This is a genomic window from Enterovibrio norvegicus (assembly GCF_002876705.1).
In the GTDB taxonomy this organism is placed as follows: Bacteria; Pseudomonadota; Gammaproteobacteria; order Enterobacterales; family Vibrionaceae; genus Enterovibrio; species Enterovibrio norvegicus_B.
In genome coordinates this window covers 1-57,671 of sequence record NZ_MDAG01000068.1, presented here as the reverse complement: position 1 = coordinate 57,671, position 57,671 = coordinate 1, and the positions used below count along the sequence as shown (strand labels likewise).

Here is a 57,671-nt window from a genome sequence, read left to right as displayed (position 1 = left end):
CCTGCTGTCACGGCTACAAAAATGCAGAGACGATCCGCACAGCAGGAAAACACAACATGGTTTAGCAACAGACACGCACGATTACTGCGCGCGCCCATCGCTATACGTTGGAATGAAAAATTATTCGCTCACGCCAGAACATTGGCCGGTTGTTACATTGAAGCTGCCGCAAGACATGGGCTTCAACCAGCTTGCAAAAAGATCTTTCGAACCTGATAGGAAATCAGACCAAGCATCTCCCGCAACCACATCCGGTGTTTCAAATACCGTGACGAATTGACCATCATCTTGGATCTCGCCAATCAATACAGGCTTCGTAATGTGGTGGTTAGGCATCATGGTCGCATAGCCGCCAGTAAGATTTGGCACGGTGACGCCAATGATGGCATCTTGAACAACGTCAGAATCTGTCGTTCCCGCTTTCTCGACTGCTTTCGCCCACATGTTAAAGCCTAAATACGTGGCTTCCATTGGGTCATTGGTGACGCGCTCATCATCTTTAATGTACGCATGCCATTTCTCCACAAATGCATCGTTCTCGTCGGTTTCCACGCTCATGAAGTAGTTCCATGCCGCCAAATGGCCCACAAGGGATGACGTATCCATACCCGAAAGTTCTTCTTCACCCACGGAGAAGGCAACAACCGGAATGTCTTCCGCTTCCATGCCTTGCGCGGCAAGCTCTTTGTAGAACGGCACATTGGCATCGCCATTAATGGTGGAAACAACCGCAGTTTTCTTGCCTTGCGCACCAAACTGCTTGATGTCAGCCACGATGGACTGCCAGTCAGAATGTCCGAATGGGGTGTAATTGATCATGATGTCTTCTTTCGCGACACCTTGATCGATCAAATACGCTTCGAGAATTTTGTTGGTGGTACGTGGGTAGACGTAATCTGTCCCTGCCAACACCCAGCGTTGAATGCCCAATTCATCTTTTAAGTAATCGACGGCAGGAATTGCTTGTTGGTTTGGTGCAGCGCCAGTGTAGAAGACGTTTTTCGAGGATTCTTCGCCTTCATACTGAACAGGGTAAAACAGCAGACTATTTAGCTCTTCAAACACAGGGAGAACGGATTTTCGGGACACTGAAGTCCAGCACCCAAACACCACATCGACTTTCTCTTTTTCGACCAACTCGCGGGCTTTTTCTGCAAACAACGGCCAGTTCGATGCAGGATCAACAACCACAGCTTCGAGCTTTTTGCCCAAGAGACCGCCCTGTTTGTTTTGCTCTTCCACCATCATGAGCACGGTGTCTTTCAACGTGGTTTCGCTTATCGCCATGGTGCCAGACAGAGAATGCAGTACACCGACTTTGATGGTGTCTTCCTCTGCGACCGCGTTGAAAGCCAGCCCCATCATTGCCGCGGTGCCTAACCATTTTCGTGCAAGTGATTTTCCTTTCATTGCTAACGCTCCGTTTTATTTAACTGACAACCATGTCAGCAAAACACTTGCCAAAAGCGCGACACACATCAAAATTTATTTCTATCCAAATGAATTAATTACATTAATTAAACGGCACGACGTGTCTTTTCATGTGGAAGCAAGATCGCTTGATGCATTTCCTTGGTGCAATGCACAGACAGTTCGCACCAATTTAGCGTTACCAAAAGTACATCCTAGAAACACAGCAAGCCGTAGGGCATTTCGCAAAGCAGAGCGTGCGGAATGAATCCACTCAGGCTAGGCTTTCGTAATGGTGAGTGTTACAGGAGGCAATGCTATGCGCTTACTACTCACGATATGTCTTGTGCTGTTTGCAGGGTTTGGAGCCGTTCCAAACGCATCAGCGTATCCCGAATATGGGTTCATCAAATCACACCGCACCTTGTTGTTTTTCGCGCCGAGTAAAGACGAGAAGGTGGAAGCTTTTGAACGCCAAATGTTGATTCACGGCTGCCAAATGGATGACCGTGATCTGCATCCGTTAATTCTGAACATTCAAGATCTCGCTGATTCGCGAGGTATTTTTACGCCCGAAGAAATTCTAGAAATGTACGACAAATACCGCGTCGCTAACGAAGAACATATCGTCGTATTGATAGGAAAAGATGGCACTGAGAAATTCCGCTGGCAGCAGAATGTGAACATAGAAGAGTTGGTGAAGGTGATAGATGAGATGCCAATGCGACGCAGAGAAATGACCCGTCAGATAAGCCGTTGTAGCGCATAGCTAACCATTACACTCGAGTTTGCGACCTTCGCTAACAAACTATCTCTACCCTTTGAAATGTGGCCGTAAAGCCATTACCGTCGAGAATATCCCCAAACAACTATCTACAAACAACGACGGTAGCACATGGAATTGCAATCAAACTTCAGGATGATGGCACGGTACAATCAGCGCATTAACCAACAACTGCTAGCAGTGTGTGGCACGTTGACGTGCGAGCAACTCACTGAAGATACTCACTCTTTTTTTCCGAGCATTCTCGATTACTGGAACCACATTTTGTTCGGCGATTTGATCATGCTGCAGCGACTCGCCGCTTGTCATGTTGCTGGGCTGAGTGCATCAACACTCGAAGGCTTACCCGTTTCCAAAGGCATTCACGATACCTTCGCTACCCACCTCGACACACTCATTCCTCTGCGGCAACGCGTTGATCGCATTATTCTGGAGATGGCAGAAAACCTGACTGATGACGTCACTTCCCAGCCATTTCATTACACCAATACCGAAGGCGTGAAGTTAACCAAATTGGTCGGAGAATACTGCCAACATTTATTTAACCATCAAACGCACCATCGTGGACAATTAACCTGCTTACTCAGCCAGCGAGGGCTGGATTATGGTTGTATGGATTTGCCTATGGTCGTCCCAGACGGCGGTGCCGTCTAACACCCTTCGAGAGAACATCATCACATCGAAACCATACTGGTGAAAACGAAAAAACCGCTGAACGAATCAGCGGTTTTTGTTTTGTCTCTCCTCTGAATGAGAGCAGGAAGCTGCTCTCAATAAAGGATTTATTTTTTAAGATCGAAGCGATCCAGCTCCATCACTTTCACCCATGCTGCAACAAAGTCGCTCAGGAATTTGCCCTTGGCATCTTCTGTCGCGTATACCTCTGCAAGCGCACGAAGTTGCGAGTTAGAACCAAACACGAGATCAGCGCGTGTGCCTGTCCAACGCAGTGCACCGGTTGCACGGTCACGCCCTTCAAACACATCATCACCATCAACAGGCTTCCATTCCACGCCCATGTCCAACAAGTTAACGAAGAAATCGTTGGTCAGTGCTTCAGGGGTTTCGGTGAACACACCATGACAATGGCCGCCCGCATTGGTGTTAAGCACACGCAGACCACCCACTAACACGGTCAATTCTGGTGCAGTTAGCGTCAGCAACTGCGCACGGTCGATAAGCAGTGCTTCAGCAGACACCGTGTATTTTGCTTTCTGATAGTTACGGAAACCGTCCGCTTCTGGCTCCAACACAGAGAATGAATTCACATCCGTCTGATCTTGGCTCGCATCAGTACGACCTGGCGTAAATGGCACAGAGATATTTTGACCGGCTTGTTTTGCTGCTTTTTCAACACCCACACCACCCGCAAGAACAATCACATCAGCCAGCGATACGCCTTTGTTGCCAAATTGCGCGTTATTGAAATCACGTTGAACGCCTTCAAGCTTGTTCAATACATTGGCAAGTTGCGCAGGTTGGTTCACATCCCAATCTTTCTGAGGAGCCAGTGCGATACGTGCGCCATTTGCACCACCACGTTTATCTGAGCCACGGAACGTTGAGGCAGATGCCCAAGCGGTAGACACCAATTCAGACACGGTAAGTCCTGTCGCATCGATGCTCGCTTTCAGCGTGCCAATGTCTGCATCATCAAGTGCGGCGGAGTTGTTTGCAGGGACAGGATCTTGCCAAATCAATACTTCACTTGGGATATCAGACCCTAGGTAGCGTGAATGCGGCCCTAAATCACGGTGCGTCAGTTTGAACCAAGCACGAGCAAAGGCATCCGCAAACGCTTCTGGGTTTTGGTGGAAGTGGCGAGAAATCTTCTCATACGCTGGATCGAAGCGAAGTGAAAGGTCCGTCGTCAGCATGGTTGGAAGCTGGTACTTGCCCGCTTCAAATGCATCTGGAATGTCAGCTTTTGCATCTTTCGCTACCCATTGATGTGCACCTGCCGGGCTCTTCGTCAGTTCCCATTCATAACCGAACAGGTTGTCGAAGAAGTAGTTAGTCCACTGTGTAGGCGCTTGTGTCCATGTCACTTCAAGGCCACTGGTAATGGCATCACCCGCTTTGCCTGAACCATGCGTGCTCGCCCAACCCAAACCTTGAAGTTCAATTGACGCTTCTTCTGGTGCCGCACCAACATGTGCCGCATCACCCGCTCCGTGGGTTTTACCGAAAGTGTGCCCACCCGCAATCAGGGCGACAGTTTCTTCATCATCCATTGCCATACGCGCAAAGGTTTCACGAATATCAATGGCTGCCGCAACCGGGTCAGGGTTGCCGTTTGGCCCCTCAGGGTTAACGTAAATCAAGCCCATTTGCACCGCGGCTAGTGGATCTTCAAGCTCGCGATCGCCTTTATAGCGCTCGTCGTCTAGCCAGGTTTTTTCAGTACCCCAGTAAACGTCTTCTTCTGGTGCCCAGATGTCTTCACGACCACCTGCAAAACCAAAGGTTTTGAATCCCATCGATTCAAGTGCGACATTCCCCGTAAGGATCAACAAGTCTGCCCACGAGATTTTCTGACCGTACTTTTGCTTGATCGGCCAAAGCAAACGACGTGCTTTGTCTAAGTTACCATTGTCTGGCCAGCTGTTTACAGGCGCGAAGCGTTGGTTACCTGTGCCCGCACCACCACGACCATCAGAGGTACGATACGTACCCGCACTGTGCCACGACATACGAACAAATAGCGGGCCGTAATGACCAAAATCTGCAGGCCACCACTCTTGAGAATCTGTCATGAGATCGTGAAGATCTTTCTTCACGGCATCTAAATCTAAGCTTGCAAATGCTTCACGATAATTAAAATTCGCTCCCAGTGGATTCGACTCGGGAGTGTGTTGATGCAAAATATCGATACGAAGCTGATTTGGCCACCAATCGCGGTTTGTTGTACCGCCACCCGCTACGGGGTGAAAAGGACATTTGCTCACATCAGACATGGTTTACCTCCAAGGTTTTTATTATGTCGCATCTTGTCGACTGCTTTAGGTATAGTCCTTTGAAGAGAAGCAAGCCAATAGGTAATTCCTACATCTCTAATAGGTAATACCGATGCATGACCAACCAAACATTTACTCGTTAATTATTAGACACTTAATCACCATCAAGATGTCTCATCTCAGTGACACTTATGTCATCAATTTGTAAGTAATTTGGCATTCACGCCCGCCTTATCAAACAAGGTTCGGTAAGCAAGTTGCATGAAAAAAGCCCTGCAATGCAGGGCTTCGTTTTAAGGTATTTTTTTAGCGATGGTTATTGATGCTAACCAACAGGTTTACATTAACTGCCAAGGGCCATTTGCGGTTCCTGGCGTGTCCCCGTTTGTCCACCATTTGGCTTTGTAGGTTTCACCTTGGAAGGTTACCTGATCGCCACCGTTGTAGACTTTGTCAGAGCGCCAATCTTTCAGTGAACCATCGTCAAACTCTGCCCACACTGACGCTTTGCCCGGCTCTTCACCTTTGGTCCACCATTTCGCAGTGAACTCAACGCCGTTATGAATGACTTTGTCACCGGTGTTGTAGACCTTGTTAGCATCCCAAGTGCTGTCTGTTGGGCCAGTGTCACCTTTCACGTTAACAATCACTGTCGCAGAGTCTGCGTCTGATCCATCAGTCACCGTCACGACAACCGAAATCACACTGTCCTTATCAGACGCTGGCGCTGTTACGGTCACAACCGCAGAGTTACCGTTTTGAGTAACCGCACCTTCACTTGCAGTAAAGGTCAATGCATCGCCTTCCGCGTCAGACGCTGAAAACGAAATATCGACAGACTCGCCCGCGTTAACAGAAACAGAGGCAGGAACAGTCAGTACTGGTGGTGTGTTTTCCACAACGCCCGAGCCTTTCACATTCACGGTCACGCTTGCAACGTCAGATTTTTTACCATCAGTGACTGTCACAGTGATGGTATCAGTAAGGTCTGTAGCGGTGTTCGGTGCTTTGTATGTGACGGTCGCAGTGCCATCACCATTATCGAGCACATCCGCGCCTGTTGCTGAGAACGACAACGCATCGCCGTCTGCATCTTTCGCTGATACTGCAAAGCTAATCACTTGACCTGAATCTGCCGCCTGCGCACCCGGAACTGAGATAACCGGTGCTTCATTTGGCAGCACGTTTGCACTGAACACATCATCAATTTGTTGTGCTAATGGTGACTTCAGGTTGGTACATTCTTTCAGTTTAGAACCGTGATTGATAAAGGTGCCTTCACACTGAATATCACCATGCACCTGCCAAACGATAATGCCGCCAAGGTCGTTATTCACGACGTATTCCGCTTTCTTACGAATGGCCTCTTCATCGTCATAGCTCAAGAAGTACTTTCCTTTCACCGCATAAGGCACTTCTGCATTGGCATCCCAGAAATGTTCCCAGCCGTTTTGCTTGATGATGTAGTTGTAGTTTGGTTGGCCTTCGAACGCTTTCCAGTTATCTAAATCCACAGAAGATTCAGTTGGGCCATCGACAGAGAAGTTCACTGTGCGCTTGTCAGTTGGCGCGCCCAAGTAAGCCGTTGTTTCTTTCGTTTGAACACCACGGCCGTAGAAAGCAGCGCCGAAGTTAATCTTGTTCGATGGAATACCACGTGCTTGCATCCACACGCGCAAGTCATCCAGGGTTAATCCGTCAAACTCTTCTTCTGGGTATGGGTAAAGTGGCGAGTTATGACCCGTGACATTCGACCAACCACCGTTAAGGTCGTAGGTCATCATGTTGAAGTAATCCATCGAGTTCGACAGACGGTTCCAATCGTAGCCTTCAAGCGCCGCTGGCACAGCTTTAAACGCTGCCGTAAGCAGTTTGTCATCCCCAATACGTGCACGAATATCGTCCATCAACTGTTCAAAGTTAACGTAGTCAACGTCCGTACCCGTGAAGTTCATGCCGCCAGAACCTGGGAATTCCCAGTCAATATCGATGCCGTGGAAACCCAATGCCATCAAACGATCAACGTCTTTCAGAAAGCGTTCTTTCATCGCAGGGTTTGACGCCATTTCTGGGAAGTGCTTAGACATACTCCAGCCACCAATAGACGCCATCACTTTCACGCCTTTTTGGTTCGCTAAATCGATCAAGCCCGGTGCGCCACCTTCTTTTTTCAAAGGAATAGGCATTTGGCCAGTCACACCTGACGGCGCGTGCTTCCAACCACGTCCGTCTTTCACAAAACCTTGCGCCTGAACTTTCGCTAACTGCTCAGCCTGCCAAGGTTCGTTTCCTGGGTACTCGTGAACATATTCCAGCTCACCCCACAAAATGTGGAAATCCCAGCTTGAGTAAACATCGGGATGCAAAAGTGGGCCGGGTTCTTGAACGGATCCATCTTGGTAGATGTTTTTGTTACGAAGGTCGCCACTGTGCAGAGAGCCATCTTTCGCAACACCGAAAACCCGCTTACAAAGTTACACCTTGAAAGGGCTATCACTCACCCAATGAAATCCACCAGCAAGTAAGAGGTTTGTTGTTTGATTCGATTGTAAGACAGCAGGAAAACCAACCTAGAATGCTAGTGTGTCAGTGGATTGCATCAGTTGAGCGATTACATGAAAAGAAAATCATCCCTGAGAGACGATCTGAGACGATTTAGGGATTAAGTAAGGTGATTTATCGTCGTTAGGTGCTAAAACGTCACTGTGAGCTAACGAAACCGTTTGCTGATAGCCTTCTGACCCTTATTTTTACTGAGTTTCACTGACCCAATTAAAAAGACTGCTTTTGCTTTAAGTTGTGGCACTGAATGAAAATGAATTCTCACACTGGATAGCAAGAAACATGCACTAGGGTTTACGTGAGGTCATTTGAGTGAAGTGTCTAAACTGCGATGCTGAACCAATCCTAAAAAGTTGATGGTTGTTGGTGTTGTTTGTTGTTGTCAGGGGAAAGTATACGTAACTCATGACCTCCAACCCTCAAGGGTAAACATGTGCTGATTCATCACGGCACTAAAGTGCCTATTCATCTAGCACCCTTGACCGTTGAACGTCATCGAGTTTTAAAATCATACCCCTGACAAGCAACTAAACTTTCAAAAGTTAACATTGAATAGGTATTGCTGTTTTCTATGTCGCTATCTGAAAGGTAACCCCTCAACAATCCAACCACTCAAACCACCAGCACAATGATGACCTCACCCCTTTAGAAAATACCAATACGTAAGCCTGTAAACTTTGGCCGATTTACGTGCTGGAAGCACGTCCTACAAACATCATCACTAACAAAAGTTATAGTGCTTTAAGTTTTAAGTGCTGGTGGTTGTTCATTGCTATGACTCAAACCCCTTTGTTTAGGCTGTCATGTCCTTTTTTTATCACCCTCAAAACATGCAGAATTTCTATTGTTTTTCATGCACTTAAAATTTTGGACATATAGGCTAATAAGAATGGATACATGTACTTTTTTCTATGCCCCTTAAAAACGACCTTCACTAATCGCTATAAGAATTCTCTTAGCAAATGGTGAGGGTGATCTTTACCTCTTAAAAACGACCCTCACAAATAGCTATATAGATATCTCTTAGCAAACACTGAGGGTGATTTAAAAACAACCAACTATGACGGATCGTCATAAACTCACAATCGGTACATTAGTTGTAAAGTGAGGGCTTTATTGCTTAAAAACCCTCATGTAAGATCACAGCCCTTAATCCCTACATTTTTAAAGGTTAATTTTAACCGTGCAGAAAAAACCAATAGTCACAGCAATTACAGCAGCACTAGGGACGGGTAAAACCTTTGAAACGTTAAAGCTGATCGGGAAAATTCATAAGCACCCCGATTGCAAAGGTGTTACCTATTGGGCATCACTTACAAACGAGTTGAGTGCTAAAAGCCTAGAAAGGTTTAATCATATGCACCCAACCGTTAAAGCTGTTCGTATTGATGGTGAGACGATTAAGGGTGATGATTTTGAAAGTGACCGTATACAAGACGAGTTAACCCGAGTTCACAAGCAAACTGTTTTAGGTGAGTTTAACGGTGTGGTTTTCCTTTCACATGCATCACTGTTACAGACTAACAAACATATACTGAATTTTGGTCGTGTGGTGGTCGATGAAATTCCATCTAGTGCCGTCCAACTTCTGACCCTGACCCAAACCGAACAAACCTACAAACACCTATTTCAATATGTCCAGTTTGAACCATGTCCAAAGAATCCCAAGTTTCAAAAGGTACGACTGAAAGACGATGAAGAAACCCAAGCCGATGCGATCAAACTTGTTGAGAATTCTGTAACTGGGATTAAAGCAAAGGGGAAACGTAGACGTGACAACACCTTTTCAAAGGAGTTCATTCAGCTACTTAAGTACATGTTAGACGGCTTTGAAATCATCTATTACACAACCGTAGCCGATCCAGATAGTGAATCAGCAGGGCAAATTCTGCACGTGTTTCAGGCCATTGTTTACCACCCAGCAAAGCACCTAATCGAAAGCACCAAAGATCTGATTATTCTTGGCTCAAACATTAAAGATTCGATGTTTGGGCTAGTTGCTGAAACGGTCATTGGTGCTGAAATATTCGAAACTAACGTGATATACGGTAAAGAGTTAACTCGTCACCACATGCACACAAACGTTAGAATTGTGCCGTACCTTACTAAACGTAACTTTTCCAAAACCCTCAAAAACAGCATGGTAAATACCTCACTCGTTGACCGTGAGACGGAATACAAAACCGTTGTTGAGGATATACAGGATTTTGCACATCAGGTACTAGGCCGTGACTACCTGCTGTTTAAAAACGAGGATGATAAAGAGTATTACAACTACGAAAGCCTTAACGTTGTGGTTCGTGGTTTGCACTCACATGGGATTAATGGCTATGAGCACATCACTAAAGCTGCCTTTGTTGGATCTGCTAATCCTGCACCTGACGAGTTAAAACTATTGGGTGTTGCTTCTCATGAGTTGGGTATAGGCTCAAAAACCATGAGTAAAGCCGTGTTAACTGAACGCTATCTAGATCCATGCTTTCAAGACATTGGACGTACAGCAATCAGAAACCATGATGAACTAGAAACACCATGCACTTTTGTAGTGCCTGACATGAGAGCGGCACTTTACCTAAAAGAAAGAATTCCGAACGCTGTAATCGACACCTCACTAGGCTATGAACGGATCAAGCAAACCTCACCCGAGGTACAAGCAAAACGCGACCTAGCAGCAGAAGCTAAAAAGCAGGTGTTGATCTCTTTCCTTTTGGACAAACGAGCAAAGGTCGGAAACCTTAAACAGCTATGTGAAAAACATGGGATTTCAAAATCCAGTTACGAGCGTTACAGAAAGGATTTTAAACATGATCCAGTGGTTAAACCGCTTCTGTAATCCACCAGCAAATGACGAGAATTGAACCAATGAAAACCCGTAAAACCCTAACACTAGTTACAGCCTTGCTTGTTGGTTCGTCGCTGCAAGCACATGCTTTTGAATGGGGTGATCGTTCAAGTGTTCACGGTGACATTGCAAAGGTGTTTGAGGGTAAAACTACAACCGTCATCTATGACAACATGAAAAAGGAATACGGTAAAAACTCGGGTATTTCCTTAACCGTGTTCATGAACAAAGACGAGTGTGTTTCCACCGTGAACCAACTTGAACAACTGGCATATTCAAAGGCTAGTGACGTTTCAACAAGAAAGGATTATGAGCACGGTGAAACCAGCTACATGATGTATATCAATTACGGTGAATTCAGCACAGAGAAACACCGTGTTAGCTTTAACTGTAAATACCAATACAACACATCCAACGGTGAATACCTTGGAAACCGATCCTACATGACAATTTCAGAAGGTTAACCAATGAAAAAACAAACAATCATCACCAACCAACACGGTGAAACGGTATTAAAACGTCACTATGATGCAGCAAAGGCAGAAATTGAAACTTTAAGACAACATCACCGCTATGCATCAGCCGTTGCTTTAGCTTTCGGATTGCCTGTGATCCCTCTAATCCAACATCGAACACCAGCTAACATGCTGCCATTTACCTTTGACGGCTATGTATTGCCATTACTAGAAACTGGTTTGCTTTCCTTTGGGAATATTGCCTCTGAAATGGGTTTAACCATAGATGCAGTTAATGAAAACACTTTAGCATGGGATATTGAGCCTGAAAATTTTGGTGGTTTGTGTGTCATCAGTGCAGCCCTAGCCCTACAAGGTAAAGCTGACGGTGATTGTGATGGTTCGTCTGTACGGTATATCCTAGATCGTGAAAGTGGTTCGGGTTTGCGCTATGAATGGGATTCAGTACTAGGTGAGCAAATAGCGTCATTGGTTCGTGGTGATCTAATTGTGTATTCGAAATCATGAAACAACAAACAATCATCGACTACACAAACCAACTGGTTACAGCCATCACTAACGACAACTTAAATGAAGCTGTAAGCCTGCTGTGTGACGTTGAAAGATATCCTGAGTGCAAACGTATTAGGGACGGTTTAAAGCTGCTTAACGGGGCTTGTGAGTTGCTGGATTCACAACGTTTAGAAGCACTAGAAAATGATGAACCAGAAAAGGCTAATTTGATCGGTATTCTGTTAGATATGGCACAACAAAACATAGCCATTCTTAAACAACCTCTGACCCATCAATTCAAAGCATGACCCAGTCATAAAACGCATTGATGCGCTTTCTGGCTGGTGTTTAGGTGAGCGCAGAAATACCCCAACCTCATAAGGGATTGATTAGCGTCATTCCCTTTTTTGTAGCTGGTGGAGTGCAATTTAATTAGCAGTCATAGAGGAGTCGTCGAAATTGTCGTGTCCTACAAAGCCCACCTATTGTGTATTAGCAAACCCTAATTAAAGGTGTATTCTGAATACATGTTTAACAACGAGTAACCATCATGCAAAAGAAACACTTTGAACACTTTAAAATGTCATATCAGGAAAGGGAAAACCTGAGATCTATTGTTACCGTCATGCTTTCTAATCTGCGAAATAGGTTTAAACGACGAGGTTTAACGATTAGTGCAGATGATGAATTAACACTACGCCTCATTGCTGCTAAAACGCTATGCAGAAAGCCTTATAAATTGAATGAGTCGGATGTGTGGATCATGTTGGAAATCAGCACAGAAGCCCATGACGAGCTTTGCAAATTGAACCCTGACGGTTACGAGGAATACTTTAAAACATTGATGACATTACCTGCTGTCGTTGCAGTGTGACCCAATAGAAAAAGCCCACCTTTTACAGTGGGCTAATTTGTTTCTAGTTACTGCCTTTCATCAACATAGCAATCACCTCTGAGTTTGTCATTCCACTAGCAGGTGTATAGTTAAGCTGTGATTCTGACTCAATCCGTCTTGCTTCTGCCTGAATTGGATCATCAGGTTGAACCATCGATTTAATGACTCTAGAAAACACGTCTGCTTCATCAATAGCACTTTGAACCATGCTAGTTGCATCATCCACCAGCTTATTTTTACGTGCTGTGTTTTCCTCATCCTTTAAACGCTTAAGACGATTAGCAATTAACACACGTTGTTCAGGTTCAGGCTGATTAGGTGTGCTGGTGTATTGGTTCGTTGCTGCCTCATCAACTTTCCACCCTTGAGGGATAGCCGATTGATTAGCTGATTCAGGTTGTGGTGCAACTTGGTTCGAACCTTCGGTGTTAGGTGTAGCGTTATAAGTTTCAGTGGTTGTAGTGTCCACTTTCCACCCTTTAGGAATACCGTCCATCACTCACCCTCAATTAGAATTTTACCGTCTTTGAACATTCTCAGTTTACCGTCCTCACCCATTGAAACATCACCATCAACGTATTTTCTAGTTAAGCTGAACGGTTGATATAGTGTGCCGTCTGCTGAACGTCTGTTAGCTACATTAATAGCGTCTCTTGTTTCTTGTGTTTGAAAGTGAACGTTTCCATCATCATCAAAGGTAATCCCGTTGTCACTCTCAATACGTCTTAATAGTGTTGTTCTTTCTGCTGGTGTTGGTGGTTTACCGTTACGTTTTGCTTTCAGTGCTTCAAAGGCTTTGCCATATTCAAGCTGTACCTTTGTTTTTAGCAATACACCCCTCATCGCTTCGGGATCTGCTAGTGCTTCCTCATATGGGATCACTGCTGAAATGTAACGTTTAGCATCAGCATCAGTCATGTTTGCTGAACCGTTTTTGTTTGTGGCATTGGTAAATTCTTTAGACGTAACCTGCAAACCACCAGCACGGAAATTAGTCCTATCACCTGCTAGATCTTCATCAATTTGACCAGTTGCCTCTGCAAACCCTGTTGCCGCTGATTCTGCAAGCCTTGCACCTGCACGGGTAGCTAATGTGAACCAATCCTCTCCTGTTTGTGAGGCATATTGAGCTAATCCACCAGTTGAAGCTTCTAAACCTCTGTCATTTGAAATCATGCTATCAACTAGCTGCAACTGACTATTAATGCCGTCAACGGTTTCTAGGGATTTGTTTTGTGCGTCCCTATATTCCTTTGCTGCTTCTGCTGTCTTGAATTGTGTAGGTTGTTGGAAACCCTCATCAGTCAAAACCTGATCTGCATATTTGTTACCAGTGCTTTCGAAATTAGCTTGTTGTGCTGGTGCGTTCGGGTTTGGCACTGGTTGACGTGGTGCAGTTGGTGCAGCTTGTGTAACTGGCTGCTGTGATTGAATTGATGCAGTATTTAACAGCACTTGCTCAAGATCATCTGTTGTTGGTTCACCTTGCTCAACTTCTGCAATAGCCTTGGATAGTGGATCAGTTGCTGGTGGCTTTTTACTAGAATTAGCCAGTGCAATATCTACAGGGTGATGACCTCCTAAGCCTCTATCTGCTTCTATTTTAGCTTCTATAGTTTCCAATTCTCGCATTAATGCATCTTTAGGTGCTGTTGAACCATCAGTAGCCTGTGTTTGTGCTGGGCTTACCTTATATGGGTGACCTGCTGACTCAACTTGCTCATGATTAGGTACAGCAATCGGTGCTGGTTGTGGTGCAATACCTGACGGTGACCCAACTCGATTAGGTTGATTGCCGTAAATTGAACTCAAGCCTTGTGCATATTCCCTTACTTGCTCGTTAGTCGGTTTAATAGGTGTACCGTCTGGTGCATAGCTCAAAGGTGTATTTGCGTATGTGATTGTTTGGTCATTAATAGATTGCTGAGTGTTTCTATTAAATGTATTTACGTTGCTCTGTTCACCTCTATTCCATGTATTAACTGCACTCTGTTCACCTCTAGTGTGTGCAAGTGTTGCAGCATCAGCACTCACCTCTGCTAGGGTTTTAGCAGCATCCACAGCTTGTTGATTTGTTACTTGGTTTTGCTGACCCCAATAATCATTAGCACGTGCATCACTGGCAATTGCATATTCTTCCTCAAGTGCCATTTTGTTTAGGTCATGTTCACGTTGAAGCAATTCCCTTTCTGCTAATTTAATATCGTCTGACATTCCAGTTAAACCAGCTAAAGCATTACTGAAACTATCCGTAGCCTGACCCATAGCAGCCGTTGATGCTGAGAAATTAGGTGATGACATTTGATTCCAAAGAAAGTCACGACTAGCCATTATTTCGAACCTCCCTGTAGACGGTTTTCAGCCATATATTCGTCAGGACGCTGGTAAGCGTTAGGATTGGCACTGTAGCGGGCTGCTTGTCTATCTGACATCATTGTGTTCATGCTATCCACTTGGTTCGTGAAGTTTTTGTTCCATGCATCACGCTCATGGGCAAATACATCTTTAGCATGGTTCAAGCCTTGGAAACCTAGGATAGCCCCACCAAGTGTATTAGCTAAATCCAGTCCCTGATCCCATCCAAAACCATCAAAGAAACCACCACCAGCACCACCATTCAAAGCATTAGTGCTGTACGTGTTTCCGATATTGTTACCACGTGTGAGCGTCTCTGACCCATCAATATTACTTGTACCAGTAAGGTGATCAGATAGGTTATTGCTCAACTGATTCGAACCAACGTTTAAATACTGCTGAGGCTGTGCTGTTCCTCTGCCTTGCTGTGGGTAATTAGGTAATTGTTTGGATTTGTCTAATTGTTGGAAGCCTAGCCAACCCTGCAAAGCTGGTGATCCATTAACTACATTAGGTTGTGCCTGACGTTGAGCCAAGTTCCAATTAAAGAAAGGTTGCTGACCTTGACCATTAGCGTTATTTTGTTGCTGTACCGTTTGGTTGTTTCTACTGAACGGTAAATTCCAATTTGAAAACATTTAATTTCTCCGCAGTGATTAAATGATTTGTTGTTTTAGAGAGGGTGATTGTATTTAGCAGTCGCCCTTTTCTTTTGTCTGAACCAACAAAGCAAATCCCCACTATTGATTTAATATGCTTCTCACCATGAGAAGGTTAAGCACACTTTACTTTGACTCACTACATTAGGAAACACTTGATTAGCTACATCTAATTTAAAAAATCTATAGGGATTTACTCACGCATATTTTTACGAGTTAAACGTATAGAATTCGTTTGCTGTGTGGCTTTGTGTTGGCTTGAATTGGATCGGCTAATACAATGAGTACCCCCACCTTTAAACCTGCTCATATTGGATCACACGTAGCATATGGTTAAATTAAAACCATATGGAAACCATCATAATTAAGTGTGAGTTTACAAGTGCCTAAAAAAACATCAAAAGTCCTAAATATTCCCCCCCATATGCAAGTTTTTTCCTAAAACATCATCAATACCCCATGAAACATAGGCTAACTCATTGATTCACATCTATTTAGTTGTGTTAGCTGGTGGTTGTAGCTGTGCAGAAAGGAAAGGATGTGTGTTAGTTAAGTCATTGAGCAATCAATAGAAACATAGTGCTGTGTGTAGCTGTGTAAGGCTGTGTGCTGTGCTGTGTACATAGTGAGGTGAATGGATAGATGTAGATATGGCAAGGGATATGCAGCGATTGAGCGACGATGACAGCTAGAAAGTGTAAGGAATACTGACAACATTAATCATGATTGAGAATGTTAGATGTGTTTAACTTGGTTCAATGATGAATCGTAACCATTGCAACACTGAGTTAACCGATTGAGTGCGATTTAAGCAGTCATGATTATAGTGTTCACTTTCGCTATACGACCGTTTGCTATAAGTGTACATATTCGATAGAATACACTCACACCAACAAACTAGCTTATAAAGTGAACAACTATGAAATTCGTCATCTATTACCGTGTGTCTACAGTTAAACAAGGCAAATCAGGTTTAGGCTTGGAAGCACAGAAGCGTGACATTGACCTTTACCTTAAAAGCTATGTAGCTGACGAGGATAAGCCAGTTGAGATCCTTGGTGAGTTCACCGACATTGCATCAGGCTCGAAATCAAACCGTGATGGTTACCAGAAAGCGATCCAACTAACTAAACGTGCAAAGGCTACATTGCTAGTTGCTAAACTAGATCGTCTATCTCGCTCGGTTGCTGACATTGCAAACCTGATTGAAGTTGTAGACGTTAAGGTTGCTTGCTTGCCAAATGCCACCAGCTTTGAACTACACATCTATGCTTCACTAGCTGAACAAGAAAGAAAATTCATTTCACTGCGAACCAAACAAGCACTAGAAGCAAAGAAAGCGCAAGGTGCTCAACTTGGTAACCCTAATTGGATTGGTAACAACGGTGATGAAAAGAAACTAGAAGGCCGTAACACCAACACCAAAGCAGCGACAGAAACACGACAAGCAACAACCAGCCTAAAAGATGTTGAGGTATATGAAGCAATCCAAGAAGCAAGAAACGCTGGTATTACGTCACTACGTGCAATTGCTCAATATCTTACTGACACTCACCACGTAACACCTAGAGGTGGTAAATACGGTGCAACCTCTGTTCGTCTAGTGATTCAACGTATGGAAGCGAACCAATGATTAAACGTATTGGTAAAGGTTTAATGCACATTGTCTACGCTTTCTCTGTGATGTTTTGTCTTTATCTCGTTTGGGTTATGGGATATTCGATTGTATTGGGTATTACTGATTCAAAAGGTTTTGCAGTGTGTGTAAGCCTCTATGCCTCATATCGTCTAATCAAATACGCATATTGATCAACACTACATAGCACACACTGGTGATGCTTCAATGGTAACTGGTGAGTGTTAGTGAGCATATATGAGAAAGCCCTAGCAACCTCATGACAAAGGAAACTAGGGCTAATCAGTGTTAACAACGCACAACCAACTCTACAAGGTTGAGCCGTCAATGTATTTTAGAATTCACTAATATTCAAGCAAACAAATCTAAATCAGGCACACAACGTAAATCATTTTTAACTGCTGTCATTTGTGCTGACTTTGGTAAAAGCTGTGTGTTGTACGGTGAGTGCAACTCATGACCTCTAAATGATCCGAGTGTGCAATTCAACACATAGCAAGTATTCTTAGTGTTTGGGTTAATACCTAGCTTTCTACACTGCTCAACGTACCAAACAGCAAACGTATTGAAACAGTGCCAATCTGGTGTGACTAGGTGACCATTATAGTTTTGATATGTCTTATCATGTCCACAATGCAGCATTGCAGCCCATCGATGATAGATGTAGTGGTGATCTTTCTTTGAGTATTCACCCTCACCAATGTAGCCAACACCTGCAACTGACTTTTTAAACAACCTTTCTCTTTTCTTTTCTTCTGTACTTAAATCATTCATAGCTAATCATCCTTAGCCAACTCATCAAAAAGGAAAGTTGGCAATGTAGTGATGATTTCTACACTTTCAATTTGATTAATTAGGTCAAATTTAGCCAACTCCTACATGAGAGTAACCTATTAATTTCAAATGATTTAACATCAATTTATGATAGTTAAGCTGTATATTCATCCAGTATATAAGCTAACTCAATTCAGCCATTTACTAGATCAACCCTATAACCTAAAACATGACAAACCTATACCAGCACTGATCCCACAAAACGCTAATCTATATCCTAACTATTCGATTTTTGACCAAAATATCTATACCAAACCTATACACTAACAGCCTTATTTTAATTGGTTCTAAAGCCTAACTTTCTTATTCCATTTTGATATTAAAATTAACCCACCTGTAAGCCTCACCACAGCCATGAAACCTACAATTTAAACCTATGTACCACCAGCACTAGAAAGCCTCTCACAGCTTGGTACACGTGGATTCACTACACTTAAAAAAGCATATGCTTAACCCTTGGATCTGACCCAATAGATTTACGGTGAATTAGGCTAGAATGACATATGTAGTGGGATAGGTATTATGATGATCGGTTACGACAAAACCGTAACCGTTAAAGGTGATGTTAGTGGATTTGACGGTTGCAGAAAATCTGCAACCCTAAATGAACCATATTGCTAACGTCTTACATCGATGTGGGATCAATGTGTGAGGTCATCCTCACTCATTAAATGGTATCCAACACTGGTTACCAAAAGACGCATCAAGGTGTTTTCTAATGTGACAGTTCATCCTGACACTTAAAAGGCATCAGTGCCTTTTCGGGTTTGTTAGATTTACGGTTAACTATGGGCAACCATGCCCAAAGCATGAACCATGAAACATAGGTGAGGAATGCCGTAGTGAGAGTGTAAGGTTACCCAATCATTAACCTTTACCCTGTACGGCTTGCAGTGGATTTAAGAAATGGATTTCAGTATACGATTAAGCAGTGGTGCTTTCTTTGTCCTGAACCAATAGAAAAAGGATAGCTTTCACTATCCCTTTTAAAATTAACTATGCCGTTAAAAGCAGTTGTTCGAGTGTCGCTAGTGTTGGAGGTTGTTTGATTGGTTCATCATCTAGCCATGCTTGCAAATGCCCGCCAGCTACAAACCGTTTAAAGTTGTCGTCATCCTCTAACAGCTTGTCGTCATGGTTCGATCCAGTAAGCAAACCAACCTTTAAAAGTTTCCCTTTCATCAGGTAAAGGTTAAGCACAAACCCATTCTTAAAATACATTGAGGTGATCGTGTGACCTCGTTTAATACGGTAAAACTTAAGTGATGTTGTCAGTTGTGAAAGGTGGTTTCGTAACTGCTCGGGATCTGTAGGCATGACACTAAACAAACCAGTAACGGGTGCATTGTTTAGCTTCTCATCCTCAATTGCTGTTTCTAGCTCTGTCACCTCAACACACTTTGCATCGTAAAGATTAGCCATTGCATTGGTGAAATTAGTTAACAGCCTTTCCTCAAACATAGCTTTCTGTTTCTGTGCTTCTGCTAGTTTGTCCTGTAACTCAATCAACTTTGAATCGTCGTAATCAGGCACTAGGTTTGTAAAGTTGAGGTTTACCGATTTAACAGCATTCAACAAGTAAACCGACAACAAGCAAACCACATTCTTACATGGATTTTTACGGTCACTTGAACCACGACACTTTAAGATTTCTTTGCCATTGCTCACCGTTGTAACCATAGGTGATCCACAGCTACGGCAATATGATTTTTTAAAACCAGTGAATACAGAAATCAAACCCTCTGTTCGAGTACGCGCTTTAAAATTCTCAGTGCGTAGCTGAACCAATTGGTAAAACGTAACCTCATCAATCAACGGTGGTACATGGTTAACTAGTGTGTGTTTCTTTCCACGAACCATGATATTAAATTCACCGTGCAAAGCCTTTCGTGTGTGAATCCTACGTAACATCATTTCACCCCAATCCAAGTCAGGGTGATGAACTACAAGCCAATCCTGTACACCACGAACCGACAAACCAGAAAGCAGCATAGTGATGACGGTTTTCATCACCTCGGATTTGTACGGATTAAGGGAGATCTCACCCGTTTCTGTGTTGGTGTCGATGTAACTAGGGTAACGGCCTGACGGAATTGCTAAAGGTAAACCGTTCACACCCTTAACACCGTCATGGTGATTTTGAATCCTGATTAGGTTTGCTTTCGTTACTCGCTCGCTTTTAGCTTGTGACTCATCGTTAGCACGTGAAAGGCAAATTAGTGCCATCATCAAATTAGGCATGAGGTTTGAATCATGCTTATCAAAAATCCGTCTTTCCTGAGTGATGTAAATTCTGCACTTGTCGATGATGCCCGTTAACGTGTTAATTGCTGTGTTGATGTCCTCACGTGACAAGCGATCCAAGTTACTCAACACAAGCACAGAATCACTAGAAACCTCACCACTATCTAACAGTTCGATGATTCGAGAAAAGCTAGGACGTTCACTAGCATTGATTTTGAAGGCACTGACAGCAAGATCTGAAAAGGTTTCATGGTACGGTGTTAAATCGTATTCATTGCAAAGGAAATCCCTTTCATCCTCTGTAAGTCGCTGACCTTTTAAACCCATCTTGTCGATCTGCTTTGACGTAGAAACACGAGAGTATTCGAGTAAGTAAGCTGTCATGATGGTTAACGTCCGACGTGTGTCGGGATTTCCTCAAAGGTGTCCATTGCTTTCATGTGTTGCTTAACTGCATCCAACTTTCCAGCAATCAAACCACCCATTTCTTTGTATTGCTCACACATGAGAGCGTAATTAGCACCGTTACACTCACTTTCTGAAATCTCACCAGTAACAACATAGCCCCTTGCACCGTTGTGACGTGGGATTACTGACCACTCGTAAGGGTTAACCATGAAATACGAACCATGACCACCACGGACAGCATGGTAAGCAACTAACCCATTCTTGGTGAGTGCCTTCACTGCTTTGTTCACCACTCCCTTACTCACTTTGAGTTTATCAGCCAACATTTGCTGACTGGCTGCAATGACGTTCTTTTCGTTACTGCACAACATCATGACCGAAAACACACGGTAACTTGTTGGACACTCGGTACATGCTAAATCTAGCGCGGCAATACCTGTAAAATTCATAAGCCCGAAATTCCTACGTTTAGATTGAATGTTAATCATGGAAACAATCCCTATCTGAGAGGATGAGGAATTTATGCAAAGTCATCAATGTGAACAAATCGAATTGCTTATGGTGACAATGAGAGGATTTGATTTAGGAGGGTTTGAGCGGTGAAGTTGGTCATTTTGGTGACCGTTCAAAGTTCACTGAAATGAACTACTTTTCTTGTAAGCCCTTGGATTTAAACAAGTTATCAAAAGCTTCTCTATATGATTCTATTAGGCTTCATTTCGGTGCTAGTTTAAGCCTGTGTAACCCCTAGCTTTTAAAATGGTTTTAGGCACACCAAAGAAGCTGAAGTTCAAAATAGAGTAGATATCCATATCTACGTTAAGGTGTGTGGCCTCGCCTTTCACGCTAAAGCCAGCATCCGTGCCTTTCCACGCTTCCCACTGCGTCAAATAACCGATAACGGCTTTGTCGTGAGTAGGCGCAGCATGTAAGGAGGCGCTCATCGCTAGCGCACTCGCAACACATGATGCTACAGCGCAGACCTTAAGTTTCTTATTCATATTATTTTTTTCTCCACGTCATGGATTTATGTTTGTCTTACTTTTAATAATCTTTCATTACTTAATTTTTTACGCGAATGAAAAATGCAAACTTTGGTATCAATGTTCGAAATGAAATCAGTCAGTTACATTTGTTTCCTAAAAACTTTGCATGAGTTCGATATCAAACAGATGAGATTCGCCAAAGGAATACCCGGTGAACGGTGAGATTAATTGCTATATATATCAGTAGGTTTGACTAGAAATCACAGTAATGAGGAATCAGAAAACACACGTAAACAGCTTGTTAATGGCACTCAAAGCATGACCACACAAAATGGTTCACACTTTTGAAGTAATGTGTTGAATGCTGCTAGAAATGCTGTGAGACAGACAAGAATTGACATGACGCAGGTAAAAAAAATCTCCGCCAGTGCGCTAACAAGACGGAGATAAGTCACAACGTAATCGCGTTAACTAAATAGTGAGTGTAAGTCGTGCTGATTCAGCACAATGTAGACAGAGCAAACGGTGTACCAACTTAACAAAATTACATTTACTACCTGTATTTCAATTACTTGAAGATATTCAGGCTAATATTTACCGCTTTACTGAAAATAGTTTGCTAACTACTGGCGCGCATAATGCGCCAAGTTGGGGCACTCAATATTACGAGAGAGTATTGATTGTGTTGAGATGGTCCTTCCCCACTCTATTGCGCCAATACCAGAGAAGGTTAACCAACCTCTCATTGATCACATCTTGTTGCTGATTATCATTTCCATTCTTTCTCTCGCTTCTGGATAATGATGCTTTCCTGCCATGTAGGCACTTTTTAAGGACAACAACAGGTTTGAAAATGTCTAATTACATTCTCGCTTTGGTCATTATTTTTATTCTCGGCTTCATCTATTTCAATAAACAAAAAGCCGCTAAATTGGCAGAAGAGAACATTGCTGCAGGCACCTTGTTCATGCAAGAAAACGCAAAATTGGATGGCGTAAAAACCACGGCATCTGGCATTCAGTACCTTGTATTGAAGGTAGGTTCTGGTGAAGAGCACCCTACCGCAACCACTCGCGTTAAAGTGCATTACCACGGCACATTGATCGACGGTACTGTTTTTGATAGCTCCGTTGAGCGTGGAGAGCCGATAGAGTTTGGTTTGAACCAAGTCATTAAAGGTTGGACTGAAGGCGTTCAATTGATGGTGAAAGGTGAGAAGACCCGCTTTTTCATCCCTGCAGAGTTGGCGTATGGCAATTCTTCGGCTGGCATCATTAAGCCAGGTTCAACCCTGATTTTTGAGGTTGAGCTGTTAGACTTCTAATGCGCCTCGCCATACAGTGACAAAAACAAAAAGGCCGCATTTCTGCGGCCTTTTTTAGTTTTGAATACAACGGTGAGTGTTAAAAAAAGGGTTTTGGTGCGGAACTCGGTTCTTCTTAGCAACCAAAAAGTACGAAGCTCACTAAGCTGCAGTCGTTATGCTTTCTATACGCTCGGTTCTTTCCTGCGCCCAGTCTATCGCTTCATTCAAAGGAAGCGGCTTCGCGAAAAAATACCCTTGGCAAATATCAATGCCACAGCTTTTTACAAAGGCCGTTTCTTGTTCAGTTTCGACGCCTTCCGCCACCAGCGCACAACCTGTTACGTCGCTGATTTTTGCTAACAGTTGATACAGATTCTGGCCGCGCTCTTCTTTTGCATCTATTAACAACGAGCGATCAAGTTTCACTTTATCAAAATTGAATTTCAGTAAGTGCGCGAACGACGCGTAGCCCGAACCAAAATCATCGATCGCCACTTTCACACCCAATGCTTGAAGCGCGTCAATGTTACGTTTCACTTGATTATGGTCTTTAAGAATCGCTTCTTCCGTGACCTCAATTTCAAGTGCACTGGCGGGCAATACGTAGTGATCCAGACGTTCTGCAACATATTCAACAAACCCCTGACGTGAAATCGTTTCTACACAGACGTTAATACCAATCTTGCACCCTGAGGTAAGAGGCATTTTGTTCATGTCAGCCATCACGAGGTCAATAACCATATGATCAAGCTGATTCATTGCGCCTAATTCAGTAAAGTCTTTAATGAAAATAGGGGGAAGCATGTTTCCCTTTTCGTCTTTGTAACGAACCAAAGATTCAAAGGCCAAGTGATTTTCATTGCTCAAATGCACTTGCGGTTGGTAGAACATTACAAACTCACCTTTGCTGAGCATTTGGCTCACACGACGGCTCACTTCATGCTTGCTGATGTAACTTCCCATCGAACGATGCACATCCCCTAAAAAGCTCTTCAGGGTTGTTTTTTCAAGTTCTTGCTGGTGCAGCATGGCCTTACTATCAATGACGCTTCGACCCGCATAGTGCAGGTAAAATGGTCGATATACTAAGATGCCTACAGCAACAACAACGATTTGTAAAAACACACCACTCATGCTGTTTTGCGTCGCCACATAGCCACTGAAAAACGGCGGTGTCATCCAATGCACAATGGCTTCAACCGGATTAACAAGCCCTGACCACATAGCACCATACACAATGACAAAGCTAACCAATGGCGCCAGAACAAACGGTACAATCAATGTTGGGTTGAAGATAACAGGCAAACCAAACAGCAAGAGTTCATTGATGTTAAACATCACCAAAGGCAATGCCGACAGCGCCAACGTAATATGGCGACGCTCTTTAGAGAACAATAAGATGCATAGCAACAAGCTCAGAGAGTTACCTGACCCCCCAATTTGCATAAACGCATCGTAAAACCCCTGACCAAGAATATTTAGCGGCGCTTCACCCGCATGGAAAGCGGCGATGTTCGCCTGCGTGCTTTCATACAAACTTTGCTTGACGCCAAACAAGAAGTTATGGCCGTTGATGCCAATTGCACCGAGCAGTCCCAGAATGAACTGGTATGCCAGACCACCACCAACGGTGAGAGGGTTAAAATCGATATCTGCGCGAACAATGTCCATCACTTCAAGAAATGAGGTTGTTAACCCTGACAGGGCCACCGTTAACAGCAAGAAGCCAAAGAAGTGCGCAACCTGTTTGTATAGATCTTTCACAAAATCGATGCGTGACGGATCCAAAGGATACAATCTGAACGACACACAGCAAGACGCAGAAATAATGGCCGTCACTAACGCGACTAAGGGGTTATTCGGCAACCCAGTACTGTCAGCGACAAGCCCATTGGTGAGCGACACTGATAAGTACATCAGAAACGCATACGGCACGACCACCATAGGGTTGATACTGTGTTTGCTCGACAGGTAATACGTCGTAACAATACAAAGCACGCTTGGGTAGATACCAATCAGCAAATCTGAGAAATAGAAAAACTTCTTCGCCAGCTCAGGGAAATGAGAAATATTTAAAGCGTGACCAACAAATATCGAAATCGCATTACAAATGGTGAGAGGCAAAAGTAGGAGAAAGACGATCGATATGTCACGGATATAGGTGTCGTAGCAATAACGCAACGAAGGCGGTTTCCACATAGACTGAGAATGTTCACACGAAAGGTCAAAAAAGTTGGCGGATTATATATGCGACCTATATCACTAGCAACGAAAATAGACAGTAAAAAGAGATTACTTTCACGACAACCCTTCGAGGGGTAACTCTCTCATTTTACTGGCAAGAATTCGTGTTTAAACGAGGAGCTTGTGCATCACAAAACAATCTACATAGCCGAGAGTAGGATGGCGATATGCTTTAGGGATAGTACCGATGATCGTAAAGCCCAATTTTTCCCACAGTAAAACAGCGATGGCATTCGTAGAGACAACAGAGTTAAATTGCATGGCTTCAAAACCCAGAGCCACTGCCACCCTTAACGAGTGCTCGCACAGTTCACGAGCCACGCCTCGCCCTCTCGCATTTTCGCTGACCATGTAACCACAATTACAAATATGATCACTCGGCCCCATGGCATTGGGTTTGATGTAATACGTCCCTAATATTTCCCCCTCATTTTCATAAACAAACGATTTCGACGTCGAAGTCACCCACAGTGCATGGGCCTCTTCTTTCGTCATCTCAGGGGAAAACGCATAGGTTTCTTGGGATTGAATGACGCTTTCAAAAGTTGGCCAAAATGCGTCAAAGTCATCTTTGCTCATTTCTCTGATCATTTTAGTCTCCTAGCATTTGTCATTAATACAGCGTTACTGTTACTCATGGTTCGCTTGGCAAGACACACAACATCGCACTTCTGGCTTTACCGCCAGTCGCGCTGCCGCAATATCTTCACCACATTCCTCGCAGTAGCCATATTCGTCTTCATCAATACGACTTAGGGCTGCAATCACTTCCTTGAGTTGCAGTGCTGCGGCTCGGTAGTTCGATTTTGCGAGCTCTTGCTGTTGAATCGCATCGATGCGAGATACTCGTCCGATTGACTGCTGATCAAGTTCCACTGGGTCAGTTTGTGACTGAAGCAATACCAACTCATCCATCAAGGTTTGTTTTAGTATCGAAAGCGCTTCTTTGTGATTTGGCATTGTCATTCCTTTGCAATAGGCCATCTATCCAAACTAAGCCAAACAGTGGCACATGCAAATCGCCAACACAAAAGCGTGATCAACTTTCGCTTTGGCATCATTAATCGAGATGTTTGCTGGCGCAGCCGTTATAACCCAAAGGTGAGAAGCGAATTCAGTGAATGAGCCATTTGATGACATTTGGCAAAAAAAAGGCAATAAGAATGGATAACAACGCAGAGCATTTATTGCGTTTAATAAAAACGTACCTCTCCCATTTCGATGATGAGCACATCGTTCGTTTTCGCGCGGCATTACCAGACGAAAACCACATTAAAAGCCTGCCGCTCGAATCTCATTGGTTACCGGTTTCAGAACAGATTCAACATGTCGGCGCTACTGCCCCACAGACCAGTGCAATCGTTTCTTTTATCCAGATGCATGCAAACACATTCGCATGGCGTCAGCCATACAAAACGGGGCAATTACCCGACGAATTTTTAGAAGGCTCAGCATGGTTTCCCATTGCTGACCGCCAAGGACCTTTCGTGTTCGAGCAGGGTTTGGTAGAAATCATGCTGCTTGATCGAGGTGTCACATACCCGCGTCATCATCATGAACCCGAAGAAATGTACCTTGTACTTGGCGGTGACGTGTATTGGGAAGCGAATGGCATGGAAGGTTCACCTGCTTGGAAACGTGCAGGAGATTGCATTTATCACCCCTCGCATCAACCGCATCAATTGCAAGCAGGCGCAGACCCCGTTTTGATACTGAGCCTTTGGCGAGGTGGCGGATTTGAAATGCCAAACATTCATTAACCACTCAACGATCAGTTCGGCTACTGAGCATTGATTGTTTTACTCATTATCGCGCTGCCCAGACGAACAGACGCTGCTCTGATACTCAGCATCTCCTATGAGCACATCACTCCCCTAGCCTGATGCAGAGCTGTTGAGTGTTTGCACATAACTTGTCAGGTCTGAGCTTGCTTGCTGAGGCTCCATATGAACCCGATAGTGATGGGTTTTAATCCCAGCAGCCTGAAAACGAATGGCAATTTCAGTTCGGATATCACTGGCAAGATTCCAAGCTCTAGACGGTGAATTCGTCCAACCCGCTACCCAACATTGGTAAGCATCTTTTTCAAGATCCATGACCCAAAAACCCGGGGGCTCTTGCGAGATAAAGTGCTTGCTACTCTGCACAGATTCAATCGCCAATTGCCGAACACGCTCTAAATCGTTGTCATAAGAGGTATAGAACTCAACATGCACCCAAATGTAGGGGTCGTTGTAGGTAAAGCTTTCTAGCTCTAGAGACAGCATTTTGCTACTCGGAATGATCAAACGCTTCCAATTCCAGAGCTTGATAATCGTATGGTTCAGGCTAATGTCTTCCACCGTCCCATATTGGTTTTCAACCACAACGGTATCGCCAACTCTAATAGCCTTAGAAAGCGAAAGCACCACGCCCGCAATGATATTTTCGATCACAGGTTTTGCCGCAAAGCCAAGCACAGTGGTGGACACTGCCACCACAAGTGACACCATCGCAGCTGGCATCGAGTTGAGAAATGGAAGTGACAGTGCCAAACCAAGCACGACAAAAATGAAAAAAAACGTGATCTTTCGGATAATAGAAAAGCGGTCTTCAATTTTCTCTACCGCTGCATCGATCTCGCCAACCTGATTTTCTGATTTAGGGGCGGACGTCTGAACACTGTTGAAGTTCTTTAGACGTCTCAGCCGTTTTTCCCTGTTCGATTTTGACTTCAATAGCGATGATGCCGCCCACCAGATCACAGCAATGCCAAGCACACTGACCGTTCCGAGGTAGATAGTTAAGTTATCTATCGCCATATCATTTCAATCCCTAAACATTGTTCACTTTGAATGACTAAATCCTTACCGGATTCTCATAGAGCCACTTTTAGTGGCTTGAATCGACGCCTTTAATTGCATTTGAGGGTGCGATCTCAACTACCGAAAATCCTATTTTTAAAACCTCACATTCCATTTGCCATTGCTTTCGTTTTTACAGCTATCTTCCGAGTTAAAAGTTACGTGTTTAGACTCGTCATTCAACCTGACATCAGCACACGCCAGCGCTTCTTTGATGAGGCAGATATCCCATCCTGATTCTATCTAGAGTGATTGAACTGCATACCAAAAACACAAAAAACTGAGCGTAAATTTGGGGAATTAACCCTGGTTAACAAAATGAGTGAGCCACACATTTCGAGCTATGCGCCGCGCTTATTGATTCATTGCATGGTATGCGCGACCAAAGACAAAAACCAGCACAGTGTCGGACAACGATCACTTGATATCGAGATCACGACATTGACACCGCTCTTTCGGCCTACTTCTCTGATTGCACGATTAACTTTCTATCATTTTTAGCTGCTCAAGACGGAATGCCAACCCCACGAATCGTGCGTATTTTTTAGGTTTCCCTCCATGCCGCAGACAGCTCATGTAAACACACTCCCGATAACATTTATCGATTCCTTTTTACCTAGGCACATGAAGAGGAAAAACAGAATAAAACCCTATACCACACGTCATTCTCAAACTCGGGGACGGACACAAAGAAGGTGACGTCATTGATGTGACTAACAATACTCTCGGAGTGGCGGATTTGAGATTCCGACAATGAGTTAGCATCTTGAATGTCTCACAATAGAAACTTTGCATGTAAATAACCCGACTGATATTTTCGGGCGAATTGACCATCTTCGCGCCTATCTTCGGCGTTCTTACCCAAGACTCCCCCTCATAATGCCCACATCGTGCTTAATTATTTATTGTACAAATATCAACCACTGGTGTAAGTCTAAAACAAGCACGTAAAAAACGTTCTTATCAGTAGCGAGCTCAATTCAGCATCGCATTGATTCAAAAAGATGAAAATTAGGAGATTTTCTTACAACAAAAATTCGCTTCCTTTTTCCCCTAAATTGGCGTTGAAGTGAAGCAAAGCTGAGAGGCAAAACAGCCATCTTGCTCATTTGGGTGAAATATCGACCCCGAATTTCACCACAAGCTGATGACTGGCGATGACTCTGTACACGTCAACGTTCGTCCGACAGGGCGGTATTTTGAGGAGAAAGGGGCATGAGTGACGTTGTGCTTAATTTTACGCTTGAAGAGTTCGGCGTCCGGTTGGCGAAAGTTCGTGCGGCCATGGAAACTCACGAAATCGATACCCTTATCGTCCACGACCCTTCCAATATGGCGTGGTTGACCGGTTACGACGGCTGGTCTTTTTACGTTCCACAATGCGTGATTGTTGGCTCACAAGGCGAACCGATTTGGTTTGGTCGCGCCATGGATGCCCGCGGTGCGCAGCGTACGGTCTACATGCATCGTGACAATGTCACGTTTTACCCTGACGTATATGTCATGAATCCCCATTGCCATCCCATGGAATACCTATCCAACCATATTCTGAATGAACACCTTTGGGATCGCGGCAAAATCGGCATTGAGAAAGACAACTACTACTTCAGTGCAACCGCATTCGAATCACTAAAAGACAACCTTCCCTATGCGTCGTTTGTCGATGCGACATCGTTGGTTAATTGGTGTCGTGCAGAGAAGTCAGACCAAGAACTCACCTACATGCGGATCGCCGCACGCATTGTCGAAAACATGCACCGTGTGGCCTACGAACTCATCGAGCCTGGCTTGCCGAAACACATCTTAGTGGCAGAAATAAACAAGCAAGCGGTGCTTGGCCACGAACACCACTTTGGCGATTATGCTGCCATCGTGCCACTCCTGCCATCCGGCATTGACGCTGCAGCGCCTCATCTGACATGGGACGATAAACCGTTCGTCAAAGGAGAAGGCACGTTCATCGAAATTGCGGGCGCACATCGGCGTTATCATTGCCCCCTTTCTCGCACCATTTACTTGGGCGAGCCCGGTGATGTTTTCAAGCGCGCAAATGAAGCACTGAACGAAGGCTTAGAAGCCGGGCTGGCAGTTGCCCGCCCCGGGAATACTTGTGGCGATATCGCTGCAGCACTCAATGCCACCATGCAAAAATACGGTTTTGACCGAGAAGGTACCCGCTGCGGATACCCTATTGGTTTGAGTTACCCACCGGATTGGGGCGAGCGCACAATGAGCCTTCGCGATTCTGATCAAACCGTCTTGAGAGAGGGCATGACGTTCCATTTCATGCCAGGACTTTGGATGGATGATTGGGGCATGGAAACCACAGAAAGTATTGTCATTACCAAATATGGCGCTGAAACCTTGTGTAATTTCCCACGCCAACTATTCGTTAAGCATTGAAGCGCGTAAAAATCGTTGTACGAGATGCGAGAGTAGAAACTAGAAACTAGAAACTAGAAACTCAGCATCTGGTGGGGACCACTCTCAATCGAAAACCCATTTGTGAGGAAATAACGTCACCATGAACCCAGTTCTTCCTGCTAATTCTGTCAGCGCGACCGTCGATTTTAATCAAGATGGCATTCAGCACGGATTCCTGAAGCTGCCCTACTCTCACGACGGATCTGCTTGGGGTGCGATAATGACGCCCATTTGCGTGATAAAAAATGGGGACGGACCAACAGCACTTCTCACTGGCGGAAACCACGGCGATGAATACGAAGGCATTACGGGGCTACTAAAACTTAGCCACCAGCTCGACAACAAAGACATTCAAGGCCGCGTTATCATCATCCCGATGATGAATCAGCCCGCAGTTGAAGGCGCGAGCCGTGTTTCTCCTATCGACGATGGCAACATGAACCGCGCTTTTCCCGGCCACCCCTACGGCACGATGACTGAACGTATGGCCGACTATTTCACTCGATATTTGATTCCACTGTGTGACACCGCGTTGGACATTCATTCTGGTGGCAAAACCCTCGATATTCTTCCTTTTGCTGCCGCACACCGATTGCCAGACAAAGCGCTTGAATCTCGCTGTTCAGAAGGTGCTCGATTGTTTGGTGCGCCTTATATGTTTTTTATGGAAGAAATTGACGCCACACAACTTTACGACACCGCAGTGGAAGACCAAGGGAAAGTGTTTGTCACAACGGAACTCAGAGGCGGCGGCACAACCACGCCAGACACTATCGCCATGGTAGACCGTGGCATTCACAATTTTCTCGTGTTCAGTGGTGTACTCAATAAAACCTACCTCACTCCACCATCAGAACCTATTTCCCTCGAAATCCCCGATGCCAATTGCTACCTCCACGCTGAACATCGTGGCATTTTAGAACTGTGTGTCTCCCTCGGCGACGACGTGCAAAATGGCGACCTCATCGCCCGCATCTATTCAATGGAACGCACTGGCGAAGCCCCTGTTGAATACTACGCCAAACGCAGCGGTATTCTCGCCGCAAGACGCCACCTCGCGAACGTAAACATTGGTGATACGTTCGCAGTGCTTGCGGTGAGGATTTAGTCGTGAGATGCGAAATTTGAGTGGCGAGATTTGAGTAGCGAGATGCAAGAAAGAGCAGATGGAAGAAAAGACCAGATAGCGCCTTATGCAATCAATCAAACAAACTTGCTTCCCTACGGCAATTCCAAAAAACCTTTATTAAATAATTATTAAAATTAGTACGTTACTGCACAGGCTTTTGGCGTACCGTCAATTTTGTCAGCAGCACTGTAGTTTCAAGGAACTGAACACATGTCAAACGTCGATAACGAATTTTACGATAGAGCGGATGCCCATATTCGCTTGTCTAATGAACAAATTTCAGTAGACATCAGTAAAGGCAAAGCAAGCGCATCAATGATGTACGCAACGTCTAGGTTTAACGCTTGGGTAAGTGCAACTGGTTGGGAAAACGGTGAAGAAATGCACGCGGCAAAAGAAGAAACCATCGCGTATTTTGTCGAACAATATAAAGCGATGCTTGAAGAAAACCTGAATGACTATATCGATAACTTTAATAGCTATATGACGAGAAAAGAATAAGCAACCTGAGTTCAGAAGGTTTCCGTTCAATCACGTAGTACAAAGAGAAAATATAGTGGCTAGTGAGTCAAACGAAAAAAATCCATTGAGAGCGCGCGCTAACGAAATCAAAAATGCGCAATGTAAGAATCTCATTGTGGTTCTGGAAAACCCTAAGACACTCAAAAACATTGGATCAGTGGTCAGAAACGTTAATGCCTTGGGTGCTGAAAAAGTTTATATCGTCGATGAAACAAACGTGTTGCCTCATGATTGGCAAGATATGCGGCATTGGAATCCATTGTCAAAGCCATCAGCGTCCGCCATTAAGTGGAGCTTCGTAAAGCGTTTTGACTCCACACTCGCTTGCATTGAGCACTTAGAACATAATAAGTTTGTCTCTATAGCCACATCTCCTCACGTGAAAGGAAAGGTCAACATCGACCTGAGCGAAGGAGACTTCACACAGAAACGACTCGCGGTCTGGTTCGGCAATGAGTCTAGAGGACTCAGTGAAAAGGCTATCGAGTCGAGCGATTTATGTGTAAGCATTCCCATGTTTGGCTTAATCGAGAGCCTAAACCTAGGCACTTCTAGCGGGATTGTGCTTTATGAAATCACGAAGCAACGCAGAGCGTTTCAAGACCGTAAATTTGGTCGTAAATAGATAGTTTTTCTGAGAAATAACTAAGCATCTTATGCTTTTATTGAATTGGATATATAGATGGATCTTGTTGCAGAAATTAACGCAAGTTGGGGCTGGATTGGCATTAATGCGACTGACGTCGTGGGAGAAAATGATTTTGGAAACCTCATTGTAAAGGATGATGAAAGTCGCTATTGGCGTATATTTCCTGAAGAACTCGCATGTGAATTAATCGCGGAAAATCGACAGGAACTCGATCTTCTCTCGAACGATCAAGAGTTTCTCCAAGATTGGTACATGCGTGTTTTGGTCAGCGTGGCTAAAGAAGCACTCGGTGAATTAACGGACAACAAAAAGTACTGCTTTGTCATTCCGGCTTCATTAGGTGGTGAATACAATGCATCGAATTTTAAAACGATCTCGCTCGTTGAGCTCATACGCTTCTCAGGCGATCTTGCACATCAAATCAAAGACCTGCCCCCAGGATCAAAGATAAAGTTGAATGTAGTCTAACCCTCATTCGCACCTGAATGAACATCGCGTTGATTTCAAGCAATACGCAACGCGATGATATTCACAACATCCCACCTAACTCCCACTTACGTCGGCGCTTCGTTCGAAATCGCTTTGGCGGTGTTTAACAGACTCGTTTTGGCAGCCTCGAATTGATGCTGCTTGTCCATGATTTGTTCTGCGCCCGATATGTTAATGGCGGCGATGATCTTACCAAGATAATCCCTGATCGGAACGGCGATGGCCGTTGCATTGTCAGAGCGTGAGAATGCGAAACCCTGTTTCTTCTCTGTTCCGATGAGGTGTTTGAGTTCCGGAAGCGTTTGGGGGTTAGGTTTTGCGTATACGTCCAATTGAATGTTTTGATAAACCGCGCTCAATTCAATGTCGCTGAGCTGTTGGAGCAAGATGCGTCCCATTGCATTGGTATGACAAGGAAGTCTTGTTCCCAGCGGAATGTTCACAGACAACCTTTGCGACGCTTGAGCGCGATAGATGTACAGGGTCTCTAACCCATCTCTTACCGACAAATGACAAGAAATGCTGGTTTCATCCCTAAGCCGCTGTAAGTGAGGCGCAGCAACATCCACTAAATTCTGCCCCGCGAGATAAGAGAAGCCACGGGAAACCACTTGAGGGCCGATGGTATAGGCGTTCCTTGCCACCTTTCGTAGATAGTTTTTATCAAGCAGGGTTTGAACAATGCGGTATATCGATGACTGGCTGACGCCGAGTCTCTCAGCAAAGTCGTGAGTGCTGAGGATCCGGTGTTCCGCATCATACATTTCGATGATTTCTAGCCCTCTCGCGAGCGATTGAACTTGGTAGTCTGCCTTGCTCATGTTTTCCCACCTGTAAATCCAATATTCATATTTGAATAAAATATGTGGTTATTTCGCGTTCATGTCCATCTTGATTGTTAATTTTATGTAATTTCACATATTAAGGTGAACATATCGACAGCAATCAAACAGGACGAAACATGCCAGATTCAAAGGAATTCATTCTCAAAGCAACGTGTGATGCATCAAGCGGCATTCTCGCCGCCGTCACTTCCTACCTGGCGGGTTTGAGTTGCTACATCTCTGAACTGCATCAATTCGATGATGAAGAGAACCACAACTTTTTTATGCGCGCGGTCTGCCGCATTGAATCTCCAGATGTGGATTTGGAGACCATCAAGGAAGGCTTTGAAGCACAAGTCAGCCGATTCAACATGGATTGGCAATTCTTTGATGCCGACGCCCCTACGCGTGTGTTGATCATGGTGAGTAAGTTCGACCATTGCCTAAAAGATCTGTTGTACCGCCACGAGAATGGCGAACTGCCGATGGAAATCACCGCCGTGGTCTCTAACCACAAAGATCTCAGACCCATGGTTGAACGTGCAGGCATTCGTTTCATCTGGCTGCCGATGAATGCGCAAAACAAGCCACGTCAAGAAGCTGCCCTTTTAGACGTCATTGCAGAGACACAAACCGAGTTGGTCGTTCTCGCCCGCTACATGCAGATCCTGTCTGATGACCTGTGTAAGAAGCTTCATGGCAAAGCCATCAACATTCACCATTCTTTTCTGCCAAGCTTTAAGGGTGCGAAGCCTTATCACCAAGCGCATGCTCGCGGTGTGAAATTGATTGGCGCGACAGCGCACTATGTCACGTCTGATCTCGATGAAGGGCCTATTATTCAACAGAGCGTTCAGCCTGTTGGTCACACCTATTCATCTGACCGATTGGTTGCCGTTGGGCGCGACACTGAAACCATCGCCTTGGCCCAAGCGGTTCGACTTCATTTAGAGCACCGCGTCTTTATGTACGGTAACAAAACCGTTGTATTCCAATAATCAACAGAGGTAACCATGCAAACAAAGACGCCGACAGAGACGCCAGTAAAGGTTATTGATGGTCGCCAACTGTCTGATTTATTGCTCGAAGAAATGACGCAGGAAGTGAAAGAACGAACGCAGAAAGGGTATCCCCAACCAGGGCTAGCCGTTGTCTTGGTGGGCGAAGACCCAGCAAGCACCATTTATGTTCGTAATAAAATTCGAAGCGCAGAAAAAGCGGGGCTGTTTTCACTGGTCATACGCCTCGATGCATCGTGTTCACAACAAGCGCTTGATGATGTGGTCGTGGAGCTTAACGAACGTGAAGACATTCACGGCATTCTGGTACAGCTCCCTTTACCCAAACATCTTTCTGAAGCGCGCATCATTAATCTCATCGACCCAACCAAAGACGTTGATGGGTTTCATCCTGTCAATGTGGGCCTTCTCTCGTCCGGACAAGCCAAGCTCGTTCCCTGCACACCCCTAGGCTGTATGGAGATCCTTGAACGAGAAATGGGCGACGTGTCAGGAAAGCATGCCGTTGTGATTGGGCGTTCGAACATCGTTGGAAAGCCAATGGCAAACCTATTACTTCAAGCCAACTGTACCGTCAGCATTGTTCACTCTAAAACGATTGATGCTGCTGCGCTTTGCCGACAAGCCGATATTTTGGTGGCTGCGGTTGGCGTGGCAGAACTCGTCGATCAGAACTGGGTGAAACCAGGCGCAGTGGTGATTGATGTTGGCATAAATGCCACTGAAATTGATGGCAAACGAAAGCTGGTCGGTGATGTCAATTTTGCGGACGTCGCAGATAAATGTCGCGCAATCACCCCAGTACCGGGCGGGGTTGGCCCGATGACGATTGCCTGCTTGATCAAAAACACGCTAACGGCAGCAAAGCAGCACGACATGTAAACCTGAAGTCGAACCGCCGAACAGTCTACATCAAGCAATCGGCGTGCTGAGCGGTCTACGTGTAAAGCGGTCAACATACGAAACAATCAAAGAACCAAACAAGTTTTGTCCAAATAGCCATTAAACGGATTGTAACGAGGGAACGTACAGTGCCTTTTTCATTATTAAAATATGGTCTTACCAATGACTATCCCTTTGAGAACGACATGGACTTGCCCGTCCCTACCGATCTCAAACGCCACTATGATGTTGTCATCATTGGCGGTGGCGGACACGGCGTCGCAACAGCGTATTACCTCGCGAAGTATCACGGCATTACCAACGTGGCTATTTTGGAGAAGGGATACCTCGGCGGCGGCAATACCGCGAGAAACACAGCCGTTATTCGCTCAAACTACCTGACATCAGAAGGTGTGAAGTTTTACAGCGAGTCCGTGAAGCTATTTCAAAACCTCTCGAACGAATTTGATTTCAACATCATGTATTCCTCTCGTGGGCAGCTAACACTGGCGCATACCGATGCCACGGTGCGATCTTTTCGACAGCGTACCGAAGTAAACAAGCATTTTGGTGGACGCACGGAACTCATCGATCCCCAACAAATTCGAGAGCTTGTCCCTACCCTCAATATGAACCCGGCGGATCTTCCGATTCTGGCCGGTCTTTGGCACATGGATGGCGCGACCGCCAGGCATGATGCTGTGGCGTGGGGTTATGCAAAAGGCGCGACACAGCGTGGTGTTGAACTGCACCAGCTTACCGAAGTAACCAACATCAACACCGAAAACGGAAAAGTGGTCTCGGTGGAGACCAACCGCGGAACGGTCGGTTGTGGCGCGGTGGTTCAGGCCGTCGCAGGACACAGCTCAATTGTTGCTGCCATGGCAGGCTTTAGAATGCCGCTCACCAGTTACCCACTGCAAGCCATGGTGACGACCCCCGTCAAACCTTTCCTTGATCCTCTTGTCAGTTCTTCTGCCCTTCATTGCTATGTGCAGCAAACGGGCCGAGGTGAAATTGTGTTCGGCGGCGGTTCAGATCCTTACCCGCTTTACAACACGCGCTCGACACTCGATTTGAAGGAAAGCCTGATCGCCAGCGCGATAGAAATGTTCCCCTTCATGGCCAATTTCAAATTGCTACGCCAATGGGCAGGCACCACGGACATGACCAGTGATTACAGCCCTATTATGGGGTTGAGTCCCGTCGAGAATTACTACTTGGATGCTGGCTGGGGAACATGGGGCTTTAAAGCCACGCCAATCTGCGGGAAATCCATGGCAGAACTTGTCGCGTCTGGCGGGAAGGTGCCTGATCTGATCGCTCCGTTTTCCATGGACAGGTTTGATGCATTCCGACAAGTCAATGAAATGGGGGCCACGGCCGCGAGCCATTAGGAGTAGTGATATGAAGATAATGCCTTGTCCTTTAAACGGCCCAAGAAACATCAGTGAATTTGTCTACGGCGGCGAAGTGAAAGCCATGCCAGACCATAAAAACTGCTCTGACAAAGCGTGGGCGGAATATGTTTTCTATTCAGACAACACCATCAAAATCGTCAAAGAGTGGTGGTTTCATAGCGCCTCTGGCTATTGGTTTATTGCAGAAAGACACACCGCCTCAGATGAGATTATTCGAACCTATGATCCCAGTGAAATATACAAGCAAAGAGTCAACTTCCATGCTGATGCGCTCGAAGTTAATGCTGTCGAAACTAAAAGCGGCGAAGGGAAAGGAGCACAATCATGATTGATGATAATCGATTGTCTCCGCCGATGGGCTCTTTGATTTCTCGCGACAATACCGTCAGCTTTGAGTTTGAAGGCAAGCACTACCTTGGATATGAAGGCGACACCGTTGCCAGTGCCTTGATTGCAAACGACCAATGGCTGATGTCACGATCGTTCAAATATCACCGTCCTCGCGGGCCATTAACCATGGCGGGTCAAGATGCCAATACACTGGTTCAGCTTCCCGATGAAGCCAATGTCCTAGCGGATCGCGTTGATATTTCAAAAGCACCCATGGTCATGGGCCAAAATTATAATGGCTCGTTAGAAAACGATAAGGATGCCTTGCTCGAAAAAGTCGGACGGTTTATGCCGGTTGGCTTTTACTACCGTGCTTTTTATAAGCCGAAAGGTATTTGGGACAAATGGGAACCACTGATTCGCAAAAAGGCGGGATTGGGGAAAGCTAACCTCGACGTCGAACCCACCTACCATGACAAAGCGTATCTGTTCTGCGACGTAATGATTGTCGGCGCAGGGCCTGCTGGTTTGAACGCTGCCATTACTGCTGCACAAGGCGGTGCAGATGTGCTCCTCATCGATGAGAACAAACAGTTAGGTGGCGCGCTCACCTATCACCGCTTCGATATCGACGGTGAAATAGCCGATGAAAAGCTTAACGCCCTTCGTTCAGCTGTCATTGACCATCCTAAGATCCGCGTATTGACGGACGCCGTTTGTAACGCATGGTTCACCGACAACTACCTACCCGTTCTCACGGGCAATCGCATGTACAAAGTCCGCGCAAAACAGTGCATCGTGGCATCAGGCGAATTCGAACAACACGTCGTTTTCCGAAACAACGACATCCCCGGCATTGTGCTCTGTAGTGCCGCCATGCGCCTCATGAAGCATTATGCGATCAAGCCGGGCAACAAATCCGTGGTATTAACGGGCAATGATGACGGTTACCTAGCCGCCCTCGAAATGGCACAACAAGGCGTGGATGTTGTCTCCATCATCGATATGCGTAAAACCCAGCGATGTCCTGATCTGGTCAATGCAGCGCAAGCACTCGGGATCCCCGTTGTGTTGGGCGCAACCGTGTATGAAGCGCAAGCGCGCAACAACCATCTTTCTGCTGTCGAGGTTTTTTCTCTCGATGAACATGGCGCTGCTCATCAACGTATTTCGACCATCCCGTGCGATCTTCTCTGTGTGTCTTCAGGCTACATGCCGACGTACCAGTTGCTTTGTCAGGCAGGCGCGCAATTAACTTACAACGACGCCTCTGCACGCTTTACGCTGAAGAACCTGCCGAGCAACCTCCACATTGCCGGCTCAGTAAATGGCATTCATGCGCTCGGCAAAGTGTTGGCTGATGGCGAAAGCGCTGCGCAAACCTGTTTAGTCAATCTTGGGCTGTCTGATGTTCTTGGTGGCGTGATCACCTGTGACCAAAACACGAATTTTCCTTGGCCTATCTTCCCTCATCCTAAAGGGAAAGATTTTGTTGATTTCGATGAAGACCTTCAATCCAAAGACATCATCAATGCGACGCGTTTGGGCTATCGTGACATTCAACTCGTTAAACGTTTTTCTACCGTGGGCATGGGGCCTTCTCAAGGCCGCCATTCCGCACTCGCCACTGCACGTTTGGTGGCAGAGTCCACAGAGAGAACCGTCAGTGAAACAGGCGTAACCACGGCTCGTCCGCCTTTCATTCCTGAAAAGCTCGCTTATCTAGCTGGAAGAATTTTCAATCCTGTACGTCTCACACCGATGCATGCAAGGCATGAAGAACTCGGCGCACAATTCATGCCCGCAGGCGCATGGCGTCGACCAGCTTATTATGGTGAGCCCAGTCATCGTCATGCGCTGATTCAAGATGAGGCGTTAGCGGTTCGACAAAATGTCGGCATCATTGATGTCAGCACGCTTGGTGGCATTGAAGTGTATGGCCCTGATGCACCTGAATTTCTCAATCGTATGTACACCTTTGCCTTCGTTAAGCAGCCCGTTGGAAAAACACGTTACGCGGTGCTGACCAATGAACAAGGCGTGGTCGTTGATGATGGCGTTGCGTGCCGTATTGCAGAAGATCATTACTACGTCACAGCGACCACCAGCGGTGTTGATGCGGTTTACCGTGAAATGAAAAAGTGGAACGCACAATGGCGATTAGACGTTGATATTGCCAACGTGACCTCTGCATTTTCTGCGGTCAATGTTGCTGGCCCTCTTGCACGAAAAGTACTTGAAAAAGTCTGTTCAGATGTGGATTTCGCACCCGATGCATTCCCGTATCTCTTCTATCGAGAAGGACACATTGATGGCATGCCCGTTCGCCTAGCGCGCGTGGGGTTTGTTGGCGAACTTGGCTACGAGATCCACATGCCAACCCTGTTCGCACTGAAAATTTGGGACTTACTGATGTCTGCAGGTGAAGAATTTGACATGCGCCCGTTCGGTGTCGAAGCACAGCGTCTGCTTCGATTAGAAAAAGGCCATATCATTGTCGGACAAGATACCGACGGCATGTCGCACCCCGGTGAATTGTCATTGGGATGGGCGATAGCAAAAGCCAAACCTTTTTATGTGGGTTCGCGTTCTGTAGATATTGTCATGCGTCGAGAACAAACGCGGAAACTGGTGGGGTTTAAGCTGGATAAATCATCGGCAAAACCCGAAGAAGGCCATTTGGTGTTAGACAAAGCCGGTCACGATTCAAACATAACAGGCAATGTCACCTCCTGTGATTTTTCCTCGACGCTGGATGCTTACATTGGTCTCGCTTTTGTCGGCATCAATCAACAAGAACCCGGCACACTGTTCCCAATACGTATCGATGGTAAGGAAGTGTGGCCAGAAGTTGTGCCTCTGCCCTTCTATGATCCAGATGGCGCACGCCAGGAGGTCATTTAGTATGTTTTCTTTTTTAATCAGCTCTCAACCAGAGCAAAGAGACAGCTGCATTGATCAAAATCAGCCGTTGTCTTCCCTCTCCTTCTACGATGCGACCACAACAAACCGCATTGGATTCAGAGGAGAGCATACTGCGTCATTTTTGACCGACCACCACATTGCGCTACCCTCTAAACCAAACCAAGCAACGGAAATGGACAACGGCTTGTGGGTGTTAAGGCTTGGCTTCACCGAGTATTGGATCATTGATGTTAAGAACCAACATACCGATCTCATGCTCAGCATGGAAAAGTCAGCAACGAGCCATCAACAAGTGACGCGTTTATATTGCCAACACAGTTCAGCGATGTTTGTTCTGACTGGCGATAAATGCCCACAGCTGTTTGCCAAAGTCTGTGCCGTGGACCTCCAACCAGACGCATTTTCATCAGGGCATATCGCACAAACATCGGTCGCGCGTGTCTCATCTGTCGTGGTCAACGCATCTAATACCGATCTCAAGCAAACTCGCTTTCTGATCCTGAGTGATATTTCTAGTGCTGCGTATTTATGGGACGCGTTGGATGATGCAGCTCACGAGTTTCAATAGAGCATAAAAAAGCGCTCTCCCGCAGTCGTTTTACCTGCAATCGCTTTACCTGCAAGACTAAAACACATTGAAAGCCCATTTAGGGATTGAATGGGCTAACCAATGGACACAAGATCGGGATTTTTGCTCTCAATGCAAACCACTGAGTGCAAAGCTCCTGATTTGAGTGACAAATTCTAAAGGAGTATGTATGCCAACCATCACCATTTCGGAGATCCAAGAGGTTTGTAAAACCGCATTGGAAAAGCACGGTGCTTTACCTTGGATAGCAGAATCTGTCGCACTTGCCGTCGCAAAAAACGAATCCCGACAGAATCGAATTTGTGGACTTTATTATCTGCAAAGTTATTGCGAACAACTGGTATCAGGCCGTGTTTCTAAAGACGCGGAACCTGTAATTTCAACGCCAAAACCTGGCGTGGTTCAAGTCGATGCGAAATTTGGTTTTGCGCAATCAGCGTTTGTTCGTGCATTTCCGACTGTCATGGACGCAGCTAAAGATAACGGTATTGCCGCGCTCGCCATTGGTCACAGCCACACGTGCACATCATTAGGCTACTTCACCGAGCAAATTGCTCGCCGGGGTTTTATCGCCATAGGGTTTACCAATTCCTCCCCCATCGTTGCCCCTCCCGGAGGGAAAATTCGCACCATCGGCACCAACCCAGTCGCTTTCTCTGTACCAGACGGCGATGGCGGCATTGCAATGCAGTTTGACCAATCCACCACGGTAGTCGCTCTGGGTAAAATCACCATGGCGAAAGAAGCGGGGGAAAGTATTCCTGAAGGCTGGGCACTGGATGAAGATGGCAACCCTACCACTGACCCACATAAAGCCTTAGCCGGTTCTTTGGTATCCGCTGGCGGATATAAAGGCTGGGGATTTGGATTGATGGCAGAATTGCTTACTGCAGGTCTCACGGGCGGTATTGCATCTCAGTTCGTTAAGCCATTAAAAGCAACCAACGGCGACCCCCACGATCTCGGCCAGTATTTTCTGGTGATTGATCCCGCAAATTCTGACACCTTCTATGAACGCTGCCAGCAAGTGTCAGATCTGGTTTCACAAGACGAAGGCACCCGTTTGCCGGGCCAATATATCAATGAGCTGACTGAGGTTGATGTGCCTGATTCTTTATGGCACTTGGCACTAAATCTGTCCGAAGGCCCTAAATAGCGCCCTTTTTTTAAAAACTCCCCTGAACAAGACCCCAGCATCTCCAATGGGGTTCTTGTCCTTACCCCGCGATATTCCGCTTCCAGAAAAAAACACAACTTCCCTCAGCCTATTCAGAAAAAACACCAACTCACCCCCCTGTTGAACAGAAAACAAACACGCCTAACCAGACGTACAGTTAATGAAAAGCAAGATCGTATGTTTTCATTGGGAGGCGCTCATGGGTGCAGTCAATCTTCATCATCACGATTCAAAAGCCAATAACGCCGTCCTGTCGGTATTGGATGACACGCGTCTGTTTCGACAGCTCGCATACATCAATGGCAAGTGGGTCGCGGGGAACAAAGACACCGCCGTGGTTAACCCTGCCGATGACAAAGTGCTCGGCTATGTGACTGACCTGAAAAAGTCGCAGATCGATAACGCCGTTAACGCAGCGAATCGCGCCTTTCCTGCGTGGCGAGCATTGTCTGCAGAACAGCGCGCTGAGCGTTTAATGGCATGGAACGACCTGATCCTTGAAAACAAAGAAGACCTATCAAAACTGATGGTGCTTGAACAAGGAAAAACGCTCAACGAAGCGCGCGGAGAAATCGACTACGGCGCATCTTTCATTCGCTGGTTTGCAGAAGAGGCTCGTCGTGCATATGGCGAAACCATGCCAAGCCATATTCCTAACGCGCAACTCGCCACACTTCGAGAACCGATTGGTGTCGCCGCACTGATTACGCCATGGAATTTCCCCAATGCCATGATCACGCGTAAAGCGGCTGCGGCATTAGCCATTGGCTGCACCGTGATAGTGAAACCCGCCAACGAAACGCCTTTCTCAGCGCTCGCGTTGGCAGAACTCGCTGAACGCGCTGGCATTCCTGCGGGTGTGTTTAACGTGGTTACCGGCGATCCTGAAATGATATCCGCGGTTTTGTGTAACGCCGACGCAGTAAAAGCGCTGTCTTTTACGGGTTCTACGCGCGTTGGAAAAATCCTGCTCGAACAATGTGCCAGCACAGTAAAAAAATGCTCGATGGAGCTTGGCGGAAATGCTCCCTTCATCGTACTGCCCGACATGAATATCAAAGAGGCCGCCAAAGCCGCCGTGGATGCCAAGTTTCAGACATCAGGACAAGATTGTTTGGCGGCAAACCGTATTTTTGTCCCCCGCGACAAATACGCCGAATTTACCGATGCCTTCGCCAACGAAATGCAGTCCCTCACGGTGGGTAACGGCATGAACGCGACGACGGATATTGGTCCACTGATCAACCGCAAAGCGGTCGAAAAAGCACAAATGCTCGTCGATGATGCGCTCGAAAAAGGCGCAACCATGATTGCCGGTAACCAGAAGAAAGCCTCAGGGAAGAACTTCTTTCACCCCGTCATGCTCACCAATGTCACACCAGACATGGCGGTGTATCGCGAAGAGAACTTCTGCCCTGTTGCGGGAGTGTTGCCTTACGACAACCTAGACGATCTGCTCATCGCGGCCAACGACACAGAGTACGGCCTCGCCGCCTATGTCTATGGTCATGACATTCGCGACATTTGGAAACTCATGCGCGGCTTAGAGTTCGGCATGGTCAGCGTCAACAGCGTGAAAATGACAGGCCATCCCATCCCTTTCGGCGGCATGAAGCAATCCGGCCTTGGCCGAGAAGGCAGTCGACACGGCTTCGACGAGTACAGCGAAATCAAATACTACTGCCTCGGCGGACTCGACACCGCCAGTGGCTGCTAAATCCACTCTGAACCCATTTAACGATTAAACGTTGAAGGCCAGTTAAGGGCCATTCAAGGAGCGAACCATGAAGAATATCGACACCAAAGCACTGCTCGAGATCGACCGCCAAAACGTGTTTCACGCCTCAACGCATTTGAAGCAATACGCGAATGGCGATCTACCCGGGCGCATCATCACCAGCGCCAGTGGTATTCGAATCAAAGATTCTGAAGGTATCGAATTGGTTGATGCATTCGCGGGATTGTATTGCGTCAATATTGGTTATGGCCGCCAAGAAATGGCAGAGGCAATTTATGAACAAGCGAAGCAACTCGCTTACTACCACACCTATGTCGGGCACACCAATGAAGCGCTGATCACCCTGTCTGAGCGCATCATAAAAATGGCACCGCAAGGCATGAGCAAAGTGTATTACGGTATGTCAGGCAGCGATGCCAATGAAACACAGCTCAAGCTTGTCTGGTATTACAACAATGCACGTGGCTTGCCTCAGAAGAAGAAAATCATCTCTCGTGATCGGGGTTATCACGGTTCAAGCATTGCATCCGGGTCAATGACAGGTTTGCCGTTGTTCCATGCGCATTTCGATCTCCCGTTAGAGCGCATCAAGCACACCATGGCACCCTACTATTATCGCCGTGAAGACGACGGTATGACAGAGCGTGAGTTCTCGGTGCACTGTGCGAATGAGCTGGAGAAAATGATCCTCGCTGAAGGGCCAGATACCGTGGCTGCCATGATCGGGGAACCCGTTTTAGGCACAGGCGGTATCGTGCCGCCACCAGAAGGCTATTGGCAGGAAGTCCGCAAGGTGCTCGACAAGTACGACATCCTATTGATTGCCGATGAAGTGGTATGCGGGTTCGGTCGTTTAGGTTCTGACTTTGGCTCCATCATGTACGACATGAAACCGGATTTAATGACGGTCGCGAAAGGCCTCACATCGGCTTACCAACCCCTATCCGGTGTGATTGTCGGCGAACGCGTGTGGAAAGTGCTAGAAGACGGCACCGATCAATGGGGTGCGATTGGGCACGGCTATACCTATTCCGGTCACCCATTAGGAGCTGCCGCCGCGTTGTGTAATCTGGATATTATCGAGCGAGAAAACCTCACCGCAAACGCAAGAGACACAGGTGCGTATTTCCAACAGAAAATGCAGGCTGCTTTCGCCGATCATCCGTTGGTCGGTGACAGCCGAGGCATTGGCTTGTTGCACGCCTTGGAGTTCTCGCCAGACAAACAGCGCCGCACGCACTTTGACCCGAACTTAAAGATCGGCCCTCAAATTGCTGCAGCCTGTCTGGAAGAGGGCCTCATCGCCCGCGCCATGCCCCACGGCGATATCCTCGGCTTCGCCCCACCGCTCGTGGTATCAAACGCTGACGTTGATGACATCGTCGACCGCGCTAAACGCGCCGTGGACAAAGTCACCGATAAATTGGTACACAGTGGGAATTGGAAGGCGGCGTAACAGGAATAGCCTAGCCCATCTGTTAGTCAAAAAAATACAAACAAACGACACGCTAAACTGGGGAAAATTTGGTTTAGCGTGTCGTTTCTCCGTTAAAGCAACACACTCTTATCCACCATCCCTTTATCAATGAGATGACTCAGCACTTCAGCGGTTCTCTTTTTCAACATATCGCGCAGTAATCGGGCTGCGGGGGTTATGGATTGACGGCTTGGGAAGATGAGCCATAACTCTGTGGGTTTGAGTTCGAAATCAGGGAGAAGGCGAATCACACGGTCATTCAGCAGATCGTCAGACATGTCTATGCCGGATTTTGACGCAATACCCTGCCCTGCGACACACCAACGTCTTACCAAGTCACCGTCGTTAGACGCACGGTTTGCGCTGACTTTGATTTTGAAATCCGTGCCATCTTTCGAAAATTCCCACACGTCATGAATAATGTCAGAGAGCTGATAGACCAAACCGTTGTGACACGGTAAATCGTGAGGGTGTGACGGCTCGCCGTGCTTGTCGATGTATTCCTGCGTTGCACAGACGAAACGCGGGACATTGCAGATCTTGAAGCCGTAGATATTGGCGTCGGTTGGTGAGCCATAACGCAGCGCCATATCAACGGAATCACGGTAAAAGTCGATGTTGCTATCACTGATATGAGTGCGCAAAGACACCTTGGGGTATTCCGCCAAGAACTCATCAATCCAAGGCAGCACGATATTGCGGCCTAAATCAGAAGACACAGCAAGCCTCAACTCCCCATCAACAATATCGAGATCGTCTTTCATGTTTTGCTTCGCCCTTTCTAACATGCTCAAAGCTTGTTCGCACTGCGGGATGTAACGCTCCCCTGCGCTAGAAAGGCGTAATTGGCGAGTGGTACGAATGAATAGCTCAACACCAAGTGCAGCCTCGACACGTTTTAACGCGGCACTGGCGGTGGCGGTGCGCATATCCAGGTTCGTTGCGGCAGCCGTGATGCTGCGAAACTCCGCAACTTTAAGTACGACTTGAAGATCTTCGAGCAGCATATTATCAAATATTATTTGAGAATGATTCAAACATTCTACTGTTCAAAGCTTATCTATCAACCCCTATTATTCATTTCAACAGAACATGACTTAACGCCAACGCTCGATGTAAATGCACATTGTTGTCATCGCGGCATGACGCATAACGATGCGAACGAATAAGCGAACGAAAAAGGACACACATCATGAAAGCCATTGGTTACACACAATCACTTCCAATCACTGACGCAGCATCGCTTGTTGATATCGAACTGCCGCAACCTATCGCAACGGGTCACGACATTTTGGTGAAAATCAAAGCCATCGCGGTGAATCCTGTGGACTACAAAATCCGCCAAAATGTGGCGGCAGAAGAAGGCCAACACAAAGTTATCGGGTGGGATGCGGTCGGTGAAGTCATCGCAACGGGTGAAGCTGCCACATTGTTCGCACCGGGTGATACCGTTTTCTATGCGGGCGATTTAACGCGCCAAGGCAGCAATGCTGAATTCCAATTGGTTGATGAACGCATTGTTGGACGCAAGCCAAAAAGCTTATCTGATGCGGAAGCGGCGGCGCTGCCTCTTACGTCTATTACCGCGTGGGAGCTTCTGTTTGAGCACCTTGGTTTGCAGCAACAAGCGCCAGAATCTAACGACAAATCGAATGACATTTTGTTAGTCGTAGGTGCCGCAGGCGGTGTGGGTTCGATTTTAGTTCAACTTGCAAAAACGCTCACCGGCGCAACCGTCATTGCTACCGCTTCACGCGAAAGCTCTCAAGCTTGGGTGAAAACGCTAGGTGCCGACCATGTTGTTGACCATACCAAAGATCTTGCGCCACAGATTGAAGCGCTCGGCATTGGCCAAGTCACGCATGTTGCTAGTTTGAACAGCACAGAAGCGTATTTTGAAACATATACGCAGATTCTGGCCCCGTTCGGCAAAATTGGTTTGATTGATGATCCGAAAAACATCGACGCTTCTAAAATCAAACTCAAAAGCCTGTCGCTTCATTGGGAGTTCATGTTTGCACGTTCGATGTTCGGCGCCGCAGACATGGACGAGCAAGGTAAATTGCTGACACACGTTTCTGATTTGGTCGACCGCGGTTTCATTCAAACCACGACAGGGAAAAACTTGGGCACCATTAATGCGGCAAACTTGCGCGACGCGCATGCTGAACTCGAATCCGGCAAATCGATCGGCAAAATCGTCCTTGAAGGCTTTTGAACCCAAGTACCAATACGTATTGAAAAAAGCCAGAGTGTTGAAAGAAATAAGCAAACACCCGATTTCTGATTCAATATAATTACTTCGCTTCTCTACTTTGCTTTGCTTTGCTTTGCTTTGCTTTGCTTTGCTAGCCAGTAGAGCGCATTACAACAAAAAGGAATGACCATGAGTAAACTCACCATTGTTGCTGACATTGTCGCCAACGAAGACAGCGCTGAATTTGTAAAACAAGAATTGTTAAAGCTGATTGAAATCACCCGTGGTGAAGAAGGTTGTTTGCAGTACGATTTGCATCAAGACAACGATAACCCAGCACACTTCTTATTTTTCGAAAACTGGGTTAGCCGTCAACTTTGGCAAGAACACATGGGCGGACAGCATCTCGCAGATTATTTAGAAGCGACGGAAGGCAAAGTAGCCAGTTTCGTGGTCAGTGAAATGTCTGTGATTGGTTAAACGCATTGTCGTTGTTGCCCAAATAGATAGAAACAAGAAAGAGAGGATCGAACAAAGATCCTCTCTTTTCATCCATTCATTTCACATCCGCTAAGCCATAAAGGAACCAAGAATGCTACTTGATACCCCTATTTGTGATTTTGGCTGGAAGGCGCCTGAATTCATGTTGAAAGACCCTGATGGAAACAGCTTCACGATGAGCGAGCACCTTGGCGAAAAGGGTTTGTTGATCATGTTCATCTGTAACCATTGCCCGTATGTTCAACGCATTAGCAAACGTCTGGCACAAGACACACAATCCTTGCTGGATGAAGGCATCAATGTATTGGCAGTGATGTCGAACGACTACCACCGCGTGCAATCAGATTCGCCTGAAAACATGAAGATTTTTGCATCAGAAAATGATTTTAACTTCCCTTACTTGGTCGATGAAGATCAATCTGTAGGCAAAGCATATAACGCTGTTTGCACGCCGGATTTCTTTGGGTTCAATGCAGCAGGTGAACTCCAATATCGCGGTCGGTTAGATGATGCAAAAATGATGGATGCGTCAAATCGAGTGCCAGAATTGATTAATGCCATGCGCATGATTGCGGAAACAGGCATTGGCCCGAAAACCCAATCACCCAGCATGGGTTGCTCTATCAAGTGGCGATAATCAACAATTCGAACGAAGTAAACGTCGCTGACACGCAATCTCTGTTTTAAAGCAAACACGATAAGAGCGTTGAGATAGGCTGATAACTCACTACTCAGGAGAGTCTTATGAGTTCAGCGACCATCTTCTTATTTCTCCTTACCGTTGTGCCGCTCATTTGCACTCCAGGCCCCGATATTCTCTACACCGCATCACAAGGTATTTCCAAAGGGAAAACAGCCGCGATGCGTGCAGTCGCGGGTGTGTTGTTGGGGTATTCAGCCCACGCAATACTGTCGGCGTTTGGTATCGCGACCGTGGTAGCCGCCTCCCCTTTTCTGTTCAACGCACTCAAGTGGTTTGGTGTTGCCTACCTTGCATATTTAGCCATTCAAATGCTCTATTCCGCGAGTCAGAAAAAAGACGGTATCGTGCTCAGCGAAACCGACGGTGTGTCGCTATGGAAAGGCTTTTTCACCAGCTTTCTCAATCCTAAAGGTCTGTTGATGTATATGGCGATTTTGCCACAATTCATCTCACCGGAAGGCAACGCTGCCATGCAAGCATTGGTATTGTCCGGCATCTTTGTTGCCAGTTGCGGAGTTATTTACCTTGGGGTTGCTCTCGCAGCATCAAGAGCTCATGGAAAGAATATGTCAGATACTGCAAGACGGAAGCTAGAAGCGGTGGCAGGTGTTTTTCTCACTGGCGCGGCAATAAAAATTGCCACTCAAGAACATTAATGCGTTCAGAATTAGACCTTTGCTTGGCAATATGTTACTCCAAATCTTCGGTGCAATATTCCGTCCAAGGCAATAAACGCAAACGCGCCAAGGGAATGGGGTCACCCGTTTCAATGCTCACTCCATATTGCCCACTTTCAAGGCGCAAAAAAGCGCGTGAAATCTCATTCATTAGCCCATGGTTCTGGGTAAGCTGAACCTCAGCCCTATTGGCCTCAGCGCGATAAAACGACGCTTCTACCTCGTCGGCCAATGAACAGTCTTCCTTCCGAGTAATTTCTTTTTCCAGAAGATCTGCTTGCGCCAATAACTCCTCCCGCTTATCAAGAAGTCGCTGGTGAAGATCCACGAGATCTTTCTGTGAAAGAGTTGCATCAGGGTGGGCCAACAAGGTTGATGTCGTAGCATTGTTTTGCGTCATTTCGTTCATCCTATTAACGAATTAGGTTTCGCTCCATGCAAGCCATCGTATGTGTAAATTTTGTTAAACACCACCTTGTCAATGAATACCCCGCCAACCCTCGACATTGGCATGTAATATCCGCATCGTTACATCGTAATTTCCGCATACGGCATCACGTACATGGAACATGCAATAGAGACACATGCACTGAAAAGGGAGTATTAAAATGGATAAGAACCACAACGTGAAAGAAAACCTACTCGCACTCATCTTGGGCAGTGCGCTCGTTTCTCTAGGGGTCATTTTCTTTAATAGCGTTGGATTGTTGGCGGGTGGAACAGCTGGATTAGCAATCTTCCTGACTAAGATAAGCGATTTTAGTTTCGGCCAAGTGTTCTTCATCCTCAACCTCCCTTTCTATGTGTTATCCGTCATGCGCATGGGATGGCGTTTTACCATCAACACCTTTATCGCCGTGACCATTGTTTCTCTGGCGGTTGACCACCTTCATCATGTGTTGGAAATCGCGCGGATTGATCCTGTCTATGCGGCCTTGTTCGGCGGTGGTTTGATTGGCACAGGCATGCTGGTTATCTTCCGCCACAAAATGAGTCTAGGCGGGTTCAATATCCTCGCGCTGTTCCTTCAAGAGCGTTTCGGTTTACGCGCGGGCTATGTGCAAATGGGCTTAGATTGCTGCATCGTATTAATGTCGCTTTTTGTCGTGGATTTGAAGATCCTCGGTTTGTCTGTCCTCGGCGCTATCACGGTGAATTTAATTCTGGCGTTAAACCACAAACCCGGTCGCTACCAGCCAAATGTCCCTGCGACATAAGTTGGCGAAATATCTCCAATTACCTCAAAGAATGCGGCGCCCCCAAGGAGCGCCGCATTCTACGTTTGGTCTTATGGCATCACGTTTAGAAGAAACTGATCGGCAGATAAAAATCCAGTTCAAACCGCTCATCGGCTTTTAAAAAATGGTTTTCATGATAATGCACATAAGCAGGCGTTGAGCGTAGCTTGAACCCTGAGGCTGGCAACCATTTCTCTAACACCATGCTGATTTGAGGAAGTAACTCCCCATAAATGCCCGTGAGGCGGAATACGGCATGCAAGCCGCCGGGAATGACTAATTGATTCACCACCCCACGGAGTTTAATGGGTTTGTCGATACCAATGCAGGCAACATAGCGGCATTTGTCTAATTCCACCCAAGCCGGGTTCGAGTGATGCAATCCGAATTGTGTTTCAAACGGACGCCCTTCCGCGTTCGCCCATGCTTTTAAAATCAGCCATGCATTTGAGATAGAGCGGCTGTAACCCACATGGCGTACATAGGCCGCCAACCTTTCTGGCACTTCAACCACTTTGGGGTCTGGAATGCCACGTGAAGCAACACGTCGATAGCCTTCAGCCACTTCAGGATCTTTAAGGTACGGCTTTTCCGCCACCAGCAAATCATGCTTACGCCATTCCCCAGGACTGCTGTGAAACGTCGCTTTAAACGCACGACTAAAAGACGACACAGAGCTGAATCCACAGGAGTTTGCGATGTCCATTACCGAGGCACGCGTATCAAACATCAGTTGATTGGCCGCATATTCCATTCTTGTCCGTCGGATATATTGATGAATAGACTCACCAACCACACTCTTAAAAATGCGATGAAAATGCTGCTCTGAATAAGCCGCAACCTTGGCTAACTCTTTGGCAGACAACTCTTTACTGATGTCTTTGTGAATGTAAAACAAAACATCATTGATACGGGAAATGTGTTGTTGGCTCATCGTTTAAAAAGCATAAATGGACATATTCAACAGCATAAATGGACATTCCAAATTCAGCAATCCCATGTATTATTTTTGTTAGATATTTTTCGGTTGTTTAGGTAGTCCCATGGAAATCGCAAAGTCGCTTCAACAGATCCCATCATCATACATCCGTGAAATCCTCGCGGCGGCTTCTGACAAAAATGTCATTTCATTGGCTGGCGGGCTTCCAGACGAAAAAACCTTCCCGATCGACCTGATGAAACCCATGCTTGAAAGCTTGTCTGATATGACAGAAGTGTTTCAATACGGCGCGACGGCGGGCTACGGCCCATTGCTCGAATTCCTTGGTGATTATTACCAACTGCCAGAAAGCCACATCGCGATGATTTGTACCGGCTCGCAGCAAGGTCTCGACCTGATTGCGCGTGCCTACATAGACCCGAACGACACTGTGGTCATGGAAGCGCCAAGTTACCTAGGCGCGATGCAAGTGTTTGGCTTGGTTCAAGCGAACATCGTCACCGTGCCTCAAACAGAATGTGGTCCAGACCTCGACGCGCTTGAAGTTGTCTTCTTCGAACAATCTCCAAAGATGTTTTATGCCGTGCCAGATTTCCACAACCCGACAGGTGTATGTTGGTCACTCGAAACACGTCAGCGCGTGGCAGAGTTGTGCATCAAATACAACGTGGCATTGATCGAAGATGCGCCCTACCGCGAACTCCGCTTCTCAGGCGATGCAATTCCTCTTACTTCGGATTTCTGCCCAGATCATTCCATTGTACTGCGTTCATTCTCGAAAATTGCCTCGCCAGGTCTTCGCATGGGTGCAGTAACAGGGAAACGTGCTTACCTAGAGCCATTGATCAAAGTGAAGCAAGGCGCAGATTTGCATTCCAGCGTGCCAATGCAAGCACTACTGTTGGGCTTGTTACAACACGACAACTTTGAACTGCACATCGATAAGATTCGCGCCCTCTACAAAACACGTTACCAAAAACTGTTTGCCGAGTTACAACGCCAATTACCAGAGGCATGTGAATTGAAAGCGGTTGATGGTGGCATGTTTGTTTGGTTGTCTTTGCCAGAGTGCGACACCTTTGCGCTGGCGAAAACCTTGCTTGCTAACGGTGTCGCAGTGGTGCCAAGCCCCGTGTTCTACCCTGCGCATGACAAAGCGAAAGCCGCCTTGAGACTTAACTTCACCAACGCCACGCCAGACGAGCTTGAAGAAGCCGTTAAACGTCTCGCCAAGGTACTTCAAGAACAGGTTGGTTAATTCGCACCTACTTGTACCAAACAGACAAAGAAAATGCCGCGAACTCTAACGAGTGCCGCGGCATTTTTTATGCGCTTAGATTGTTGACGCTAAGGCTGTTTATCAAACACTTTTACGTCATCAGGAACCACAAACCATTTCTGCTTTTCTGATACCCAAATATGAGCCGTTGGCCTCATTATGGTTTCGTCTTCCATATTAACGGGCTTTAATTTCAGTTTCACAGAGGAGAGATCCTCAGGGTTAAAGTGGTAAATACGATTGCCACACCCCGTACAAAACTTGGCGGCACTGCGATTTCCACTGTCAGCAGGACGACTCCACTCATTCATCTCTCCACTGAATTCAATGGCGGCCGCATCAACCATGGCGGTCACGCTGTAAGGCGCAGTAGAGAGTTTTTGACATTCCGTACAATGGCAAGCAATCACCATCTTCGGTGCTGCATTCAGCTTATAAGTGACTTGCCCACATTGGCACGAACCTTCAATTGGAAATTCCATATTCATCCCTCAATTAAATTGATTAATGTTTAACCATTATGGGCATAAATTCCCGTTACTTCATAGGCATATCAAACGCAATTATCTACGCAATTACGTCAATCATGCTTTTCTCGGCAATTTCCGGTTTGAGACACAATGGATGGTAAAGTGCGCCAATTCGACGATACATGCACCATGCAACCCTACGCGTATCGCAGCTCGCGTATCTCTTTCATTCGCCGCATTTGGTTTGGCAGATAGATTTGGACTCATGAAAGTGCAACCATTTAAATGTTTGAGGTAAAAAAAAAGCACAACCTCAGATAAACCAAGGTTGTGCTTGTATTGTTTTCAGCATTTTACTTTGTTGCTGGCACTTTGCTTTCTTCAACAACAACGGCTTGTTCTTCAACCACAGTTTCCGTCATATCAATGACAGCTTCTGGCGTTTGGCACGCGTAAGCATTCGCGAACATAGTGACAGATGAACTGAAGCTAAAAGGTTGGTACAAATACAAGGTATCGCCGCCCAGAGCAGCTGCCTTTTTGCGCATTTGGTTGAGTGTGCCCCAAACCATGTCTTTATCTGCGTGCAGCCAATAATCGTAAAAGTGGCCTTCAGAGCCGATAACCGTCCCTTTGTGCTCACAGCCTTTCAGCGCGTCCACGTCATCCCAAATCACTTTAACTTGCTCAGACTCGGTCGTTGGGAACGTTACACAGCCTGTTAGTAGTGTTGCGATAGAGACCGCTACACCAATCATTAACGCTTTCATCAATGATGATTCTCGAAGTAAATAAGGCCGCGAAGTTTATCCTCAGTCGATGTAAAGACAAACACTTTTTGCGCACTTCCCTGCCTATTTTTCACCATTAATACGTCTTTCATTTTTTGTACTTTTCACTCGACGCATTAAAGATCAATTTTCCTTGCGCTAAAGCCCGAAAATTCAACGTGCTGCACCGAAAAAGAGCACAAACAGTCAGATCTGCGTTGTGAACATCTCGCACAATGATTCAAAGACTTTTAAGGGAGTAAGTGATGAAACGGATACCCGCGCTGGACAGCATTCGAGGGCTCTTGCTCTTGTTGATGACAATCAACCATTTGTTTTGGATCAGTGGCGGTCGCTCGCCCGTTCAATACTTCACATCAGAACCACTCGGGCCTTTTGGTCCAGCGGAAGGGTTTGTGTTTGTTTCCGCCCTATTGGCAGGTGCGATTTATAGTCGAGATGCCTTGTCGAATGCTGACGTGCGCGCTAAATCATTTCATCGCGCGTTCACGCTCTATCGTTATCATATTGTGTGTTTAATTGCCGTGATTATCTGGTTTCTCGCCAGTAAATACGCCTTCCCTGAGCACCAAAATCTTTTGGCACAAAACTTTCCGAATTTACTCACTGCGCCGTTGGAAACATTGCTGTTCAGTGCAGTCTTAATCAACAAACCCAACTACTTTGACATATTGCCGTTGTACATCGTTTTCATGCTGTTACTGCCGCTGCTCATTGCCATGTATCGAAAAGGTTTATTCTGGCTCGTAATCGGTATCAGTCTGCTGCTTTGGTCAGCGAGTGGCGCGATGTATGAAAGCCAACTTAACGCTGTTATGGGTAGTGGTGTATTCGACGGCTTCACCTTACACACTGGGTATTTTGATCCCTTCGCGTGGCAGCTACTGTTCGTTGTCGGCTCTGCCATCGGGTTCCAGCTTCAGCACGGTAACCTGATTCGTTGGCACCACCCTATGCTTACTTTTTTAAGCATTGCGGGGATCGGCATCCTGTTTGCCGCCCACCATGGTGCGTTTTTAAACATGGGCATCCACCGTGGCATTATCTACGATCTCGCTGATAAATCTGAACTAGGCTGGCTGCGTTTACTGACGCTGTCCATGTGGGTTTACCTGATTGCACTGATCATCAGTAGATTCCCCAATGCGCTCACCTTCCGACCGTTGAGCTACATTGGCCGCCATTCTTTGCATGTTTTTGCTTGGCAAACTGCGATGATTTATTTCGCCGCGCCACTGCTCGCAGATATCCGTTTCGAGCCTTTCTATCTCGTGGTGGTGTTAGGCTTTGTGAGTAGCCTTTGGGTGCCAGCTTGGATCCGTGAATTCACCAAAGACCGTTCTTCTACCCAGTATTGGGGAGCAGCCATCACAGCCGGTATTGGCGGGCTTCTCGCACTGAATGTCTCTATGGCTAACACTGCAGATAATGATACGTTGATGGTCGGGAATGAAAAATTCCCGCTCACCATCAAATTGAAAGACGTTCGTGAACCTCAAGACCCGGTGGTTTTGATGGTGTACAGCGAATTCGATGACATTACAGCTGTACCGTCTGTTCATTGGCAGAAGTACACGCCAAAAGAAGCGAATGAAGGAATAACGCTCGATGAGTTAGCTGCGGGCAAGTATGTGGTGTTTGCCTTCCAAGACCGGAATAAAGATGGACTTATCACCTTGGCAGACAACCAAATTCCGATTGAAGGGTTTGGTTACTCCAACAATCCATCACTGCAAGGACCGCCTTCGAAAGAGCAAGTTACCTTTACCCACAACAAAGCGGCGATGCTGACCATCCATTTCAACAATTGGTATTAAGGTAAGAGAAGAATCGAGCTACGAATGAGTTTTGAATCACATACTCGACATAGCTCGATTTCGGATAGAAATGGCGTAGATTCTGCGCGCTGAACCCAACAGCCCTGATACATGAAACTGATGGTTTTCTAGAAGTGCCTGTCCCGTTTTCCTGCTCTCACTCAACGCTGTCATATTCTAAAGAGTGCGAATGGCCCGTTAGCCAAGTATGCCTATACTCCAGTGATAACGATTACATGGAGGTGATGGTATGCGCAACAGTGCAAAGCAGGTATGTGATGGCGAAGCAGATTGGAAAATCACACATCCAGAGCCTTCTGATGCTGAAGCGCGCCGTGCGGCCAAGCCCGTCGTATGTTACGGCGTTGAAAACCTTCCGCCATTCAGCGCGTCGTTTTACCAAACCGTAAGAAGTGAGGCAGTCAAAGCTGTCAAACTGGAGGTGCCACCCAGGGAGGCACGTTGTTTTACTGTTCCTGCTGGCAGCTTCTTCCGTATTTCTTGTTTACACGGTTCACAGGTTGGAGATTTAAACCTCTGGCAGCGAGACAACTTGAGTGAGCGCTTTTTTAGCGGTAAAACCCGCCAACTCCATGCCACCCATATCTCTGTCGGCGACAGGCTTTGGAGCAACATGCCTTATCTACGCCCTATCGCCACCATCACAGAAGATTCATTAGCGTGGTATGGGTGGGACGATGATGGTGCAGGCGTACACGATGTGATTGGTACCCGGTGCGATCCCTACACCCACCATCGTCTTCATGGTGAAAACTACCATCACTGCTGCCATTCCAACCTCACCAAAGCGCTTGCTGAAAAGCTCGGTGTTAGCCGGAAAGAAGTAGAGCCTCATGTGCATGATGTAATGAATGTGTTCATGTGTACGGGATTTACACGTGATACCCATCAGTACTTTATGAAGGCGAGCCCTGTCAGACAGGGAGACTATATAGAATTCTTCGCAGAAACCGATTTGTTAGGAGCTTTATCGGCATGCCCTGGCGGGGATTGCAGCTCAACCCACTCCAGTGATGAGGCGCAGTGCTCCCCGCTAACGGTCGAAGTATTCACCCCACCGGCAAAAGCGTTGAAAGATTGGGTTCCGTTTAAACCCAGCGAGTATGTCCCGGGGTAGTTGTCTCTCTATAAGTGTCTCTCTATAAGGACAGGCATCTATAGAACACATCCCAAGTGAACAACAATAAGAAAGCATTCACACGGCCAAACACGTCTTTAGTCAGTGTGAAGCCATCGCATTTCTGTGTCGGAATGGAAAATGATGGAATTTGAGTGAATGAAAGGCAGCAAAAATCTCAAGCTAGCGCCTGAGTCATCGTTTGTGATAAGTGGGGTATTGTTTTAGTGGTTTGGTATCCGGAAGCCGGAGAATCGTTTCCTTTGCAAGTGAGGTAATGCCGCTTTTATTGCAGTTTCAGTGCCAACGATGCTGCCTTGCTCAATGCGTGTGCATGTTTCCAGCCAACTTTTAGCGTCAAACCCTAGCCTTTCGAGCAGTGGTGGCGAAGT

General features: G+C 46.2%; 51 protein-coding genes and 1 pseudogene. 32 read left to right on the top strand and 20 right to left on the bottom strand.

Annotated features, from left to right (window positions below; genetic code table 11):
* Positions 1 to 120: 120 nt before the first annotated feature.
* Positions 121 to 1,410 (bottom strand): urea ABC transporter substrate-binding protein, encoded by a 1,290-nt coding sequence (gene urtA, locus BCT27_RS23130; protein WP_102389833.1) that lies wholly within the window; start codon positions 1,408 to 1,410, stop codon positions 121 to 123.
* Positions 1,411 to 1,729: 319 nt separating this feature from the next.
* Between urtA and BCT27_RS23125 the strand changes: the two genes are divergently transcribed.
* Both BCT27_RS23125 and BCT27_RS23120 read left to right on the top strand, forming a co-directional pair.
* Entirely contained in the window at positions 1,730 to 2,179 is a 450-nt protein-coding gene (locus BCT27_RS23125) for a DUF4174 domain-containing protein (RefSeq protein ID WP_102396917.1), read from the top strand.
* Between the two features lie 126 nt (positions 2,180 to 2,305).
* Positions 2,306 to 2,848, top strand: coding sequence for a DinB family protein (locus BCT27_RS23120; RefSeq protein ID WP_102396916.1), 543 nt, complete (start codon positions 2,306 to 2,308; stop codon positions 2,846 to 2,848).
* A gap of 128 nt (positions 2,849 to 2,976) precedes the next feature.
* Here BCT27_RS23120 and katG read toward each other — a convergent pair whose 3' ends face one another.
* Together katG and BCT27_RS23110 are read right to left on the bottom strand one after the other, a co-directional pair.
* Entirely contained in the window at positions 2,977 to 5,151 is a 2,175-nt protein-coding gene (gene katG, locus BCT27_RS23115) for a catalase/peroxidase HPI (protein WP_102396915.1), read from the bottom strand.
* A gap of 338 nt (positions 5,152 to 5,489) precedes the next feature.
* Positions 5,490 to 7,586 (bottom strand): glycosyl hydrolase family 18 protein, encoded by a 2,097-nt coding sequence (locus BCT27_RS23110; RefSeq protein ID WP_241908639.1) that lies wholly within the window; start codon positions 7,584 to 7,586, stop codon positions 5,490 to 5,492.
* Positions 7,587 to 8,896: 1,310 nt separating this feature from the next.
* Between BCT27_RS23110 and BCT27_RS23105 the strand changes: the two genes are divergently transcribed.
* The 5 genes from BCT27_RS23105 (at position 8,897) to BCT27_RS23085 (ending at position 12,397) form a co-directional block, all read left to right on the top strand.
* Positions 8,897 to 10,546 carry a hypothetical protein gene (locus BCT27_RS23105; RefSeq protein ID WP_133153394.1) on the top strand — a complete coding sequence of 550 codons (1,650 nt, stop codon included), beginning with the start codon at positions 8,897 to 8,899 and terminating at the stop codon, positions 10,544 to 10,546.
* A 29-nt stretch (positions 10,547 to 10,575) separates the two neighbouring features.
* Positions 10,576 to 11,019: a hypothetical protein gene (locus tag BCT27_RS23100; protein ID WP_102396913.1), complete on the top strand. Its 444-nt coding sequence runs from the start codon at positions 10,576 to 10,578 to the stop codon at positions 11,017 to 11,019.
* A 3-nt stretch (positions 11,020 to 11,022) separates the two neighbouring features.
* On the top strand, positions 11,023 to 11,538 hold the full coding sequence (locus BCT27_RS23095) for a hypothetical protein (RefSeq protein WP_102396912.1): 516 nt from the start codon (positions 11,023 to 11,025) through the stop codon (positions 11,536 to 11,538).
* Positions 11,535 to 11,831 (top strand): hypothetical protein, encoded by a 297-nt coding sequence (locus BCT27_RS23090; RefSeq protein ID WP_102396911.1) that lies wholly within the window; start codon positions 11,535 to 11,537, stop codon positions 11,829 to 11,831. The genes BCT27_RS23095 and BCT27_RS23090 overlap by 4 nt, the downstream gene beginning before the upstream one ends.
* 242 nt (positions 11,832 to 12,073) lie before the next feature.
* On the top strand, positions 12,074 to 12,397 hold the full coding sequence (locus BCT27_RS23085; protein ID WP_102396910.1) for a hypothetical protein: 324 nt from the start codon (positions 12,074 to 12,076) through the stop codon (positions 12,395 to 12,397).
* 43 nt (positions 12,398 to 12,440) lie between these two features.
* Here BCT27_RS23085 and BCT27_RS23080 read toward each other — a convergent pair whose 3' ends face one another.
* From BCT27_RS23080 to BCT27_RS23070, 3 genes are read right to left on the bottom strand one after another with little or no spacing between them, the layout of a single operon-like run.
* On the bottom strand, positions 12,441 to 12,914 hold the full coding sequence (locus BCT27_RS23080; RefSeq protein WP_102396909.1) for a hypothetical protein: 474 nt from the start codon (positions 12,912 to 12,914) through the stop codon (positions 12,441 to 12,443).
* Positions 12,914 to 14,749 carry a hypothetical protein gene (locus BCT27_RS23075; protein ID WP_102396908.1) on the bottom strand — a complete coding sequence of 612 codons (1,836 nt, stop codon included), beginning with the start codon at positions 14,747 to 14,749 and terminating at the stop codon, positions 12,914 to 12,916. The genes BCT27_RS23080 and BCT27_RS23075 overlap by 1 nt, the downstream gene beginning before the upstream one ends.
* Entirely contained in the window at positions 14,749 to 15,411 is a 663-nt protein-coding gene (locus BCT27_RS23070; RefSeq protein WP_102396907.1) for a hypothetical protein, read from the bottom strand. Before BCT27_RS23070 ends, BCT27_RS23075 begins: the two co-directional genes overlap by 1 nt.
* A 940-nt stretch (positions 15,412 to 16,351) precedes the next feature.
* Here BCT27_RS23070 and BCT27_RS23065 point away from each other — a divergent pair.
* Positions 16,352 to 17,065, top strand: coding sequence for a recombinase family protein (locus BCT27_RS23065; protein ID WP_102396906.1), 714 nt, complete (start codon positions 16,352 to 16,354; stop codon positions 17,063 to 17,065).
* Positions 17,066 to 17,419: 354 nt separating this feature from the next.
* Here the strand turns inward: BCT27_RS23065 and BCT27_RS23055 are convergent, their stop codons facing one another.
* The 4 genes and pseudogenes from BCT27_RS23055 to BCT27_RS23040 form a co-directional block, all read right to left on the bottom strand.
* Positions 17,420 to 17,842: a hypothetical protein gene (locus tag BCT27_RS23055; RefSeq protein WP_102396904.1), complete on the bottom strand. Its 423-nt coding sequence runs from the start codon at positions 17,840 to 17,842 to the stop codon at positions 17,420 to 17,422.
* A gap of 1,056 nt (positions 17,843 to 18,898) precedes the next feature.
* Complete coding sequence (locus tag BCT27_RS23050) at positions 18,899 to 20,530, bottom strand: recombinase family protein (RefSeq protein WP_102396903.1); 1,632 nt, start codon at positions 20,528 to 20,530, stop codon at positions 18,899 to 18,901.
* A gap of 5 nt (positions 20,531 to 20,535) precedes the next feature.
* Positions 20,536 to 21,003, bottom strand: coding sequence for a winged helix-turn-helix domain-containing protein (locus BCT27_RS23045; protein ID WP_157939249.1), 468 nt, complete (start codon positions 21,001 to 21,003; stop codon positions 20,536 to 20,538).
* A 315-nt stretch (positions 21,004 to 21,318) separates the two neighbouring features.
* Positions 21,319 to 21,555, bottom strand: a pseudogene (locus BCT27_RS23040) (glycosyl hydrolase family 18 protein); the annotation flags it as partial.
* An 838-nt stretch (positions 21,556 to 22,393) separates the two neighbouring features.
* Here BCT27_RS23040 and BCT27_RS23035 point away from each other — a divergent pair.
* A complete protein-coding gene (locus tag BCT27_RS23035) occupies positions 22,394 to 22,864 on the top strand; it encodes a BamJ family beta-barrel-assembly machinery protein (RefSeq protein ID WP_102389824.1) in 471 nt (156 codons plus the stop codon).
* Positions 22,865 to 23,005: 141 nt separating this feature from the next.
* Here BCT27_RS23035 and BCT27_RS23030 read toward each other — a convergent pair whose 3' ends face one another.
* The 3 genes from BCT27_RS23030 to BCT27_RS23020 all read right to left on the bottom strand — a co-directional run bounded on the left by BCT27_RS23030 (position 23,006) and on the right by BCT27_RS23020 (position 26,050).
* Positions 23,006 to 25,045 (bottom strand): EAL domain-containing protein, encoded by a 2,040-nt coding sequence (locus BCT27_RS23030; RefSeq protein WP_102396901.1) that lies wholly within the window; start codon positions 25,043 to 25,045, stop codon positions 23,006 to 23,008.
* A 153-nt stretch (positions 25,046 to 25,198) separates the two neighbouring features.
* Positions 25,199 to 25,681 carry a GNAT family N-acetyltransferase gene (locus tag BCT27_RS23025; RefSeq protein WP_102389821.1) on the bottom strand — a complete coding sequence of 161 codons (483 nt, stop codon included), beginning with the start codon at positions 25,679 to 25,681 and terminating at the stop codon, positions 25,199 to 25,201.
* Positions 25,682 to 25,720: 39 nt separating this feature from the next.
* Positions 25,721 to 26,050, bottom strand: a complete 330-nt coding sequence (locus BCT27_RS23020; protein ID WP_017015904.1) for a TraR/DksA family transcriptional regulator — start codon at positions 26,048 to 26,050, stop codon at positions 25,721 to 25,723.
* A 203-nt stretch (positions 26,051 to 26,253) separates the two neighbouring features.
* Here BCT27_RS23020 and BCT27_RS23015 point away from each other — a divergent pair, with 203 nt between their 5' ends.
* Complete coding sequence (locus BCT27_RS23015) at positions 26,254 to 26,850, top strand: dimethylsulfonioproprionate lyase family protein (RefSeq protein ID WP_157939248.1); 597 nt, start codon at positions 26,254 to 26,256, stop codon at positions 26,848 to 26,850.
* A 114-nt stretch (positions 26,851 to 26,964) separates the two neighbouring features.
* On the opposite strand, the gene BCT27_RS23010 is transcribed toward BCT27_RS23015, so the two are convergent.
* The gene (locus BCT27_RS23010) at positions 26,965 to 27,891 is read right to left on the bottom strand and encodes a mechanosensitive ion channel family protein (protein ID WP_102396899.1); all 927 of its coding nucleotides are present in this window, start codon (positions 27,889 to 27,891) and stop codon (positions 26,965 to 26,967) included.
* Positions 27,892 to 29,148: 1,257 nt separating this feature from the next.
* Here BCT27_RS23010 and BCT27_RS23005 point away from each other — a divergent pair.
* From BCT27_RS23005 to BCT27_RS22985, 5 genes are all read left to right on the top strand, one after another.
* Complete coding sequence (locus tag BCT27_RS23005) at positions 29,149 to 30,336, top strand: M24 family metallopeptidase (protein WP_017009780.1); 1,188 nt, start codon at positions 29,149 to 29,151, stop codon at positions 30,334 to 30,336.
* A 121-nt stretch (positions 30,337 to 30,457) separates the two neighbouring features.
* Positions 30,458 to 31,465, top strand: coding sequence for a N(2)-acetyl-L-2,4-diaminobutanoate deacetylase DoeB (gene doeB / locus BCT27_RS23000; RefSeq protein WP_102396898.1), 1,008 nt, complete (start codon positions 30,458 to 30,460; stop codon positions 31,463 to 31,465).
* A gap of 231 nt (positions 31,466 to 31,696) precedes the next feature.
* Positions 31,697 to 31,987 (top strand): DUF3144 domain-containing protein, encoded by a 291-nt coding sequence (locus tag BCT27_RS22995; protein WP_102396897.1) that lies wholly within the window; start codon positions 31,697 to 31,699, stop codon positions 31,985 to 31,987.
* Between the two features lie 136 nt (positions 31,988 to 32,123).
* The gene (locus BCT27_RS22990) at positions 32,124 to 32,633 is read left to right on the top strand and encodes a TrmH family RNA methyltransferase (protein WP_241908632.1); all 510 of its coding nucleotides are present in this window, start codon (positions 32,124 to 32,126) and stop codon (positions 32,631 to 32,633) included.
* Positions 32,634 to 32,690: 57 nt separating this feature from the next.
* A complete protein-coding gene (locus BCT27_RS22985) occupies positions 32,691 to 33,125 on the top strand; it encodes a T6SS immunity protein Tdi1 domain-containing protein (protein WP_102396895.1) in 435 nt (144 codons plus the stop codon).
* A gap of 86 nt (positions 33,126 to 33,211) precedes the next feature.
* On the opposite strand, the gene BCT27_RS22980 is transcribed toward BCT27_RS22985, so the two are convergent.
* Positions 33,212 to 33,967 (bottom strand): IclR family transcriptional regulator, encoded by a 756-nt coding sequence (locus tag BCT27_RS22980; RefSeq protein WP_017015902.1) that lies wholly within the window; start codon positions 33,965 to 33,967, stop codon positions 33,212 to 33,214.
* A 140-nt stretch (positions 33,968 to 34,107) separates the two neighbouring features.
* On the opposite strand from BCT27_RS22980, the gene purU reads away from it, so the two are divergent.
* The 9 genes from purU to BCT27_RS22935 all read left to right on the top strand — a co-directional run bounded on the left by purU (position 34,108) and on the right by BCT27_RS22935 (position 45,507).
* The gene (gene purU, locus BCT27_RS22975) at positions 34,108 to 34,968 is read left to right on the top strand and encodes a formyltetrahydrofolate deformylase (protein ID WP_102396894.1); all 861 of its coding nucleotides are present in this window, start codon (positions 34,108 to 34,110) and stop codon (positions 34,966 to 34,968) included.
* A 15-nt stretch (positions 34,969 to 34,983) separates the two neighbouring features.
* The gene (gene folD / locus BCT27_RS22970; protein ID WP_102396893.1) at positions 34,984 to 35,871 is read left to right on the top strand and encodes a bifunctional methylenetetrahydrofolate dehydrogenase/methenyltetrahydrofolate cyclohydrolase FolD; all 888 of its coding nucleotides are present in this window, start codon (positions 34,984 to 34,986) and stop codon (positions 35,869 to 35,871) included.
* Positions 35,872 to 36,020: 149 nt separating this feature from the next.
* Positions 36,021 to 37,268, top strand: a complete 1,248-nt coding sequence (locus BCT27_RS22965; protein ID WP_017015480.1) for an FAD-dependent oxidoreductase — start codon at positions 36,021 to 36,023, stop codon at positions 37,266 to 37,268.
* A 10-nt stretch (positions 37,269 to 37,278) separates the two neighbouring features.
* Positions 37,279 to 37,620 carry a sarcosine oxidase subunit delta gene (locus BCT27_RS22960; protein WP_102396892.1) on the top strand — a complete coding sequence of 114 codons (342 nt, stop codon included), beginning with the start codon at positions 37,279 to 37,281 and terminating at the stop codon, positions 37,618 to 37,620.
* The gene (locus BCT27_RS22955; RefSeq protein WP_102396891.1) at positions 37,617 to 40,526 is read left to right on the top strand and encodes a glycine cleavage T C-terminal barrel domain-containing protein; all 2,910 of its coding nucleotides are present in this window, start codon (positions 37,617 to 37,619) and stop codon (positions 40,524 to 40,526) included. Before BCT27_RS22960 ends, BCT27_RS22955 begins: the two co-directional genes overlap by 4 nt.
* Before the next feature lies 1 nt (position 40,527).
* A complete protein-coding gene (locus BCT27_RS22950) occupies positions 40,528 to 41,115 on the top strand; it encodes an aminomethyltransferase family protein (protein ID WP_102396890.1) in 588 nt (195 codons plus the stop codon).
* Between the two features lie 190 nt (positions 41,116 to 41,305).
* The gene (locus BCT27_RS22945) at positions 41,306 to 42,292 is read left to right on the top strand and encodes an Ldh family oxidoreductase (protein WP_102396889.1); all 987 of its coding nucleotides are present in this window, start codon (positions 41,306 to 41,308) and stop codon (positions 42,290 to 42,292) included.
* A gap of 220 nt (positions 42,293 to 42,512) precedes the next feature.
* Positions 42,513 to 44,030, top strand: a complete 1,518-nt coding sequence (locus BCT27_RS22940) for an NAD-dependent succinate-semialdehyde dehydrogenase (RefSeq protein WP_102396888.1) — start codon at positions 42,513 to 42,515, stop codon at positions 44,028 to 44,030.
* A gap of 67 nt (positions 44,031 to 44,097) precedes the next feature.
* Positions 44,098 to 45,507: an aspartate aminotransferase family protein gene (locus BCT27_RS22935; protein ID WP_102396887.1), complete on the top strand. Its 1,410-nt coding sequence runs from the start codon at positions 44,098 to 44,100 to the stop codon at positions 45,505 to 45,507.
* 92 nt (positions 45,508 to 45,599) lie between these two features.
* On the opposite strand, the gene BCT27_RS22930 is transcribed toward BCT27_RS22935, so the two are convergent.
* Positions 45,600 to 46,535 (bottom strand): LysR family transcriptional regulator, encoded by a 936-nt coding sequence (locus BCT27_RS22930; RefSeq protein ID WP_102396886.1) that lies wholly within the window; start codon positions 46,533 to 46,535, stop codon positions 45,600 to 45,602.
* 185 nt (positions 46,536 to 46,720) lie between these two features.
* Here BCT27_RS22930 and BCT27_RS22925 point away from each other — a divergent pair, with 185 nt between their 5' ends.
* The 4 genes from BCT27_RS22925 (at position 46,721) to BCT27_RS22910 (ending at position 49,585) form a co-directional block, all read left to right on the top strand.
* Positions 46,721 to 47,746: a zinc-binding alcohol dehydrogenase family protein gene (locus BCT27_RS22925; protein ID WP_102396885.1), complete on the top strand. Its 1,026-nt coding sequence runs from the start codon at positions 46,721 to 46,723 to the stop codon at positions 47,744 to 47,746.
* Positions 47,747 to 47,914: 168 nt separating this feature from the next.
* The gene (locus tag BCT27_RS22920) at positions 47,915 to 48,205 is read left to right on the top strand and encodes a putative quinol monooxygenase (protein WP_102396884.1); all 291 of its coding nucleotides are present in this window, start codon (positions 47,915 to 47,917) and stop codon (positions 48,203 to 48,205) included.
* Between the two features lie 112 nt (positions 48,206 to 48,317).
* Entirely contained in the window at positions 48,318 to 48,863 is a 546-nt protein-coding gene (locus tag BCT27_RS22915; protein WP_102396883.1) for a thioredoxin family protein, read from the top strand.
* A gap of 107 nt (positions 48,864 to 48,970) precedes the next feature.
* Positions 48,971 to 49,585: a LysE family translocator gene (locus BCT27_RS22910; RefSeq protein ID WP_102396882.1), complete on the top strand. Its 615-nt coding sequence runs from the start codon at positions 48,971 to 48,973 to the stop codon at positions 49,583 to 49,585.
* A gap of 34 nt (positions 49,586 to 49,619) precedes the next feature.
* Here BCT27_RS22910 and BCT27_RS22905 read toward each other — a convergent pair whose 3' ends face one another.
* Entirely contained in the window at positions 49,620 to 50,006 is a 387-nt protein-coding gene (locus BCT27_RS22905; protein WP_241908631.1) for a TraR/DksA family transcriptional regulator, read from the bottom strand.
* Between the two features lie 208 nt (positions 50,007 to 50,214).
* Here BCT27_RS22905 and BCT27_RS22900 point away from each other — a divergent pair, with 208 nt between their 5' ends.
* Positions 50,215 to 50,823 (top strand): YitT family protein, encoded by a 609-nt coding sequence (locus BCT27_RS22900; RefSeq protein WP_102389781.1) that lies wholly within the window; start codon positions 50,215 to 50,217, stop codon positions 50,821 to 50,823.
* 85 nt (positions 50,824 to 50,908) lie between these two features.
* Here the strand turns inward: BCT27_RS22900 and BCT27_RS22895 are convergent, their stop codons facing one another.
* Positions 50,909 to 51,778 carry an AraC family transcriptional regulator gene (locus BCT27_RS22895; protein ID WP_102396880.1) on the bottom strand — a complete coding sequence of 290 codons (870 nt, stop codon included), beginning with the start codon at positions 51,776 to 51,778 and terminating at the stop codon, positions 50,909 to 50,911.
* A 109-nt stretch (positions 51,779 to 51,887) separates the two neighbouring features.
* Here BCT27_RS22895 and BCT27_RS22890 point away from each other — a divergent pair, with 109 nt between their 5' ends.
* A complete protein-coding gene (locus BCT27_RS22890; RefSeq protein WP_102317995.1) occupies positions 51,888 to 53,042 on the top strand; it encodes an aminotransferase-like domain-containing protein in 1,155 nt (384 codons plus the stop codon).
* Positions 53,043 to 53,131: 89 nt separating this feature from the next.
* Here the strand turns inward: BCT27_RS22890 and BCT27_RS22885 are convergent, their stop codons facing one another.
* The gene (locus BCT27_RS22885; protein ID WP_102389778.1) at positions 53,132 to 53,545 is read right to left on the bottom strand and encodes a GFA family protein; all 414 of its coding nucleotides are present in this window, start codon (positions 53,543 to 53,545) and stop codon (positions 53,132 to 53,134) included.
* 341 nt (positions 53,546 to 53,886) lie between these two features.
* Complete coding sequence (locus tag BCT27_RS22880) at positions 53,887 to 54,303, bottom strand: DUF4156 domain-containing protein (RefSeq protein WP_102317997.1); 417 nt, start codon at positions 54,301 to 54,303, stop codon at positions 53,887 to 53,889.
* 266 nt (positions 54,304 to 54,569) lie between these two features.
* On the opposite strand from BCT27_RS22880, the gene opgC reads away from it, so the two are divergent.
* Both opgC and BCT27_RS22870 read left to right on the top strand, forming a co-directional pair.
* The gene (gene opgC / locus BCT27_RS22875) at positions 54,570 to 56,141 is read left to right on the top strand and encodes an OpgC domain-containing protein (RefSeq protein WP_102396879.1); all 1,572 of its coding nucleotides are present in this window, start codon (positions 54,570 to 54,572) and stop codon (positions 56,139 to 56,141) included.
* Between the two features lie 250 nt (positions 56,142 to 56,391).
* Positions 56,392 to 57,279, top strand: coding sequence for an urea carboxylase-associated family protein (locus BCT27_RS22870; protein WP_102396878.1), 888 nt, complete (start codon positions 56,392 to 56,394; stop codon positions 57,277 to 57,279).
* Positions 57,280 to 57,671 lie beyond the last annotated feature (392 nt).

Coding starts and splice junctions, on each gene's coding strand:
- BCT27_RS23125 (WP_102396917.1), top strand. CDS start 1,730: ATGCGCTTACTACTCACGATATGTCTTGTGCTGTTTGCAGGGTTTGGA.
- BCT27_RS22885 (WP_102389778.1), bottom strand. CDS start 53,545: ATGGAATTTCCAATTGAAGGTTCGTGCCAATGTGGGCAAGTCACTTAT.
- BCT27_RS23075 (WP_102396908.1), bottom strand. CDS start 14,749: ATGGCTAGTCGTGACTTTCTTTGGAATCAAATGTCATCACCTAATTTC.
- urtA (WP_102389833.1), bottom strand. CDS start 1,410: ATGAAAGGAAAATCACTTGCACGAAAATGGTTAGGCACCGCGGCAATG.
- BCT27_RS23015 (WP_157939248.1), top strand. CDS start 26,254: ATGGATAACAACGCAGAGCATTTATTGCGTTTAATAAAAACGTACCTC.
- BCT27_RS23120 (WP_102396916.1), top strand. CDS start 2,306: ATGGAATTGCAATCAAACTTCAGGATGATGGCACGGTACAATCAGCGC.
- purU (WP_102396894.1), top strand. CDS start 34,108: ATGCCAGATTCAAAGGAATTCATTCTCAAAGCAACGTGTGATGCATCA.
- BCT27_RS23005 (WP_017009780.1), top strand. CDS start 29,149: ATGAGTGACGTTGTGCTTAATTTTACGCTTGAAGAGTTCGGCGTCCGG.
- BCT27_RS23055 (WP_102396904.1), bottom strand. CDS start 17,842: ATGAATGATTTAAGTACAGAAGAAAAGAAAAGAGAAAGGTTGTTTAAA.
- BCT27_RS23010 (WP_102396899.1), bottom strand. CDS start 27,891: ATGGCGATAGATAACTTAACTATCTACCTCGGAACGGTCAGTGTGCTT.
- BCT27_RS23030 (WP_102396901.1), bottom strand. CDS start 25,045: ATGTGGAAACCGCCTTCGTTGCGTTATTGCTACGACACCTATATCCGT.
- doeB (WP_102396898.1), top strand. CDS start 30,458: ATGAACCCAGTTCTTCCTGCTAATTCTGTCAGCGCGACCGTCGATTTT.
- BCT27_RS22905 (WP_241908631.1), bottom strand. CDS start 50,006: ATGACGCAAAACAATGCTACGACATCAACCTTGTTGGCCCACCCTGAT.
- BCT27_RS22920 (WP_102396884.1), top strand. CDS start 47,915: ATGAGTAAACTCACCATTGTTGCTGACATTGTCGCCAACGAAGACAGC.
- BCT27_RS22900 (WP_102389781.1), top strand. CDS start 50,215: ATGGATAAGAACCACAACGTGAAAGAAAACCTACTCGCACTCATCTTG.
- folD (WP_102396893.1), top strand. CDS start 34,984: ATGCAAACAAAGACGCCGACAGAGACGCCAGTAAAGGTTATTGATGGT.
- BCT27_RS23080 (WP_102396909.1), bottom strand. CDS start 12,914: ATGGACGGTATTCCTAAAGGGTGGAAAGTGGACACTACAACCACTGAA.
- BCT27_RS22995 (WP_102396897.1), top strand. CDS start 31,697: ATGTCAAACGTCGATAACGAATTTTACGATAGAGCGGATGCCCATATT.
- BCT27_RS22915 (WP_102396883.1), top strand. CDS start 48,318: ATGCTACTTGATACCCCTATTTGTGATTTTGGCTGGAAGGCGCCTGAA.
- BCT27_RS23020 (WP_017015904.1), bottom strand. CDS start 26,050: ATGCCAAATCACAAAGAAGCGCTTTCGATACTAAAACAAACCTTGATG.
- BCT27_RS22945 (WP_102396889.1), top strand. CDS start 41,306: ATGCCAACCATCACCATTTCGGAGATCCAAGAGGTTTGTAAAACCGCA.
- katG (WP_102396915.1), bottom strand. CDS start 5,151: ATGTCTGATGTGAGCAAATGTCCTTTTCACCCCGTAGCGGGTGGCGGT.
- BCT27_RS23050 (WP_102396903.1), bottom strand. CDS start 20,530: ATGACAGCTTACTTACTCGAATACTCTCGTGTTTCTACGTCAAAGCAG.
- BCT27_RS23045 (WP_157939249.1), bottom strand. CDS start 21,003: ATGAATTTTACAGGTATTGCCGCGCTAGATTTAGCATGTACCGAGTGT.
- BCT27_RS22960 (WP_102396892.1), top strand. CDS start 37,279: ATGAAGATAATGCCTTGTCCTTTAAACGGCCCAAGAAACATCAGTGAA.
- BCT27_RS23070 (WP_102396907.1), bottom strand. CDS start 15,411: ATGTTTTCAAATTGGAATTTACCGTTCAGTAGAAACAACCAAACGGTA.
- BCT27_RS22870 (WP_102396878.1), top strand. CDS start 56,392: ATGCGCAACAGTGCAAAGCAGGTATGTGATGGCGAAGCAGATTGGAAA.
- BCT27_RS23025 (WP_102389821.1), bottom strand. CDS start 25,681: ATGATCAGAGAAATGAGCAAAGATGACTTTGACGCATTTTGGCCAACT.
- BCT27_RS22910 (WP_102396882.1), top strand. CDS start 48,971: ATGAGTTCAGCGACCATCTTCTTATTTCTCCTTACCGTTGTGCCGCTC.
- opgC (WP_102396879.1), top strand. CDS start 54,570: ATGAAACGGATACCCGCGCTGGACAGCATTCGAGGGCTCTTGCTCTTG.
- BCT27_RS22895 (WP_102396880.1), bottom strand. CDS start 51,778: ATGAGCCAACAACACATTTCCCGTATCAATGATGTTTTGTTTTACATT.
- BCT27_RS22890 (WP_102317995.1), top strand. CDS start 51,888: ATGGAAATCGCAAAGTCGCTTCAACAGATCCCATCATCATACATCCGT.
- BCT27_RS22930 (WP_102396886.1), bottom strand. CDS start 46,535: ATGCTGCTCGAAGATCTTCAAGTCGTACTTAAAGTTGCGGAGTTTCGC.
- BCT27_RS23095 (WP_102396912.1), top strand. CDS start 11,023: ATGAAAAAACAAACAATCATCACCAACCAACACGGTGAAACGGTATTA.
- BCT27_RS22955 (WP_102396891.1), top strand. CDS start 37,617: ATGATTGATGATAATCGATTGTCTCCGCCGATGGGCTCTTTGATTTCT.
- BCT27_RS23090 (WP_102396911.1), top strand. CDS start 11,535: ATGAAACAACAAACAATCATCGACTACACAAACCAACTGGTTACAGCC.
- BCT27_RS22980 (WP_017015902.1), bottom strand. CDS start 33,967: ATGAGCAAGGCAGACTACCAAGTTCAATCGCTCGCGAGAGGGCTAGAA.
- BCT27_RS23085 (WP_102396910.1), top strand. CDS start 12,074: ATGCAAAAGAAACACTTTGAACACTTTAAAATGTCATATCAGGAAAGG.
- BCT27_RS23100 (WP_102396913.1), top strand. CDS start 10,576: ATGAAAACCCGTAAAACCCTAACACTAGTTACAGCCTTGCTTGTTGGT.
- BCT27_RS22935 (WP_102396887.1), top strand. CDS start 44,098: ATGAAGAATATCGACACCAAAGCACTGCTCGAGATCGACCGCCAAAAC.
- BCT27_RS23065 (WP_102396906.1), top strand. CDS start 16,352: ATGAAATTCGTCATCTATTACCGTGTGTCTACAGTTAAACAAGGCAAA.
- BCT27_RS22940 (WP_102396888.1), top strand. CDS start 42,513: ATGGGTGCAGTCAATCTTCATCATCACGATTCAAAAGCCAATAACGCC.
- BCT27_RS22925 (WP_102396885.1), top strand. CDS start 46,721: ATGAAAGCCATTGGTTACACACAATCACTTCCAATCACTGACGCAGCA.
- BCT27_RS22880 (WP_102317997.1), bottom strand. CDS start 54,303: ATGAAAGCGTTAATGATTGGTGTAGCGGTCTCTATCGCAACACTACTA.
- BCT27_RS23035 (WP_102389824.1), top strand. CDS start 22,394: ATGTCTAATTACATTCTCGCTTTGGTCATTATTTTTATTCTCGGCTTC.
- BCT27_RS22985 (WP_102396895.1), top strand. CDS start 32,691: ATGGATCTTGTTGCAGAAATTAACGCAAGTTGGGGCTGGATTGGCATT.
- BCT27_RS22950 (WP_102396890.1), top strand. CDS start 40,528: ATGTTTTCTTTTTTAATCAGCTCTCAACCAGAGCAAAGAGACAGCTGC.